This window comes from Caballeronia eucalypticola, from assembly GCF_047608185.1.
In the GTDB taxonomy this organism is placed as follows: domain Bacteria; phylum Pseudomonadota; class Gammaproteobacteria; order Burkholderiales; family Burkholderiaceae; genus Caballeronia.
Genome location: NZ_JBLKRU010000015.1, coordinates 54930 through 111213, shown reverse-complemented (window position 1 = coordinate 111213; position 56284 = coordinate 54930). Strand labels below are relative to the sequence as shown.

Below are 56284 nucleotides of genomic sequence, written 5' to 3'. Positions count from 1 at the left end.
CTATTCTCCCCCGGCCGTGGACGCTGCCCCGCGACTGGCATATTGCGCCGCGTCCGCATCCCACCCGCCGCCCAATGCCTTGTACAGCGCGACGAGATTCGTCGATACCGTCGCTGTGCTGTCGACCCATTGCTGCTCGCTCGTCAGCAAGGTTTTCTGCGCCGTCAACACATCGAGATAATTCGACAGGCCCCGGATATACCGCTGGTTTGCAATATCAAGCGCGCGTTTTGACGCTTGCACGCTGGCATCCAAACGATCTCTACGACGCTGCTCCGCGCTAAAACCAGTCAGCGCGTCATCGACTTCCTGAAACGCCGAGAGCACCGTCTTGCGGTAAGTAATCGCCGCTTCCTGCTGCTGCGCCTCCCTCAACGCAAGCGTCGAGCGCAGGCGTCCGCCCTCGAAAATGGGAATCGAAAGACTCGGCCCGGCGCTATAGCTGCGCGCGCCCCAGCTACCGAGATTCGTGAATTGCGTCGCCTGAATCGCGACGCTTCCCGACAGCGTGATCTTGGGGAAAAAATCCGCCTTCGCCGCGCCGATATTCGCCGTCGCCGCATGAAGCTGCGCTTCCGCTTCGCGAATATCAGGCCTGCGCCTCGCGAGTTCCGATGACAGCCCGATCGGCACGCGCGGCGGCACCACGAGCGCGTCCGGTGTCGCCTTCAACTTCGCCGCCAGCGCTTGCGGGAACTCGCCAAGCAGCACCCCAATGGCATTGATCAGCTTCGCTTCCTGCTGCTCCTCTTGCGGAATATCCGCCGCGTTCGACTCGGCCTGGCTTTGCGCGTTGGCAACATCGAGATCGGTAGCGAGCCCGTGTTTGGCGCGCTCGTTCGTCAACTGCACGGTGCGCTCGGCAAAGGCCAGGTTCTCGCGGGTGATGCGCAACTTTTGCTGCGTCCCTCGCAAGTTGAGATAGTCGCGGGCGACTTCCGCAGCCGTCGACACAATCGCGTCGTGCCGTGCTTCATTTTGAGCATCGACGGTGGCGCTCGCGTTTTCCGCCGTGCGCCTCACGCGGCCCCAGAGATCGAGTTCCCACGATGCATCGAAGCCGTATTGATACAAGTTGAACGGCGGCAATGCGCTCGATGCAGCGCTTTGCGTCGGCACTCCGCCTTGTCGTCCGCCCAGCCCGTTCGTATCGGTCGCCGACGGTGCCCCGCTGCCTCCAAGCAAGCCGATGACGCCATCGGCGCTCTGCAATTCACGCGTGTACGACGCGTTGCCGTTCAGCGTAGGGAACTCGTCCGCTTTCGCTTGCCCGAACTGCGCCCGCGACTCGGCGAGCCGCGCCCCCGCGACCTTGAGGTCAAGGTTGCTGTCCATCGCGCGCGTGACCAGCTCGGTCAGAAGCGGATCACCGAAACTGTTCCACCACAGCGGATCAATGGGCTCAGGCACCGTGACCGAACGAACGGCATCGGCATCGGCATCGGTAGCGGTGGCAGCCGGCGCGTCATTCCATTGCGCCGGCGTCTGCAAGGCGGGACGCTGGAAGTCGGGGCCCATCGTGCAGGCTGACAAGAAGACTACGAACGGAATCCATCGATAATCAATGCGCATTGACCTGTGCCCCCTTCGGCAGCTTCGGCAACAAGAAACAAATAGGTGCGAGTACGAGCGAGATCACGCCCAGCATGATGAAGACGTCGAGGTAACTCATGACCGACGCCTGCTGCTCGACCGTCGAGGCGATCGATCCCAGCGAGCTGACAAAACCGTTGTACGGCGTGATGTGCTCAGCGAGCCTCGCGTGATGAAACTGCTCCCGCCACGCAAGCTGCGTTGTCACTAGCGACACGCCGAAACTGCCGCCGAGATTACGCATCATGTTGATGAGCGCCGACGCGTTGTTGTTCTCTTTCGGCGGGATACCGATGAACTGCACGGTCGAAAGCGGAATGAAGAGGAACGGCAGCCAGATGACCTGATAAAGCCGCGACAACGATACGTCCCAGAAGCCGATGTTCAGGTCGAGACCCGACGTATGCAGCAACGCGACGCCGGTGCCGACAAGCGACATCATGACGAGCCATTTGGGCTGGAAAATCCGCCCGGTCACGATGCCCGCTATCGGCATGATGAAGAGCGTGACGAGGCCGCCGAGACCGAGCGTCAGACCGGCATTGGTGGCGTCATAGCCAAGCAGTTCTTGCGTGAATTGCGGCAGCATTTGCGTCGTGCTGTTGATGATGAAACCGAACGCGAACATCACGCTGCAACTAATGGCAAAAGCGCTCGACTTGAACAGCCGCAGGTTCACGATCGGCTGCGCGGTGGTCAGTTCACGAATCACCAACGCCACGAGCGCGACGCCCGAGATGACCGTGAAGAGGCAAATGAAATTCGATGAAAACCCGTCCTCGCGTTCGAACTTGTCGAGCACGATCTGCAGGCAACCGAAACCCACCGCCACGAGGAAGAAACCCAGGTAGTCGATTCGCAGGCCTTTATCGAGCAGCGCACGCCGTTCCTGCTGCACCAGCTTGCTGTCGCTCACGAACATCCACGTCAGCACCAGCGACACTATGCCAACGGGCAGGTTGATCAGGAACACCCAGTGCCACGAATAGTTCTCGGTGATCCAGCCGCCCAGCATCGGTCCAATAGCGGGCGCCGTGACGACCGTGAAGCCGTACAGCGCGAACGCCATCGCGCGTTTTTCGGGCGTGAAGGTATCGGCGAAAATGCTTTGCTCGACGGGCGCGAGGCCGCCGCCGCCCAGACCTTGAAGCACGCGAAAGACGATCATCATCGGCAACGATGTCGCGAATCCGCATGCCACCGAACTGATCGTGAACAGCAAGACGCAGAGCATGTAGAAACGCTTGCGGCCAATCACGTTCGCGAGCCATCCGCTGATCGGCAAGACGATTGCGTTGCTCACCAGATAGCTGGTCGTGATGTACGTGCTCTGGTCGAGGCTCGCGCCGAGACCGCCGGCAATATGCCGCAGCGCCACGTTTGCGATGGTGGTGTCGAGCACTTCCATGAAGGTCGCGATCGACACAATGACGGCGATCAGCCACGGGTTAAACGGCCCCGCCGCCGACCTGGGTAAGGCTGCAGGACCTGCATAGGTGGAGGCCATGGTTACCGCACCGTCACGCGCGGGCTGACCGATAGGCCGGGCGCGAGCGGCAGATGGCGCCAGTCGTCGCCGTCGAAGACGATCTTCACAGGCAGGCGTTGCACAACCTTCACATAGTTACCCGTGGCGTTTTCCGCGGGCAGGCTGCTGAAGACCGAGCCGGTCCCGCGCTGCAGGCTCTGAATGTGCGCATGCAGGACCTTGTCGGGATAGGCGTCGACGGTGACATCGACTGGTTGCCCCACGCTCATGTGAACAAGCTGCGTTTCCTTGAAGTTCGCGGTGACCCACATGTCGTCGGGAACCACCGCAACCAGCGCCTGCCCAGGCGTGACGTAATTGCCGAGGTTCACGGTGCGCCGCGTCACCTTCCCTGCTTGCGGCGCCAGCACTTCGGTGTAGCTCAGTTGCAGCTTCGCATTGTCGACATCGGCATGGTTCTGGCGAACCGACGCCAGCGCCGCGTCGATCTTCGTTTTCTGCGACGCAACCTGGGCCTCGCCTGCCTGCACCGCCTGTTTCGCGCTATCGAGCTTGGCGAACGCGCTCTTGGTGGTCGCTTGGCTTTGTTCCAGTTGCTGGCGCGTGATGGCAGCAGGATCGGTTCCCGTGTAGCGGGCGAGATCCTGTTTTGCCTGCGTCAGGTCGGCTTCCGCGACCCGCACTTGCGATGTCTGCTGCGCGAGGCTAGCCGTCTGATACAGCAAGTCAGCGCGCGCCTGCGCAACTTGCGCGACCGCATTCGCTTCTTGCGCTTCGGCTTGTTCGAGCTTCACTTCATAGTCGCGCCGGTCGATCCGAAGCAGCGGCTGGTCCTTCTCGACGTGCTGGTTATCGGTGACCAGCAGTTCGACCACCCGTCCGCTCACTTGCGACGCGATCTGGCTCTGATTGCTGTCGATGAACGCATCGTCCGTGCTTTCGTAGTGCCGGCTATGCAGCCAGTAGGCGACGCCCGCCACTACGCAGAGCAGCAGCACCGCCCCGCCGATGACCGTATTCAGGCGCTTGCGCCCCGGGCTCATCAGTTTCGACGTTTCCTGTTCTTGCCCTTTGGCTGCATCGGGCTGATCGCCATCGGCCTTGCTTTCGCCGGAGGGCGTGCTGTTTTCGCTTTCACTACCGGCCATTGCATTCTCCAAAATAATATTGAGATGCATTCTACAATAGAACGGAACGGTTCCGTTCTATTGAAAAAGCCTGCGATAATTCGCCCATGTGTTTTTCATGCAAGGAACAACAGTGGCGAGCCGGATCCTGAAAAATCCTGATGCAGAGGCGGCCTTCTGCCCGATCAGGTCGATGTTTTCGCGCAAGAAAGGCCGTCCGTCGAACGCAATGGCGGGAGATGTCGAAGAGCGGATTCTCGATGCCGCCACCGCGATGTTCCTTCAGAACGGTTTTGGCGGGACATCGCTTGAACGCATTGCCGAGGCCGCGCGCGCGGGCAAGGCAACGCTCTACAGCCGCTACAGCGGCAAGGAAGCGTTGTTTTCTGCGGTCGTCACACGAAACTGCGAACGCAGCCTGCGGCTCGTGTTCGAAGCGCCGCAATCAGCGGCGCTTGCGCAACGGTTGGTATCGGTGACGCAGACGCTCGTCACGCGCTTGCTCAGCGACGAGGTGATTGGTCTGATCAGAATGGTGGTGGCGGATGCGCCGCGGTTTCCATCGCTGGCGAAATTGACGAGCGATGCCGGCAGGTCGCGCGCCATAGAAGCGGTGGCAACGATGATCGCAGAGCACTCCGGACGCACTCTTGAACCCTCGGCCAAGCGGAATTCGCGCGCTCTCGCGACCCAGATTCTTGACGCAATTGTCTCGCCGATGCTCATGAGAGCGTTGATGGGCGAGAGCCTTGATGAAGTCCGCGGCGACATCCGTACGCATGTGAAGCAGACGATCGCGCTTTTTGTGGCGGCGAATGCGCTGGATGCGTTCTTGTAGGGCAAAGGGTCAACTAAGCGCGTATCTCTCTGCCGAGATACGCAGCGACCGCGTTTGTCACGGGCATGCCCGGCAATTCTTCCGGCGATGCCAGATGCGTCGCGATGATTTCACGATTATCGAGCCGCAATTCGGGCGTGTAATCGAGGTGCAGTTCAAAGAAATGCACCTGATCGCGACGCCCGTCCCAAATGCCGCTGGCGCTTCCCGCGGGGAGCAAGGTGAACGACGAGAGACCAATCTCCTCCTCCATTTCGCGCTGCGCCGCTTCATCAGGCGTCTCACCGGGATTGACACTGCCACCGGGCAAATTCCACTCGTCCCGGTACGATGATTTCACCAGTAACAGCGCCCGCCCGACGTAGATTGCTACCAGCGCGCCCTCGTGGCTGGGCCGGCGAAGATGCCACCAGACTCGAGCGAGTCGAAATCCAACGCGAAGCGCCATGCGCCAGACAGAGTCGATAAGCTTAGCTCGTCGCCCTCGCTCAAGGCTCGGCATGAGGTCTCTCTCCTTTCCTTTCATGTTCTTAGGCGCGTCCCAGTCAAAGGCTATTCGAATTTATTTAGGTTTGCTAATCTGAATTTTTCTTTGCTTTAGAACTGCTGAGATCGACCTTCCCGAGTAGACGCGGTCGTTGATTTGCATCGAATTCTAACCCACCTGACGCTGTAATCCTGGGTAGGGATTCAGTGCTCGAAGACGGTCACGATGCTCATCTGAACGAGCACGCCCACAGTTCCATACTCGAGAAGGGGCACAAACACTTGACCTGCGCAAGATCACCCAGTCGATAACGAGAGCGATCGTTCGAACCCGGGTTGCATAGTTGCATACGTGACCGGGCATGGGACAATGACGCTGTCGATTGCAAAAGGCGTGGCGTGTGCGCAATCACACGCCTGCCCGAAACCCTCTAAGCTGCGATGGCGCCAGCACGTTAGGAGAAAAGTCTTCTTGCGGAACCGCCGAGCGCCCTTCCAGCCAACGAGAGTTGCCTGAGAAGCTATGGCCTATCGTGGGGCACTGGTGAGACAAGAGAAATCATCGGCTTCGCCGAAGCTCGTGAATTCAACACTGCAACGACAACCCAACGGTGCGAACCTGATCTTCATCGTGCAAGGTCACGAACGGCATACACCTACGTCGACCAATGGGCGAATTCGAAGAGCCTCTTGCAACCCAACGCCAGCTTCCGGAACTGAACGGGCAGCGGTTCCAGTCTGCCGGGCCACAAATCTTTGGCAGAATTAGCTGCCATTGAGCCTTCATGTGGACGAGGTTCCGTTGCTATCGTCTGTTAGTCTGCTTCCTAAAGTGCGCCTCTAACTTCTGGCATCCTTAGTTTTTCTGGCGCGTTGAATCTGCCCTTTTGATTCCACTAATCTCGGCTTGCATGTATGCATGCCCTTCTTAACGAAAGGTAGAGAGCGTCTTCGCGGATCCCGGAAGTGGTACCGCTCACGACTATTGCCTGTGGCCCGTCGTTGCAGCGCGTCCAATCTTACTTGTGATCGAGAAGAGCAAGCAGAACTTTGGCGAACGATCTGTGCCGTTCGCAGAACGAATGTCAGTAGCCAGATGCAGATCGGCTGATCGAATGGCGGCTTCAAAATGGAGGGCAAGTGGCCGGAATTGGCCGCATTCTGTCTTCCTTGGTCGACTTATCTGGACGTGGTTCGGAACCTCGGACCGAACGCAACTTACGCCCGCTTTCGAAGTACAGCAGCGTTCCCCACCCATCTTGCAAGGCGCCCGTCAGGGAGAATCGACGATGAAAGTCGTCCGCGTTCAAAATTATAGCGGTCGCAACTCCGAACGCTTCCGCTTCCGCCGCTAAGCTCCGAATCACATCAACTAAAAGAATAGTTGACAGCTCACCACTCCGATCCTACGATCTACTAAACCTTTAGTAGGAGTCATTTTGGACATCTCGCTGACTGACCGGGAAGCCGACGTCATGCAGATACTATGGGAGCGCGGCCCCTCAATTGTGAGTGAGGTTCGTGATGGACTTACCGATGACCTCGCCTACACCACGGTTCTGACGATCCTTCGCACGCTGGAAAGCAAGGGTTATGTAACTCACGTAGAAGAAGGCCGTGGGTATCGCTATGCAGCCGCCGTTCAGCAGCAAGCGGCCCGAAAAAGCGCTTTGCGGCACCTCACTAGCAAGCTATTCGCAGGATCGACAGAACTGCTATTTGCGCAGCTGGTGGCCGACAAAAATCTTACGCCGAAGGAAATACGTCGTATGCGTGAGCTACTGAAAGAGAGACCTGACGAGGAGTAATCGCGATGCTGACGTGGATGATTTATGCGGTGTCGGTATCGGCGGTTCTATCTGCAGCCGCACTTATTGCGGAACACTCCGCACGGCAACGGCGATCGTCCAGCAGATGGTTCTGGCTACTCGCGATCGTCGCATCACTAGCAATTCCGGCGGCTATGACGTCGGTTTCAATCGAAATCCCCGTAGAGCTGAGGCCGTCAGTGCCTCAGAATGTGATCGCCTTGCATGAGATCACATCCACTCATCTATCGCCCGCAATCTGGATCGAGAACCATGACGGTAGGTCCTCGGCGTTCCAGCACGTTCAACTCAATGCGAAAGACGTGTGGTATGCCGCATCAGTGTTGATGATTTTGATTTTGCTGATCGCCGCAACGCATTTGCACTGGCGCAAACGGCAGTGGACTACGGTATCTGTCTGCGACGTTTCGGTGTATCTGTCGGCCGACGTCGGTCCCGCGGTTGTCGGCCTTCTTCGTCCACGGATCGTTCTTCCAGCCTGGCTTCTAGATTCGCCCCTGGAGCAACAGGCTGCCGTTATCGCGCACGAAAGATCGCACATAGATGCTCATGACCCGACTCTCCTTACGATCGCACTCTGCCTGATCGCGTTCATGCCATGGAACCTGCCGCTTTGGTGGCAGCTGCGACGACTCAGGTGTGCTATTGAGGTCGACTGCGACGTGAGAGTCCTGAAGGCTGGATATAAAGTTGCCATTTATGGCGAAACGCTGATTGCGGTGGGAGAAAGACAATCGCGATATATCGGATCAGTAGCCGGTATGTCCGAGTCGAGATCTTTTTTGGAGCGGCGTCTAAAACTGATGTTGCAGAAGCCTGTAAAACGGAAATTGCGGGTTGCAGTACTTCTCGGATGTATGTCAATCACGCTGGCTACTCTGGCCGCACAAGTGAGCCCACCAATCATGAACGATGCTTCGAACGAACATACTCAAGTGCCGGTATCCGCTGAAATTCTGGATCGATACGTTGGCGCGTACAGTATTTCTGATACAGCTGTGATGAACATTCGACGGGAAGGTGACCATCTGGCGTCGAAAGTGACGGGGCAAGCATGGATTGAAGAGTTCCCCATGAGTGATACGGCGTTTTTTATGAAAGTCCTCAAAGTGACCCAGACGTTCGTGGTTGATGATCAAGGACATGTGACCGCGTTAATTCATCATCAGAACGGTCACGATCGCACGTTTCCACGAATCGATACAGCGGAGGCGGAGAAGGTCGAGGCAGCTCTCGCTGCGAAGGTCAAGAGTCAGACTGCCACTCCGGGGAGCGAAGCTGCATTGCGCCGGAACATTGACAGCTTGCAGTCGGGACACCCGAGATACTCCGAAATGTCTCCTGGGTTACAAGAAGCTACGCGCGAGCAACTGTCCAGAATGGCCGAGCAGATGACGCAATGGGGTCCTATTGAAACTGTCCGGTTTTTGGGTGTCGGCAGCCAAGGTTGGGACATATATCAGGTTACACATGCTTCCGGGTCTGCCATCTGGCGTATCCATCTTGCCGCTAACGGCATTATCGACGGCCTGCTCGTACAAGCCGGTCCGTAAATGTGTTTCAGGAATGAGCAGCCTAAACTGCCAGGATCGATTCATCGACCGCTTTGAAGGTTGAATCGGTCAGGCGACCGTGAGCGCGCGAGTGATGGCGAATGATTTCGTTTGGCCGGCCACTGCCTCTCCATTGATTTGCCGCGCTCAACTCCGTTGAGCCGCCGATTCTCGATCTCCAGACCACCAAGTTTTAGGAGGGCAACAAGACCTGTTACAAGGAGTGTTTGCCTTTGGTCGTGGATCGCATTCGTGACCGGCTGGGCGAGCTTTCCGACCGCCTCGGCAGCGCCGACTGGCTCGATGGTGCGTTCAGCGCAGGCGACCTGATGATGGTGCCGGTGCTATTCAGATTGAAAGCATCGGGTCTGCTAAACGAATATCCGAACCTGTCAGCCTATGCCGCCCGTGGCGAAGCGCGGCCAGCCTACACGCGTGCTTTCGATGCTCAATTGGCGGTTTTCATCGCTAGCCAGGAACGGGGGATTGACGGAGGTCGGCACGAATGACTCCAGCTTCGCCGTTACGTTCGCTTCAAATCAAGCGGCGAATGTGCCTGCGCCTGGCTGCATCGATCACGATGGGAGTGAGCCAGCATGCGAGTACCTTATTTCCTCATCGATGGCCTCCAGCACAATGTCAGTGAGTCTTTTCACCGCCGCATGAGGCTGTGCTTCCGCCCGGTGAAGTGCCAGCGGTATTGCAGGAAGTGCCGGCAAACCCGTCGCTACAGGATCGAGGGCAGCGAGCGTTTTCGGCATATTGATCGTCGTGCGCAATGTGATGCCAAGTCCTGCCTCGACTGCCGCCCAAAGACCTGAGAGACTAGGCGTGGTGAAGACGAGCCGCCAGGGAATGCCGGCCTCGTCGAGCGCCGCGATGCCAGCGGTGCGAAATGAACAGGGTGGCTCGAACGCAACCAAGGGTAGCGGCTCCTGTCCGAGGCTTTGAAGGCCGCCCCAATCAGGACGTCCGATCCAGGATATCGAAAGGTCGGCTAACCGTTGAGCGTGAGGCGCACTGCCGTCTCCCCAGACGAGCGCCATGTCCAAGTCGCCTTTGATTGTCTTTTCGACCAGCGGCACGCTTCGGTCGACTTGGACCTCCACTCTGACATTGGGGTGCGCCCTGGAGAAGCGTCCTAGAACAGCCGGCAAAAACGTATCTGCGAAGTCTTGGGGCAATCCAAGTCGAACCCAACCTTCAAGACCCGAGCCACGGATAGTGTCCACGGCCTCGTCATTGAGCTCCAGCAAGCGCTTCGCGTAGCTCAACAACCCTTCTCCGGCCGTGGTCAGCGAAAGTCCTCTGCCTGACTTCTGCACGAGAGGCTGGCCAATTTGCTCTTCGAGCTTGCGCAACTGCGTGCTCACGGCCGATTGAGAGCGGCCGAGCCGGTCAGCCGCTCGCGCGAAACTGCCAAGTTCGAAGCCGGTCACAAAGGTACGCAGAACGTCCATATCGAGATTCGTGCGAACGGCCATGATTCGACTACTCCGATGGAACACATTAAAAATCCAGGATTTTCAGAAGCATTATTCTGTCCGATCCCGGTCGGGGTCAAGGCGGTTCTCTCCGCACTCCCGTCACTGCGGCACCGTCACCTTCGAAGTTGCCACTTCTCTTACGCCGGTCGATCGCGCGTAATCGCGACCGTGGCGAACGCAAAGGAATCCTGATTATTCTTTCATTTCCAGCAACACTTCAATCGCTGCAATTCTTAATTCCAAAACGTTGTCATAAAAAATTTTGAGTCCACTGTAACCAACTCGTCCGTACGAACGAATCAACAGAGGCATGCCGCTTTCCGCAGGAACTTCCTGACGGTGGCGTCGCTTATGTTTTTACCGGTAAGGATTTTCGTATGGAAACGATTTCGAACTTTTTCCGCTCGCTGACTTCATCTGATTCTCCACTCGCTGCATCGCTCGCCCGTTGGGCACCCATTCCCCTGCGATTGATAGTCGGATACGGCTTCATCGCTCACGGCTACGCAAAGATCGTCAAGCATCCCGAGGTCTTCGCCATGATCCTTCAGGCACTCGGCGTTCCCGCTCCGCACTTTATGGCATGGGCGACCATCATGATCGAACTCCTGGGCGGTCTCGCCATCCTCCTTGGCGCGCTCGTGCCGCTTGCCAGCATACCCATGGCGGTTGTCTTGCTTGTCGCAATCCTCACCGTCCACCTGCCCTTCGGCTTCACATCGATCAAGCTGATGGCGGTGACTGCGGCGGGACCACAGTTCGGGCCGCCCGGCTATGAAACGGACCTGCTGTATCTGGCGTGTCTCGCGGCTCTTGTCATGGGAGGATCGGGGCCCTATGCGGTCGATGCCTTGATCAAGAGGAGCATTCAGCGCTTTACCGCCCGGGCGAGCCTTACTTAGGCATGGCGCGAAGGCGACGCTTAGCCGATGCATTCCTCCCCGGTCAGGCGCGCGCGTGATCCGTCAGTTCACCGAAAGCGGGAGCCGAAACATGGAGGACCTCGTAGCTGTGAAGGCCGGCGGGCAAGTCAGATTGCGGCCGCTCCCAATAGTCGAATCGAACGAGATGCCAGCTACGTGGATCAAGACCAACCGCACGCGCGAGCAGACCTTTCGTGCTGTTGACCAAATCCGATGCAAGTTTCACTTCCCGCCTGCGCAGCTCGACAAGATCCGTGTCCGGAGGCAAGGTCTCTTCTTCACGCGTAACCGATGCGATAGCCGTTGGATCGTCTAGCCTTTCCGTTCGGGCAAAAGCCAAACAAGGCCAGGTCTCGACCAGCGGCACGCCAAACGATTCCTTGATTCCGCCGAAGGCGGGACCGGCGAGAAAGCCCCACATCGCGTCGACTTGCGGCCACAGGTAAACCGGCGAGTATTGATTGGCCTGGGCGCCAAATTTCCCCTTCTCACGAATGAGGAAGCATTTGAGGCCAAGCCCGGTGAACGTATCGAAAGATGCTCCCTTGTTGGCAACACGGCTACGGATGATTCGCATGTCGTAGTCGGCAGGCAGGGTGATTTGATATTGCTTGATAAACATGGTCTTGCTCCTTTCACGCGATTCACAGGCTCGCGGATTGATTGGCCCCATTCAAGCTGATTTCGTGTCCGGGATGTAGGACGCAACGCCGTTGCCGAAGGACCAGTCATCCTTGTCGTTGGACGAGATGATGACCTGCACGTCCTCGGGGCGCATACCCGGATCGGCCGACAGCCGTTGTACGATTCCAGCGTAAAGCGCCTGCTTTGCCGCGGTGTCGCGCCAACGCCCGGCGATAACATGGACGAACACCAGATCGTCCGTGCGCTCGATGCCGAGATAGTCCTTGTCGTAAATGATCTCGCCCGGCTCTCGCTGTTCAATAAGCTGGAAGCGGTCTTTAACGGGAACGTTGTAAGTGTCCACGAGCGCTTGATGAATGCCGTCGGCAATTGCGCGCAATTGTGCGCGCGACTTTCCTTTGAGTACCGAAATCCGGACGAGGGGCATGACAATCTCCTATCGATATAAACAAGTTTTCCAGCAGGTTCATGCGGCGCTGTGATGTGCCGATTTCGCGCGCTGCAGATGAGTGATGCCGTCGTAACCCCATGAGTCGTCCGGGGGTTCATCGACGATGACGTAGGTCGCCATGGGCAAGCCGCCGCCCAGGATCAGCTTCAAAAGCCGATGCGTTTCAGCGATAAATCGCGCCCTTTCCTCGACGGTATTGCTGCCCGCAGCGACGCTGGCCGTGACATGTGCCAGCACGGGTGCAACGGCGCCCGCGATCGACCATCTGCTCGCGGGCACCTGTTCGATCAGCACGGATGTCAATTCGCGCTCCTTCCGAAGTGCTTCGAATACGATGTCCGTCAGGCCGCGCTGGAGTCGGCCGATTTGTTCGGGTGCGAGTGTGGGTCCGGCGATTTTGACGTTGATGAAAGGCATGACGGGCTCCGTTCGATCAGCGGCTTGCCGACCGCTATGGAGCACACAGATTACGTCGGCGGGTCATTTTCGAAAATTTGAAAGTACCGAAGTCATACTTTCGCCAAATCGAAGGATCACTTGTCCGGAAACCCGGCAATCATCGGCTGATGGAACCGTTCGGCTATATCCCGCCCGCTGAAGCGGAAGCAAACACCGTCCGGCAAACTTGAAACACCCGCCGTTGAAATCACATTAACTTAAACAAAGCAGCCTCGGCGATTCCCGGGACGGTGCAGTAACGACTGTTCTTCATCCATTGAATGTAAAAACGGAAGATGTATTCGTTTCGAACTCCCAGCTCATAATCGGGGGATTAGCTATCAGGGATACTCCGGATTTCATCGATGAGATAAGTTCCCGATATCCGCCTGACTTACCCGCAGACACGACTTGAAGCCATTCCCACCGGCCGAAACCTCTCGCCGCCGCAACTGCCTTTAAGCCTCTCTCCTCATTTATTCGGGTTAACAACAGATAGAAGAAATAAAAAGGGTTGAATGCTATCGCGCCAGCCGTCAAGTTATGGTCAAAACCATATGGAGCCGATATTGGCCGCTCAACAGTGCGGTAGACCACTTAATTTCCATTGTTCTGAAGACATATTCATCTTAATTTCGCCGAAATGTTTTTATAATGGATTTGGCTCGGTCGATATTGATTCACCACATTCCATCGCCTGATATTTTCCCGGCATTGAATAACCTGATATCTCGAACGGTTGTGTCAGGCTTTTCTTTTGTATGCCGGGAATTCCCGTAGCCAAAGCGGTCTTTGTGCCCTGGAGGAAGACATGTCGCATCGGCGTCCCGTCGTCATACTGCTTTTACCCATCGCGGCCTCTTTCTGGATGCCTTTAACGCAAGCGGCTGGCGTGCTTCCGCAAGGCGGCCAGTTCGTTGCAGGCAACGGCAAGATCACCAGCGGCAGTTCCGGGCTCAACATCTCGCAGACAAGCGCGCGCGGCGTGATTGACTGGAATTCGTTTTCGATTGGCGCGGGGCAACACGTCACGATCAACAACGGCTCGGGCGCGACGCTAAACGTGGTCACCGGTAACAGCTTTTCGTCAATTAACGGGCTGCTGAGCGGGACCGGCAGCGTGTATCTGATCAATCCGCAGGGCGTGCTGGTGGGGTCGACCGGCGTCATTACGACAGGCGGCCGCTTTGTTGCTTCGACGCTCGGCGTATCCAACAGCGCGTTCATGAACGGTGGATCGCTCACACTCAGCGGTAATGGTAAGGGCACTGTCGTCAACCTCGGCGCGATCAGCTCTACCGGCGGCGATGTCTTCCTGATCTCGCGCACGACCGTCTCCAACCAGGGCAGTGTGACGGCGGCGAAGGGAACCGCCGAGCTTGCGGCCGGTAGCCAGGTCCTGCTGCAGGATTCGTCTTCCGGTCCGCAGGTGTTCGTGCAAGCCGGCAGCGCCGGGCAAGTGCTCAACTCAGGCACGATCCGGGCTGCGCAGATCAACCTGCAGGCTGCGGACGGCAACGTGTACGCGCTTGCCGGACAGCACAGCGTGATACGCGCGACCGGCACCGCCACGCGCGACGGCCATGTCTGGCTGGTCGCAAACACCGGCAACGTCAACGCCCAAGGTACCGTCGATGCAGCGAATGCAGCCGGCAGCGGCGGCACGGTCGACATGAGCGGCAAGACGGTGAATGTCCAGGGCGCGACGGTCGATGCGGCACAGTGGAATCTCAGCGCGCCCACCTTCACGATCGACGCGGCGACTGCTAATGCACTCTCGCAGAACCTGTCGCGTGGAACGTCAGTTGCCGTGACGACAACGGGCGCCGGCCGCACTAGCGGCAACCTGACCGTATCGTCCAGCCTGAATTGGAATGGCGCCGCGTCGCTTGCGCTGAATGGCTATCACACGGTCAGCGTCGGGCAGCATGTCACCGTCGCCAATTCAGGAAGCGGCAATCTGACGTTGCGTGCGGATGCCACCGGAATCGACAACGGCGGCAGCGTCATCAACGCGGGCACGATCGACTGGTCGAAGAGCACGGGCATCGTCTCTGCGCTCTATGACATGAACGGTAGCTGGCAACCCGGCACCATTCGAACCAATCGCACGTGGAGTGCTTCTCCGTTTAGCGGACTGCTGACGCAGGTCACGGCCTATCAACTCGTGAACACGCTCGCCGACCTGAACAAGGTGTCGCAGAACCTCGCAGGCATTTACGCACTTGGCAAGAATATCCAGGCTGATCCGAACGTCGCTTTCAACCCTATCGGCAACACGCCAGCTACACCGTTTACCGGCCAGTTCGACGGGATGGGCCACACGATCGACAGTCTTGCTTATGCGGCGACGAATTCGACGTCCTTCACCGGGGCCATTGGCTTGTTCTCGACAATAGGGACCACGGGGGTAGTACGCAACGTGGGCGTCACCAATGCATCCGGCAGCGGTCTATTCGCAAGCGTCGGCCTCATCGCGGGCGACAATCTTGGTCTGATCACGAACTCGTACAGCAGCGGGCTGGCAAGCTCCGGAAGCTTTGGATCGGGCAGCGCCGGTGGAGTGGCAGGTCAGAATAGCGGCACGATCGAGCGCTCCTGGAGCAGCGCGTCAGTCGGTACCCAGGGCGTATCCGGCGGTCTTGTCGGCATCAACAACGGACTGGTCCTGCAGTCGTACGCTACTGGCAGCGTAAGCGGCGGAAGCCATGGTTTGCAGGGCGGTCTGGTTGGGTCGAACTCGTCGACGGGTGTCATCAACCAGTCTTACGCGAGCGCATCGATTGGAACCTCAACCGAGGCGGGTGGTCTGGTCGGGACCAACGCAGGATTAGTTGAAGAGTCCTACTCGGCTTCCACACGGGGCGTGGCGGGTCCTCCGCTCGCATCGTACGGCGGGATTGCCGCAGAGAACACGGGCACCATCGCGAATAACGTCTTCTGGAACACAGCCAACACGCGTAACGCTCCGGGCGTCGTCAACGGCACGCAAATACCCGCCGCCAATGGTTTGACGACCGCGCAAATGAGCGTTCCGGCCAGCTTCGGTTCGAGCTGGAATTTCAGTCCGAACGGAACGTGGGCGATCCCATCCGGTGCGACGTCTCCTGTGCTGCGATGGCAAGTTGAGCATTAAGCAAGCAGCGTTGCGTCGCGGTTCGCGGCGGCCCGGCAAGCCGCCGGGCACCGCGCGTAAGTGGGCGCATGTTGTCACCCGCGTGGGAACGGGTGCCGTCCTGATCGCATTTGCGATCGCGGCGGCCGCACAGTCGTATCGTGACGTGACACCCACGCCACCCCCTCCAAACGCGCACCAACTGAAGCCGCCAGTTCTTCCCGAAGGCGATCCCAACGCCACGCAGGTGGCCGTCGAGACGCTGCGCGGCCTGGTCTTCTCGGCAGATCACAGCGGTCAGCCTTCCGTCACCGAGGCAGCGCAGGGCGCGATCACGGCGCAGGGCCTGCCGCTTCTCGATGCCCAGTTCCTCGCCGGCTTCTCAGCCGATCTCGGCCGGCCGATGACGTTCGGACGGCTCGCGCGGATACGCCGCGCAGTTGTGCAGCGCTTTCGCGAAGCGGGGCAACCGCTCGTCGACGTGTACGTTCCCGAGCAGGATGTATCGGGCGGCGTCGTGCGGATTGCGGTGGCGAGTTATCGCCTGGGAAAGGTGACCGCGCGCGGTAACCGATATTTCTCCGATTCCGTGCTGACCGGAGAAATGCCGCTCACCAGCGGTGAATCGATCAGCGAGGCCGATGTGACGTCGGGGCTGGCGCTACTGAACCTGAACCCTTACCGGACGGTGAACGTGGTGTACGCGCCCGGGGCGGCGAAAGACTCAACCGACGTCGTGCTGGAAACGCAAGATCGTCTGCCGCTGCGCCTGAGTGCCGGCTACGACAACGGCGGTGTGAGCCAGCTTGGCCGCGACCGCTTTTTCGCCGGAATCGACTACGGCAATCTGTTCGGCCTCGATCAGGAGATCGGCTACCAGCTCACGACCAACAGTGACGTGTTCGACGGCCGCCCGGATATCTTTGGCGGTGCCAATCACCCGCGCTTTGTAGGCCATTCGTTTAATTACAGCGCGCCGCTGCCGTGGCTTGATCGGGTCGAGCTATTCGGCATGTATGCGCAAGGTACGCCGGATCTGCCGGACAGTTATGGGCAGACTGGAATCTCGGCACAACTGAGTTTTCGTTACGACTTGCGGATCGCGTCGTCAGGACAATGGCAGCAGCAGATGCAGTTTGGCTATGACTTCAAGCGGTCGAATAACAACCTCGAATTCGGCGGCTTCCAGGTGTTCGGGTCGAATACCCATATCCATCAATTCGTCATTGCCTATGACGCCACCAAAACCGACGCGCTCGGCCAGGCAGCCGTGAATGCAACGCTCTTTCTGAGTCCCGGGCACTTCGACGGTGATGACAATGACGCGGCCTTCAACACCTCGCGCCTCGGCGCGACAGCGCGATACGCGTACATACAGTCGTCGGTCCAGCGCGATGTGGCGATCGGCGCCGGCTTTTCACTGTATGCCCGAGGCGTGTTGCAATGGACGCCGAATACGTTGCTGCCCAGCGAGGAACTGGGGCTTGGCGGCGATACCAGTGTGCGCGGCTACGAGCCGTATGTCGTGCTGGGCGACCGCGGCTGGAATCTGCAGACGGAATTGCGCACGCCGCCACTCGCATTCGGCACGACGGGCACGGCGCTGCAGCCGTTTTTATTCATCGATGCCGGACATGCCTGGAATCGCATCGATGAGCCGGCCGAGCAGAACAACGGTTCGCTCGTCAGCGCCGGCGCGGGCTTGCGCTTTCAGATGTCACGATTCGTCGCCGTACGCGGTACCGTTGGCTTTCCGCTGCGCGCAGCCTTGCCGGGAGGCAAGACTTCGCCGCTGGCAGTCGTGTATGTCGTGATTGGCACCTAGCGGCGTGCTTCACGCCACCTTGCCGTCGCGGCACACGGGCGCATCGGGCTGAAGTTGCGCCAGGTGCCGCAGCAGTTTCGGCACCATCCAGACAACACCGAACGCGAGAAGCACGAAGAACACCGCGAGCGGCGTGAGCACCTGCACCGACAAGAAACCGGCGAGCCCCATCATCGCTGACGATACAAGCAGCAGTGCGCACCCGAGGATCGCACTCGTCAAGCCCGCGATGTGCGGGAACAGGGAATTGCCCTTGGCCATCAGCGTCGGATACATCGCGCCTGCGCAGAATCCCATCACGAGCACGGGTGTCGCGAGCGTCCATACGCGCAGGCCGACCGTCAGCGCCAGCAACAGCATTGCAATTGACGTAACCGCCATCACGCGCGCACCGAAGTACAGCCGCTGCTCCGCGGTCGGCAGACGCGGGCCGTGGATGCGGTTCGACAGGCCGCCCAGGAAATACATCATTCCGATGCCGAGCGCGAGGTAACCGAAGAAGGTCGGCGGCTCGTGCAGCGTGTTCTGCACCATGAACGGCCCGACGATGTTGAATACGAGCAAGATGCTGTAGCACAGTCCCTGCGCGAGAAAACAGCTCTGGAACACCGGGCTCGAGAGCACCTTGCCCGCATTGGCGATCAGCGTACGCGGCTCCAGGCGCACCGGGCGCTGCAGCGTTTCACGATACCGCCAGATCACCGCCCACATCACGAGCGAATAGACGAGCAGGAAAACGAGGCAGGCCTGCCAGCCGAACCACGTCTGCAAGTGGGCGCCGATCACGGGCGCCACGATCGGCGCAAGCCCCCACGCGATTGCCATGTACGTGAACGCATGGACCAGCGTCTGCCCGGAGAACGAGTCGGTGATGATCGCCTTGGCGAGCAGGTTGGTAGCGGCAATGCCGAAGCCCTGCAGACAGCGGGCGAGGAGGAACGTCTCCAGATTCGGCGAGGCGAGCGACAGCAGGCAGCCGATCGTGAATATGACGAGGCCGAAAGCCAGCACGGGCTTGCGTCCATAGGCATCGGAAACGGGGCCAAAGACGAGCTGGCCGAGCGCGTAGGCCGCCATGTAGCCGGAAACGCTCGACTGGATTGCCTGAGGCGATGTCGCGAAATAACGCGCCATCGCGGGGAGCGCGGGCACGTAGATGTCGATCGCGAGCTGTCCGGCGGACGCGAACAGGCAGATCACAAACAGCAGGAAGCGCGGCGAGTTCGGTGTAAGCGCGGGAGGGGCAGAACGGTCGGGGATAGTGGAGGTCATGAAAGCATCGAAGGGGCGAATTCGGTGATGCGCCGTTGGCCTGTACCGGCATGTTCGACTGTCGAACACGGCGCAGTTCGGCGGCATCGACGCGTATTGTGCCTGTCATCTCAAATTTCGACACGGCGCCCGATCCGGGTGCATGGTCAACGGCCTTCCGGCGTGGATGCCGCCCTGCCGGCGTCTTTCCGTCTCGCACCTGATTTCGCTGCGTCGGTGATAACCGCCGCGAGACGTTCTGCGGCCTCCTTCATCTGTTCATTGCTGAATCCGCCGAAGCCAAGGACGAGTCCGGGCCGGCCGTTCCCCGGCGAGAACATCGGCGACATCGCCCGTACCGCCACGCCGGCGCGCGCGGCTGCCGCGGCCACCTCGCGGTCGTCCAGGCTTTCCGCAAGCCACAGCACCAGATGCATGCCCTGATCGCCGGGCTGCACCCACGCGACTTCTGGCGGCAGCAGCGAGCCGATGGCAGCAATAAGCTGTGCCCGATGGTTCGCATACACATTGCGAACCCGCCTGATATGCCGCTCGAGGTGGCCATCGGCCATGAACGCCGCGAGCACGTGCTGATCCGCATTCGGCGGGTGCCGGTCCATCAGGACGCGCGCGCCACAAAACGCATCGGCCAGATCGTGCGGCACGATGACATAACCCAGACGCAGCGATGGAAACAGGATCTTGCTGAACGTACCCAGGTAGACCACCCGGTCCGGTTCCGAGCTATGCAGCGACGGAAACGGATAACCCTCGTACCGGAACTCGCTGTCGTAGTCGTCTTCGACCACCCATGCGTCGTTGGTGCGCGCCCACGCCAGTAACGCGCTGCGTCTCGATGTGCTCAGCGGCATGCCGAGCGGATATTGATGCGAGGGCGTCACGAAGGCCACTTTCGCGTGCGGCGCCTGGCGGATGCCTGCGTCGACATCGATGCCTTCATCGTCCACCGGCACCCGGATCATGACGCTGTCCCGGCCGTTATTCTCGAGCGTCGCAGTGATGCCGCGATACGCGGGATCCTCCACCCACGCCTGATCCTTCGATCCCAGCAGTACCTGACTCGCGAGATACAAGCCCTGCTGCGTGCCGCTAGTGATGATGACCTGGCCGGCGTCGCAGTGCACCGAGCGCGACTTGCGCGCGTAAGCAACGATCGCTTCGCGCAGCGGCAGCGCGCCTTTCGGATCGTCATAACCAGCGGGTGCGCCCGGACCTTTGGCGCGTACACGATTACCTAGCCGACGCCAGATATCGGCAGGCGCCGTCAGGCCGATAGGAACCGAGATAGCGAATGGCATCGGCGGTAATGGCGTGAACTCACGCGCCACCTGGGCAAAGCGCGCCGCCGGTTCGGGCAAACTGGTCCGCGATGCTTGCCCCCGGGCCGTTTGCGGTTTGCGAACCTGCTTCGCTGGGCCTGTTTGTCTTCCTGCGCCCCCGCCCGATAATGCCTCGGCAACGCGCGTGGCCGCCCCTCGTTGCGACTCGAGGAAACCCTCGGCGATCAGTTGCTCGTAGGCTTCGACCACTGTTCCACGCGCGACCTGCAAGGAAGCGGCGAGCAGCCGCGTGGACGGCAAAGCGTCACCGGGCCTGATTTCTCCCCTGTGTATTGCCTCGCGCAGGAGTTGCGCCAACTGGCCGGACAGGTTTCCCGCACCTCGTTCGAGTGCGCCGAGCGCGGGAACATCTAATACAAGGGGCGTTCGCGCCATGATTCTGGTTCAATGAAAGTGATTCAAATTGGCTCTACAGAATAAACCAGTTTAGGTACACACTTCATACGAGACAAACGTCCTTCGCACAGGCGAGGGACAAAAACCTATTGGAGCCAGGCATGTATCTACCCGCGCATTTCGACGAGTCTCGCAAAGACGTGATGCACGCACTCATTGCAGGAAATCCGTTTGGCAGCCTGATTTCCCATGGCAAGAGCGGTCTGGACGCCAATCACATCCCGTTTGAGCTTGCATCGAACGAAGGCGATCTGGGCGTGCTGCATGCGCATGTCGCGCGGAGCAATCCGTTGTGGCAGGACGTCGTCGATGGCGACGAGGTTCTGGTCATCTTCCGTGCTGGCGATGCGTACATTTCGCCCACGTGGTATCCGAGCAAGCATGAAGCGCATAAGCAGGTGCCAACCTGGAATTACGTCGTCGTTCACGCCCATGGGCGCATCACCATTCGCGACGATGAAAAATACGTGCGGAGCGTGGTCGCCCGTCTGACCCGCACGCACGAGGCAACTGAGCCCCAACCGTGGAAAATGGGCGATGCGCCGAGGGATTACATCGACACCATGCTCAAATCGATTGTGGGTTTGCAAATCGATATCACCCGGCTCACGGGTAAGAGCAAGCTCGGCCAGAACAAGGAAGCGCGGGACATCCGAGGCGCGGGGGACGCGCTCAAGGCACGCGGCAATGATCGGATCGGCGACGCGATGCTTGAGCGCGCGGCGGAGAAGGAGTGAAAGTCAGCGGCGTTTGACGACAACGGCGTCTCAGCGAAATTTGAGGCCAGAAGTACGGCCGTGATCGAGCGACAGGAAGCGAAGTTCATCTTTACCGATAGCAACATCGGCCGTTGGCAAGACTTGAATGAGTTTCCCGCAATAACTCGCCGACTACCTTTGGCATTGGCAATCGCTTCAAATAAAAATCCCCTTCAATAGCACACACATCAAAAAGACGGGCACCAGGACGGCAGACATCCAAGGTGACTTTGCCTTGCATGGGATCACTAAGCGTTTGGTGCTCAAGACGAGGTTCAATCGAATGGCACAGGATACGATCGGTACCAACGTTTATAAAGTAGGCTTTACGGCAACAACAACGATCAAGCGTTACGATTTCGGCATGAAGGCCTATGTCCCCTATGTTGGCGACCGTGTTCACGTGACGATCAATTTCGAGGGAATCAAACAATAGGCCGTAGGTCTCTACGTATTCGACACGGTTTATCGCGAGTACATGTTGGTTCGAACGACTGGATGAGAGAACGTGAAGATGAAACTACTACTGCTCGGTGCCACAGGCTTGGTGGGAAGCGGAACATTGAGGCTAGCACTCTCCAACGGCGCCTTTTCGGACGTGATTGCACCAACACGGAGACCGCTGGCGCCGCGTGACAGACTGGTGAATCCAGTTGGGCCACGCCTGGAGGAACTTGTTCCGCTTCTGATGTCGTACAAGCCGGACGCGGTCATATGCGCATTGGGAACGACTCAGGCAAAAGCAGGCTCGAAAGAAGCGTTTCGTTACGTCGACTACGCACTACCCATCGCATTGGGGAAAGCCGCGCATCTCGCCGGCGTAGAAACGTATGCAATTGTGACTGCGATGGGTGCATCTCCAGGGTCCATGAGCTTTTACTACAGGACCAAAGGAGAGGTTGAGAGGGACATCCAGGAAATCGGGTTCCGGTCGCTTGCGATCTGCAGACCCAGCCTCATTGGCGGCGAGCGGAATGAAGCAAGGGCTGCAGAAGGAGCCGCACTGACACTGCTTCGATTTTTAGCGCCGGTCCTGCCGAAGAAATTCCATGTCAATCAAGCCGACGTGATTGCTGCCACGTTGCTCGATGCAGTTATCGTTGCAAAAACGGGGTGTCGTTGGATCAACTCTCAAGAAATGATTCAGAGTCAACGCCGCGCTTAAGGATTCGGCGGCGTAACCGACAGGATGATCCCGGTTTGCTTGTCCGATTCATTCCGATATCGATGGGCCAGCTTCGTATCTTGCCCGATAGCACCGATGGCGAAGCGTGGCGCGACTTCCGAACAGAATCACAACAACCGCCAGTCCCCAGCTCACCTGAACCGATAATTCACCGCGGCGAGAAAATTCAATTCAGTTCTTTGCTCGGTGATCGGGCTATGCCCTGCGTTGTGCTCCAACCGTCCGGCCGTGAGCGACACCGATCCTACCCATTTCTTCGAGAAATCGTAGCTGACGTAGGTGTTGAGGTGAACGTCCCGGATGCCTGAACTCGTGTCATAGGCCGGCAAACCGGAAGCCGCGCTTTGACTGGCGGAGACGCCGAAAAGCGAACGGTTATAAACGGCATTCGCCCACGTAACCCCCGGCCCAACCGACACCAACAGCTTCGACGTCAGCGGCATATTCGCCACCAGATCCCCGCTGACCAGCAACCCTTGCCCGGTCCCCGCGATGTCCTGATAAGCCGCGACCGAGCCCGTCAATAGCGACAGAGAATAATCGGCAAACACTCTCAGCTTGGGTCCGTAATGCACATTACCCAGGCCATGAAGACGCGGGTCATCGGATTCATTACGCGATTGAAAATCGAAGCTGATTGACGTGCCGAAGTGATACGCCGGACCTTTCAGGAGGTTGATGCCGAGTACGTCGAGACCTTGGGAGAAGATCCGGTCATCGTAGGAAATATCGAGCGATGGCAGCGGCAGCACCTGAAACGCACGGGAACCCGGGTATTTCGGCGCCACCATCAACGCGGGGCCGACCGAGACTTTCCAAGGATCAGCGGCGCTGGTATCGGCGGTAGCGCTCTGTTCGTCGGCGAACGCGTTCGTCATCCAGACGCAAGTTAACGTGACTACGGTGCAACGGCAAAAATCGGCAAACTTCACTGCGGGTTCCCTGGCGTGGCGAGTCCTTCGGGCTCGTGTGGACTGAACGTCTTCAGCGGCTTCGCGTGGTCGTCTGCAATGCTGGCCATTGCGTCGTCGCTCTGTCGTCGCTTCGTTCAGGCGCAAGAATACGCCAATCTCCGCGCGCCAATTTCCCGCATGCGCATCTTCCGCCAGCCACTAATCACAATGCGCGACCTCGCGCCGCTCGGCATTGTGCATGGGAAAGTCCGCGAACGCACAACTCATGAGGGCGTGCAGCGCTGCGCTGCCGGCCGGGTCGCGATCCGTATGCGTCGCACTCACCTGATAGGTCAACGCCCCGCTCGTCCGGTCCACAAACTGAATAGTCAGCGCATGAATGTAGTGTTTGCGTCCAAACCACTCCTTCTGCGGCGCGACGTCGTCGCATGCGCTTTCCGGTGCTGCGCATTCGGCGCGCACGCGCACGGCTTGCGGACGCGTTGCATAACCGAGCTTGACGAGGTAGTCCGCGCTGTTCGCAGGCACGTGATGCAAGCCCTTCGCGGCCAGCGCTTCGTCAAGCCAGCGAGCGGTAGTCGTATCGGTGGCCACAGCGGTTGTAGCGTCGCTCTGAAGCTCGACGCTCGAAGCCTGCAACGCATAAGTCTTCGCGCCCGACGTCGCGAAATCGCCGCCATTCGCACTGTAGGCGCTGATCCTCACCGGCGGTTCGCTCGCGCAACCGCTCAATATCGCGAGAAAGAAAATGGCGCTTGCCATCGATCGTATGTTCACTTCGTTCCCCAAAAAACGTTCATTGCTTCTGAGATTGCTTCTGCGCGGCAGGTTGTTCACCGTTCGCTTCGCGCGGCTCGATAGTTTGCGAGCGCAAGGTGATCGTCACCGTCGTTCCCTGGTCCGGCGCGCTCTGGATGGCTATCTCCCCGGCGTGCCGGCTGACCACCGTCTTCACGAATGCCATCCCCAGCCCGGTTCCATCGCTTGGCGGCTGGCCATCGAGATGAAAGCGCCGGAAGCGTTCGAATAAATGTGCCTGCTGCTCAAGCGCGATACCGTAGCCCGCATCGCGCACCACGCACACGATCGCGCCCGGCATCTCCGTGACAATGCAGTCGACGCGCGTGCCCGGCGGGCTGTATTTCACCGCGTTGCTGAGCAAGTTGATGAGCGCGCGCGTCATCAGCGACCTGTCTGCCAACACCCAAAAAGCCTGACCTTCACTCTCGCAACGGACCTCGATGTCCTTCGCGTTCGCGAGCGGCCAGATCTCGTCGCTGGCGTCGATCGCGAGCTCATGCAAGTTCAGCAGTTCAAGACTGTAGTGCTGCGATTCCGCCCGGGCGAGCTGCACAAAATCATCGGCTAGCGCAAGTGAGCGGCGCGCATAGCGTTCCACTCGCTTCATCAAGTCCATTGCCGGTTTTGAGTCGATGTGCGGCCGCTCGGTATCGAGCAACGCGAGTATCGACGCCTGCGGTGAGCGCATGTCGTGCGACAGCAGATGCAGCATGTCGTCGCGCTGGCGCTCGGACGCGTGCAGCGCGGTGATATCGACCCAGCTCGCAATCCAGCCAAGCGATTCGCCCGCGCTGGTCGTGCAGGGCGCATAGCGCAACATGTGATCGCGGCCGTGGCGATCGCGCACTTCAATGCCGTGCATCATCACGGCTGTGTGCCGTTCGTCGCGCGGGTCGAGCATCGCGGGCCATTGCATGCCGCTTGGCAATGCCCCGCTGCTGTCTTCATCGACGAGACGCACAAAATGGAACTCGCCGAAGAGCTGCATGACCGACATGTCGTTGAAACGCACGGGACCAAAATGCAGCCGCGCGGGATCGTTGACCATCAGGATGCGGCCATTGCGATCGCAGACCATGATCGGCTCGGGCAAGCTGTTCAAGCTGTCCCAGATGAACTGCCGCATATTGCGCTGGCGTTGCACGGCCTGGCGCGTGAGCGCGATCAGGCGCTCGAGTACATCACCCGCCGCGCCGTGCGGTTTCTGTTCGGAACCCGGCAGCAGATTCGGCTCGGCGGCAAGCAGACGCAGTTCCTGTCCGAGATACGACATGGCCACCTCAAGACGCCGCCAGCTCCACAGCAAATAGATCAGCGCGAGGCCGCCGAGCGCCGGCACCGGCGAGAGCCAGCGCGAGCGCAAATACACCAGGCAAGCGCTCGCAATCAGGCAGGCGCCGCCCAGTGCGATCGTGAGCATGAGTGACTGCAGCGGCGACACCACCAGCAGCGCCGCGAGCAGGATGCCGACCGGCAGGAGGCTCGCCCAGCCCGCAGTCCTGTCGCTGATCGGTTCAATGGCGCGGCCGTCGAACAATGCATCGAGGATGGTCGCGTAGATATCGACTCCGGGCAGTTCGCCCACTTCGCCTGAGATCGGCGTGGCAAAGCGGTCACGCAGCCCGGCCGCCGTTGCGCCGACCAGCACGATCTTGCCCGCGAAGAATTCAGGCGGCACCGCGCCTTGCATCGCGGCCGCAAACGACACGCGCGGATAATCCAGCGACGTACGTGAGAACGGGATCATCATCCGATGCGCGCGCTTCAGGTCGCCCGCGCCTGCCGGTCCCGACGCTGCGAATGCCGCGTCGGCAGCCGCTGTTTCGATGCCGGGCAACGTTGCTTCGTTCCCCCGCATCGCCTGATAGACCGGCACCGTGATGCTCGGCCACCAGTCCTTGCCGCTGCCTTCGAACAGCGAGACGCTGCGCACAATGCCGTCGTGATTCACTTCCAGGTCGATATGACCCACGCCCGCCGCCGCTTCGCGCAGCACCGGGACGGGCTCGACCACGGCGGGCTCGTTCTGGTTGACGGGCAGCCGGTCGACGAGCAGCGGCAAATAGGTCGGCACGTGCTTCATTGCGTCGGCGAACGCAGCGTCGCCGGGAGACGGCTCGGTGAACAGCACGTCGTACGCGACGCTCGCCGGCTTGGCCTTCGCCAGTTGCGTGAGCAACGCCGCGTGCGTTTCGCGCGACCACGGCCAGCGCCCGAGCTCGGCAATGCTTTCGTCGTCGATCGCGACAATCACGATGCCGCTCGACGGACGGGTCGACGCGTGCAGCAACAACTGATCGTAGAACAGGAAACTGGCGCGTTCCGTCAGCGGGCTCGCCACGCCAAGAAGCACTGCGGCCACGCCCACCACGCCGATCAGCATCCATTCCAGGAAAAACCGCTTGCCGATCGACGGCCCCGGCCAGCGCCGGCTGTGGAAGGGAATGCGCCATGGCATGGGTTGCGCCTACCGCGTTTGAGTGAACGACCGGATTTCGCTGGGGATCGACAGGAGCAGGCCGTTCTCGAAGGTATCGACAACAATCGTCCAGTAGTACTTTCCTGGCGCCAGATGCGCCACCGACATCTCGCCGCCCGACACATCGAGCAGGTCGATAAGCGGCGCGCTCAGGTCCGCATGATCCGACAGGATGAACCGATACCGCGCGCCCGTCGCCGCACCATCGACATGCCAGCGGAACAGGTAGCCATTCCCGTCGATAGGCGTAGCCGCCGCGTTGGTGGTGTCAAGTCGGCGGGTGAACGTGAACACTTGCGGCAAGCCGTCGATACCGTGCGCGTCGGTGGCCGAGACACGCACGAAATAGTTGCCATCGGGGATATTGTCGAACGCCGCTTGCGGGCCGGTCGTGCGCTGGTCGCGAAGCAGGTCGAGGAAGCCAGCATCGGTTGCGATCTCCGTGCGGTATGCCCCGGCGCCGTCGACCGGCGTTATGTCGAAGGTCACTTGCGGCGCGCTCTGCACCTTGCCCGGATCAACCATCTCCGCCGGGTCAAGCAAGCGCACCGACGCGCCGGCGGCGTCGCCCGTGCGCGTCAGGTTGCCGTAGCCGGCCAGCACCAGCGTCTGCGCGCCACCCTTGATTGGCTGCGGCGCGGACGTATTATCGGGCGGCACGTTGTCCGCTTTGGAACCATCCACGCCAATCTTGCCCGCCAGCACTTCAACGGTCGTCGCGTCCTGCGCCGTCCGATAGTTCACCCGGAAACGCGTACCGCGCACGCCAGCCACCACCGACGGCGTGATGACCCGGAACGAATCGCGTGGGTTCTTGAACGGCGTGACATCGGTCGTGACCTCGCCTTGCCTCAGGTCGAACTGTCGATCAACCGCGCCGGTCAGCAGCGTGGTCCGCAAGCGTCCAATCTTGATCCGGCTGCTCGATGGCAACACGACATGCGAGCCGTCGGACAGCAACATGGAGACGAACGCGTCACGGCCAGTGCTGATTTGATCGCCCTCCATCAGCAATGTCCCCGCGCTCACCGGCAGCGGGGGCGCGCCCGCCGTGCCGAGCTTTTCGACACTTCCGCGCACCGCCACGACCTTGGCGGTCAACAACGTCTGCCTGAGGCGCGAGGTGGGGATGGAAAGACGGGCGTTGATCTGCAGATGACGCGGATTCGCCACGTGATTGATGTCGCGCAACAGCCGCCAGTCGGCGGGACTCTGCATATAGCGGTCCGCGAACGTGTAGAGCGAATCGTCCGCGCGCACCACATAGGACGTCATGTCCTGCTGCGGCAGGCGTTTGGCATAGACCGGCTGGATCGCGCAGGCAATGGCGATGACGATGACAGCCAATCCCGGGCGCGAACGTTGATTCACCTGCTCGTTTTTATCAATCCCGTTCACGGCGACTCATTCCCCACTTCATTCCCCGCCTCGTTCCCCACTTTCTCCAACCGGTAGCCGTAGCTATAGATGGGCGTTATGCGGTACCCGTTTTGCGGCCGCAACACCAGCTTGGAACGGATCTGCGAGACGTGGGTATCGATTGTGCGCGACGGGATATCCACGTCCTGCCGCCACACCGCTTCACGAATATGGGAACGTGACAGCGGCCGCGACAGGTTGCGAAACAGCAGCAGCGCGAGCTCGAATTCCTTCTGCGTCAACGCGGCCGCGACTTCGCTGACGAGCGCGGTCTGGGTCGTCAGATCGAATCGATAGATGCCGTAGGTTTCCTCGGTCACTTCGTTCTGGTGCATGTAGATCCGCCGCAGCAACGCTTCCACCCGGGCGAGCAGCACAGGCCGCGACACCGGCTTGAGGATGTAGTCGTCGGCGCCGGCGTTCAGCATCTGGACGATGTCGCTTTCAAGGCTGCGGCTCGTCAGGAAGAGGACCGGCAGGTTCGTGGTGAGATTTTGCCTGACCCATTTCAGCACGACGTCGCCCGTCATTTCCGGCATGTTCCAGTCGAGCAGAAGCAGATCGTACGGCTGACGCCTCAGCTCATGGATCAGGCTCTTGCCCTCGGTAAAAACCTGGCAAACATGCCCGGCCGCAGACAATGTCTGAGCCACGAAGGCCGTCTGGCTCAGGTCGTCATCCAGCACGCAAATCCGCATTGCCTGATATCCCGTTAAATAGTCAAGACGGCCTTGTCATTTATTTCGCCTGGACGCCGAATGCCGATGCAGATTATTTTGGCTTTTTATTATACTTTTTTATGCGAAATCAGCGCATTTGAATCAGCATCCGGTCAAAGCTTTTCATGACATGATCCCATGCCGCATCCGAGTAATCCTCACGAGCCCGCGCACACATGCACGCAAAAGCAATCAGTCGCCGCGCCGTCTGTTCGCAGTATGTCAGTGGCATTAGAGCGGCGTCGTCTTCCTGAAGTCCTGCATCAAGTCCCGCTTGAATTCCCTTGAATCGATTCTGAGTGCGGTCTACCGAACGGTTTAACTTTTCCAGCCGTGCCCGCAGAATATCCGCCAGCCACGGAAACTCGATGGCGCACGAATCGGCATAAGCCTCGATTGCCGCACGAGCATGCGAATCCGACGTGAGATCGAGCGTCACATAACGCAAACTGTCTACCCGCTGCTGCGGCCGGATTTTCGACTTCCACGCAATCGGGCCGCGGCTGGATTTATTCAACATTCAAAGCACCCCGGTCTAGTGACACGCCACGAGATCGCTTAGAAGCGATTGCACCGCGACATCCTGCGTATGGCTCAGGCCGGAATCCCGCAACGTCAATAACCGATTGCGCCAATAGTTCGCGTGGAAAATCGCGCCATTGGCTCCCATCGCAAGACAACGAGACATGATTGCTTCAATATGGACTATCTCCGCATCGATTATTATCGACGCACGATTTCCCTGGTTTAGCATTTTGGTATTCACTTGATATCCCCGAACGCTGACGTCTTGTGTCCGGCGAACGCGCTTCTAAGCCACCTCGCGGCGCTAAATAAACTCGTTCGCCTTCGTGGGCTCTCATCCCTTGGCGCGAGACGCCAGGCATGTTTTTTCCCACTGATATTATTTATCGAAGGACAAACCAAAAATGTCTTTCGATGACACACTCTACCGCCGATCATCGCGCTATCAGACGTAATTTTCAGTATTTAACAGTTCAAGCTGACAGCCGCGGCATGCATGTCCAGCGGTGTGGAAAGTAAAACGTTTGCTTTCACGGTAAGTTAATCGTCAGGCCAGGTCGCAATCGGTTTAGGCATCTTTCCACACCAAATAACACGGGTGTTCCCTAACGAATGACATCGCTGATGCGTTTAAACTTTGTCGGCACAAACGTTATCGGTTCATCCACTTTTTGCGGTCATCCATGAAATCGTTCTTGCTGAAGCTTTCCGCGTTCGCGTTCATCGGCGGCGCTGCAGTTGCGGGCGCTGCAACCGCTGTTCAAGCCGCCGAATTGCACGTCATGAGTTCCGGCGGCTTCACGGCGGCCTACAAAATCCTCGGGCCGAAATTTGCGGCGACAAGCGGCAACACCCTCGACACCGCGCTCGGCCCGTCCATGGGTAAAGCCCCCGAAGCGATCCCGAACCGGTTGGCGCGGGGCGAACCCGCGGACGTGGTCATCATGGTGGGCTACGCGCTCGACGACCTCATCAAACAGGGCAAGGTGATTCCGGGTTCGCGCGTGGAACTCGCCGATTCGGCCATCAGCATGGTCGTGCGCGCCGGTGCGCCGAAGCCGGATATCGGCACGGTGGCGGCGTTGAAGGAGACGCTGCTGCGCGCGAAGTCGATCGCTTATTCCGATAGCGCAAGCGGCGTGTACATACAGAACGAGTTGTTCAAGCGCCTTGGCATAGAAGACCAGATCCGGCCGAAGGCAACGATGGTGCCGAAGATTCCCGTGGCGTCGGTCGTGGCCAACGGCGACTACGAACTCGGCTTCCAGCAAGTGAGCGAGTTGCTGCCCGTGCCGGGCGCAACCTTCGTCGGCAAGATCCCCGCATCCGTGCAATCGATCACGCGCTTTGCGGCCGGCATTCCAGCCGGCGCGCAACATCCGGCGGAAGCGAAAGCGCTGCTTGAGTATCTCGCCTCGCCGGACGCGGCGCCGGTCGTGACGCAAACGGGCCTTGATCCTGTCACGCAGCACTAGTCACGTTACGTTCCGCCGGTCCTGCTAATGTATTGGCTGAATCACGGTCATGAAGGAGCGAAGCATGTTGACGAGCGTCGAGCAACTGGAAGGTATCTACGGCAAGCCGAACGAGCGGTCGGTACGCAAGGAAATTTCGTTCATCAGCGAGGACTACGCGGCGTTCATCCTGGCGTCGCCGTTCGTGATGCTGGCGTCGGCGGGAGAGGACGGCCTCGACTGTTCGCCCAAGGGCGATGCAACGGGCTTCGTCCGGATCCTCGATCCTCATACGCTGGCCATTCCCGACCGCCCGGGCAATAACCGTATCGATACCCTCAGGAATCTCGTGCACGACCCGCGCGTGGCCTTGCTCTTTCTCGTGCCGGGCGTGGGGGAAATGATGCGCGTGAACGGCCGTGCATCGATCGCCGATGACAGCGAACTGCTCGCCTCATTCAACGTCAACGGCAAACCGCCGCGCACTGTCATCCTGGTGCATGTGGAGTCCGTGTATTTCCACTGTTCGAAGGCGGTAGTGAGGTCGGACTTGTGGAACGGCGAGAAGCACGTCGACCGGACCAGCCTGCCTTCGGCCGGCGACATGCTGAAGACCGTCAGCGACGCCAGTTTCGACAGCAACGCCTACGATCGCGCATTGGCCGGACGCCTGAAGACCGAGCTGTATTAAGTCCTGGACGGAAGCGAACAATCAAGGCGAGTACGCCGTCCGCGATTTTTTCGACGCCCGTGTCCATCAGCATGCGGCCCGAGCGTCATTGTGATGGCGGCCCAATGTTATTCAGCCGCCTTAACCCCATGACGGAGGCTCATATGCAATATCTATTGATGATCTATTCGGAAGAAAACGGCTGGAACCAGATGACCGACAGCGAGCGGCAGCAGGGAGTTGCCGCCTATCAGGCATACACCGAATCGTTGAAAAAAGCGGACGTGCTGGTGGGCGCCAACCGGCTGCAGAACACGAACACGGCCACCACGGTGCGGCTCGTCGACGGCAAGCCGCAGGTGCTTGACGGACCTTATTCCGATTCAAAGGAGCAGCTCGCCGGCTACTACCTGGTCGACGTGCCCAACCTGGACTCGGCGATCGCGTGGGCGTCGCGTTGTCCCGGCGCGGCGCACGGCCTCATGGAAGTGCGCCCGCTCTGGACTGCACCCTACGACGCGCCCTCTGCTGCATGAGTGCGTCCGGCGGCGGCCGTGACACTGACGGCGCCGCGCGTTCGATTGCTGAAGCGGTCGCTCGCCGCAGTTACGGCAAGCTCGTGGCGCTACTGGCAATGCGCACGCGCGACGTCGCCGCGGCCGAGGACGCGCTCGCCGACGCGTTTGCGGCTGCGCTCGCGGACTGGCCGGAGCGCGGCTGCCCCGCGAATCCCGAAGCGTGGCTGATGACGGTTGCGCGCCGCCGGGCGATCGATGGCGCGCGCCATCGACATATCGGCGACGGAGTGGCGAACCAGCTCGCGATCCTCTCCGACGAGATCGACGAGCGTGAAGCAGGCGTGTTGCCCGACCGGCGGCTGGCGCTCCTGTTCGCGTGCACGCACCCTGCGCTCGAAGCCGCGATTCGCACGCCGTTGATGCTGCAGGTGGTGCTGGGGCTGGAAGCGAAGACGATTGCATCCGCGTTCCTGATGTCGCCCGCTGCGATGAGCAAGCGCCTTGCGCGCGCGAAGAACAAGATCCGCGAAGCGGGCATCCCGTTCAGCGTGCCCGAGCGCGAGGAGTTGCCCGGCCGGCTCGCTGCCGTGCTGGAAGCGGTCTATGCGGCGTATGCGGAAGGGTGGACCGATCCGGTCGGCGGCGATACCGAGCGACGCGATCTCGTCGGCGAGGCGCTGTTTCTTGCGCACTTGCTCGTCGAGCTGCTGCCCGATGAGCCAGAGGCGCTGGGTCTGCTCGCGCTCATGCTGTATGCGCAGGCGCGGCGCGATGCGCGACGCGATGCGGCCGGCGACTACGTGCCGCTGTCGGCTCAGGATCCGGCGAAATGGAACATGCCGATGATCGACGCAGCCAACGCACTGCTGCGGCGCGCGAGCGCATTCAACGCAATCGGTCGTTTTCAGCTCGAGGCCGCGCTGCAGTCCGCGCATGTCCACCGCTGCCAGACGCATCGCCCGAACTGGGACGAAATCGTGCAACTCTACGATGCGCTGCTCGCGATTGCAGCGTCGCCGGTAGTCGCGGTGAACCGCGCGCTCGCGCAGGCGGAACGGGACGGCCCGCAGGCGGCGCTCGACGCGCTCGCGCCGTATGTGGACGATCCGCGGCTGGCCGACTACCAGCCGTACTGGGCTGCGCGTGCCGATCTGCTCGCGCGTGCGGGCGCGACAGACGAAGCGCTCGGCGCGTACGATCTCGCGATCGGACTCGAGCGCGATCCGGCCGTGCGCCGGTTCCTGCAGCGCAAGCGCGTCGAGCTGTTATCGGCGAAAAGTTGATTGGCCATTGCGTTGGTCAAGCGAGGTCCGTTCCGTTCTCGTCGGATTCGGGTTGAGTCGATATGATTACATCGTCCGTTTGTACAACGGGGAAAACTGCCGAGTAGTGAAGAGGCTCATTGAAGATTAAAGGAACCCACCGTGGCGTTACCCCGTATTCGCACATCGGCTCCACGTTTCTGGCGAGATGCCGCGCTACCGTTCATCGAAGCCAGAGCGATCGATGACGGCCGCGAGATCTGCTACGCGCGGCACGCTCACGAGACGTTCTCGATCGGCGCGGTGACGGGCGGCGAGAGCATCTATGAGAACGGCTCTGTGCGTCAGCGAGTGGGACGGGGCGCCGTCGTGCTGATGAATCCGCAAGAAGTGCACGCCTGCAATCCGCTCGACGACGAGCCGTGGTCTTATCGGATGTTGCATATCGACACTGAATGGTTAACTTCGCTCCAGCACGAGCTCGGGTTTAGCGAAGGGCATGGCTTCCGGGCTTTCTCGACAACAGCCAGCTGGCAGCCCGAGCTCTATGCCGGCCTTAACCGGCTCTATACAACGCTCACTGACGAGCACGCCGAGACGTTGCAAAAGCACAGCTCCGTTATCGAGTTTTTCGACGATGCACACCGTTGGCTGAATCGCGCGCCCACGCAGCCACGAGATACGAACGACAAGCTCGCGCGAGCAGCGGAATACATTCGTGAGCACCGCACGCGTTCGTTGTCGCTCGACGAGATTTGCGCGGCAGCGCAATTGTCGGCGTCATATTTGATTCGCGCGTTCAAGGCACGCTATGGCATGACCCCGCACGCGTACCTGATCAATTGCCGCATCGAATTTAGTCGCGTCCAGTTGAAGCGCGGCCGTCCGATCGCCGAAGTCGCAGCCGATGCCGGTTTCGCCGACCAGGCGCATCTGCATCGTGCATTCCGGCAAGCGGTCGCGGCCACACCGGGCCAGTATCGCGGTTGATTCAGGAAGTTGTTAGCTAGCCGCTAATCTTTTAGCAGGTAGATCGCGCTGACGCCGAGCATCAATGCCATGGAGCGATTGAAAAGCCGCACGCGCGACGGCTCGTGCAAATGCTGGCGCAGCAGCGTTCCGGCCATCGCCCAGCAAGAAAGCGACGCATAGCAAATCACGAAATATAGCGCCGTAAAACGCCACACCAGGAGGCTATCGCCGTTCGCTGCGTACGCGCCCATACCGGCTATGGACGCGAGCCATGCTTTCGGGTTGAGCCATTGCATCACCGCTCCTGAAGCGAGCGATGGTCTGTCATCGCTTCGGTCGGTGGTGAGCGTACCGTCGTCGCGGGCGAGCTGCCCAGCCATGTATACCAAGAACGCGACGCCGGCCCACTGAATGACATGCGTCAGTTGCGGCCAGCGCGCAAGGATCCGGTGCACACCAAGGCCGACCAGCAAGAGCAGCAGTGTGAAACCAACGGTCGCGCTGGTCACATGCTTCATCGCGGCACCGGGTCCGCGGCGCACTCCGGTGCTGAGCGCAACAATGTTGACCGGACCCGGGGTAATTGAACAGACAAGCGCAAACGCGGACATCGACAGGAGCTGATTCATGTGGCTTTCGGAAGTCGGAAGTGAACGACATCCCGAAGGTACGCAATCAGCAAATGGGCGTATTGAATAAAAACACCCAAAGATCGCGTCGATGCTGCTTCCATAATGCAAACAGGCCGCTTGTAGCGGCCTGTTGCGTACGCGGGTTAGCTCGCCCGGCGGCTCATGTGAGTGAGCCGCCTACTCCCATCCCTGATACCCGGCTGGCTGCGCCGGATTGCCGTAACCGGCGGGGTACGGTCGCCGAAGTTCAGGCGGCGTGTACATCTGGTTATATGACGGATAGGCAGGCGCGCGGCCCACTATGACGACCTGCTGTGCCGCGGCCTGAGGGGGCGGCCGAGGTACGTAGGCGGGCTGCGCGTAGGCCGGTTGGTACTGCGCGGACGCGTACCGGCTAGCCTGAACGGTTCGAGGCGGCAAGGGCGGCGGCCCGTATTCCCGCCCTGCGTACCCACCTTCCTGCTGAGACTCTGTTGACGCTTGGTTATAGGCCGGCGCCGCAGCGTATTGCTGGGGCTGCCTGTTCTGATATTGCTGATATTGCCGAGGTTGCGCTGCTTGAGCCGCTGGAGTCGCTTGAGTTCGCTGTTCCGCGGCGTATTGCGATTCCTCATCGGCCTGCCGGTACTGCGGCACTGCCCGCTGAGCGTTCTGCGAATTGCGGCTCTGCGTTACCTGCGCCTCATCGTCATTGTCCGATTTTGATTCCGGCAATGCCCTCTCGGCTTGCGTCGGAGTCAGTATCGGCGGCTCGGATTCGGTGGCAAACAGCTTCGGCGGCGTAGTCCGTGTAGAAACCTGCTTCAGAGAGACGGGTTGCACTTCAGCCCGCTTACGCGGCGTGATCTGCATCGAAGCCTGCTTCAATGAAACGACGGGCGCTACGACCCGCCTCGGCGGCACAGACTCGACTTGCGCGTAAACGTGCTTCTGCGGCACGGGCGCGGCTTGCGCGAGAACGCGCTTCAGCGGAACAGGTTCAGCTTGTGCGACGACCTGCCTGGAGGGTGTGACTCGCGCGGCAGCAATTCCCTTCGGCGGTACGACCGGTGCGGATACTTGTCTTGGCGACGCGGCTTGCGCTACGGCCCGCCTTGGCGGCGCAACCCGCTCGGCAACCGGTTTCGGCGGTGCGGGCATGGCAGGCGCGACAAGCTGCTTCTGCTGATGTTTCACCTCGTCACCCAAGGTCGCATAGGATTTCGAGTCCTCCCTGGCGCGCGCGTTATAGCCGATGAAATACGCGTAGCGCAGGTCCTTCAGGCGCGCCTGATTGTCGCCATCGGCGGAAACGCGCTCTTCGCCGGGATCGAGAGATGCATCGACGGTCGAGTCTTCATAGGCCGAGGCTGCAACATCGGCGGCACATGCGGATTCGGGATGCAGCGCGCCCAGAGAAGACATCAGCGCGGCGGCTACCGTGACGAACAGTTTCTTTTGCATACGTTCACCTCGGAATTCCGTGCGACAGGCCGCGTGGAATTCTCCAATCTCCGGACCGGACTTTCAGTCCCGTGTCCGGGATATCGACTCCTTTCGGCACATCCTGAAGGGCCCAGGCCGGGAAATGGCCGGCCCGCGCGTCGATACCGAGGTGCCCGGTTTTACGCTATTCGCCGCATGGCCGCCTCGCGGTCAGGCCGATCCGGCGCAGGTATACGGTTGGGTGACACACTGGACGGAATCGCTGCCAGGTTTGCGGGCGAGGTCATGCTCGCCGGGCCATCGGGTAAATCAATGAAATGACTTATCATGTTGCCCCAACCGCGACATCCGACATCGAGCGATGGCAGAACTGAGTGAAATTTCACGGTTTGACACCGAGACTAATTTCAGACTTGACCGCCTGTGGTCCGAGTTTGAAGACCCGTCGGTGGAACATGAGTTTCAGCGTCATCACCGGATCGCAAACCATGCTGCGCTCGTGCGCGCGCTGTTATTTTGCAGCGTGTTCTACGTCGCTTTCGTGGTGACGGACATCAGTGCCCTCGGTTACACCCGCACGACCCTTGTGCTGTTCCTGGCCCGCTGCTTCGTCGCGTTGACGTGCGTGGTGAGCTTACGCATTGCAAGCTTGCGGCAAGTTTCAGTGACATCCCTGCGCATGGCCGCGAGCGCGGTCGAAGTGGTCGGCTTCGCGGCCTTCATGGCGATCACATGGCTGCGTCCGACCGGCATGACGGTGCACTGCATGTCCATGGGCATCATGCTGATCGTGGTTTATAACTTCATCCCGAACAAGCTGATCTGGGCGTTACTCATCGCGCTCGCCGCAACAGCCGGATTTGTCGCCATATCCGCCGCGTCCAAGGCGCTGGACCCGTCGGCGTTGCTGACATCGTCCATGCTGCTTGTTTTCACCAACGCTCTCGGTTATGTGATGGCTCGCCGCCATAATTGCCTGATCCGCGACCAGTTCTGCCAGCACGCCATGCTGCGCAATCTCTCGGTGCGCGACTATCTCACCGGCTGCTTCAACCGCCGCTACCTGACTGATGTTTTGTTCGCCGCCGAGCTCCAGCGCACCCGCCGATACAAGCTCAAGCTCGCGGTGATCCTGTGCGACATCGACCACTTCAAGCAGATCAACGATACCTACGGGCACCCCGCGGGCGACGCCGTCTTGCGCACCTTTGCGGCCATGTTGCTTGCCCACACGCGGCATCAGGTCGACAGCGTGATCCGCTACGGCGGCGAGGAATTCCTGTTGCTGCTTCCGCAAACGGATCTCGCGGGCGCGACGATGCTCGCCGAGCGGATGCGCCAGTCGCTGGAATTGACGACCACGCGCGCGTGGGACGGCCGCGAGGTACGTTCCACCGCGAGTTTTGGTGTTGTGGCGCTGAATTGCGCAGGTGAATCCGATTCAACCTTCGTGACCGAGGAAAGCCTCGTGGGCGCCGCCGATGCGCAGTTGTATCGCGCAAAAAACGCCGGGCGTAATCGGGTGTGCGCAAGCGCGGCCCCGGACGTGTGGGGTTCATCGGGCCTCGATACCGGGCAAGAGGGTGTCATAGCTGCCATGCAGCCCTAGTCTCTGAAGCCGCTCATAGGACGCTTACCGGCTCGCGGATACCAGCAACATCATGGGACGCTCGCGCTCCTCCGCCAGTTCGGGGCGCGCGGCGACCTCTTCATCTGTCGGTCCCCATTCCTGCATAGGTGATCGCCGGGTCCGCAGATGACGATCGCGCGCGTTCCAGCATCTTTTCGGACACGTCGAGACCGAGGACGGACGCCGCTCCCTGCTCGCCTGCCCAACGGCAGAACCAGCCATAACCGCAACCAAGATCCACGACCCTGAGGCCGCGCATCGGCGCAAGCAGAGCCATGAGCGCAGGCCATTCCGGTGCGCCCGCCAGTTTCTGCACCGAGCGGACCAGCTTGCTGTAACCCTCGAAGAACGCAGGGTTGTCGTAGATGTTCTGTGTCATTTGCCAAGGCCTTCCATCATCTGGTTTCGCTCCGCATGGAAGCGGGATGCATCCAGAATAACGCATGGAGCAAGGGCTTATATGACGATGCCGGGCCATGCTCCAAAAACAAAAGCACAGGCCCGGATATACGCTTTCACGCCGCAGATGAACAAACGAGTTCGCCTTCGATCAGCCGCAAGTGCTCAGATAGGAAGGTTTCCTCACAATTCGCTTCCTCCCCGCCACGATCCACCACGATAAAATCCGCCGCCGCATCCAGCACGATCAACGGATGATGCCAGACGCCCCGCGCATAGTTCACGCCCTGCCAGCCGCGCGTGAAAAATGCGCGCAGTTTCGAGGCATCGAATTCACCTGCTGGCGCGACAACCACCAGATATGACGCCACGCCAAGCGGCAGGAATGCCTGACTGCCCAGCGGGTGACGCTCCATCATCGAGATCTCGACCGGTTGTGCGCGCGGCTGCCCTCGGAATACATTGATGAGCGGCCGGCCGCCCTCGTCCGCGCCAACATCCACGCACGCCAGATCGTGGAAACGCTCGGTCGTGCCGCCGTTGATCGGGAAATGCTGCGCGCCGTCGAGTTCGATGACATCGCCGAACGGTTTAAACGCCGCGCGCGTCAGGGGTTCGAGCGTAAGCGTGTTAGGCGTGTTCATGTCGTCTTACTCGATGGCACCGAACAGGCGCAAGCGCGACACGCCGCCGTCCGGGAACATGTTGAAGCGAACGTGCGTGACGGGGCCTAGCGCGGCCACTTCGCTTTCGAATCGATGGATATTGTCCGCCGACAACTTCTGTTGCGGCAGCAGAACCGGCCAGAACATGGCCTGCGTAACGAGCGACTCGTCCGTGCCGCCCGCAACGCGTGCTGCCTGCAGCGAACATCCATCGGGGAAATTGCCCTTGAAGTGGGCCGTATCGACTTCGACCGCGTGGATCACGCCGGGGTGCGCCAGCGCGACGATCGCCCAGTCGTTGCCGGGCTCACGGCGGCGCCGCGTTTCCCACCCATCGCCCATATCCACGCCACGCCCGGGCATCAGCATCTGCGATGCTGGCCCGAAATGCTGGTTGTTCGCCGCGACCAGATAAGCGCCGTTTTCGATAGCAGCCAGATCGAGTCGCGAGCCGCGTTCAACCCGCGTCCAGTCGACTTTCGGCTGGCCGTACACCCGCAAGCGCGCGATGCCGCCATCGGGATAAATGTTCACGCGCAGGTGCGTGTAAGCGCGGGCATCGGCGATCGAAAGATAGTGATGCTGGTTGCCTTGCAGCGTGGTCGCCGACACGATCTCGCGCCAGTCGGCATCATCTTGCGGCGTGGCGCTGTCACTCATGCAGGCATCGATTGATGCTGCCGGCGGGAAGTTGCCGGTGAAGTGACTCGTATCCAGGTCAACGCCGTGAATGGTGCCCGGCCGCGCCAGCTTGACGATGCAGAAATCGTAGCCATTGGTGCGCTTGCGACGCGTTTCCCAACCGTCCATCCACTTGCCGTTATCGTCGTATTTACCCGGAATGAAAACCGCCGGCTGCGGGTCGAGCATGCGCTCCTTGGGCGCGAAGAATTCATCGCTGGCGAAGAGCGCCGTGGCGCCGAGACGCGGATCGGCGAGGTTCATGAAGCGGCGGGTAAATGCCGGAGCGTTCGGGTCGAGTACGGGACTAGCCATGAAAGTGGTTCCTTTAAAACGATTCAGGGAATGGCGATGAACACGGCGCGCTCAGACTGCGTGCGCGGGTTCGTGGCCATGGCCATGGTTTGCGCCGATGTGATCGGCGGGGACGAAAATTAGTTCGGCATCCTGATTCAACACGCGCGTGGCGCGGACCCGGTCGATATCTTTTTCCCACACGGCCACGACCACCGTCGCGACGCAGTTGCCGATCAGGTTCGTGACGGCACGCGCAATGCCGACGAACCAGTCCACCGGCAGGATCAGCACAAGGCCGAGCACGGGGATGGCGGGAATCGCGGAGAGCGTGGCGGCCAGGATCACGATGGCTGAGCCTGGAATGCCATGCGCGCCCTTCGATGTCACCAGCGACACCAGCACCACCACGATCAGGTCGTGGATCGACAGCGGCGTGTTGGTGGCCTGCGCGATGAAGATCACGGCAAGCGTGAGATAGATCGAGAAGCCGTCGAGGTTGAACGAATAACCCGTCGGGATCACGAGTCCGACGGTGGAATCCTTCACGCCCATCCATTCGAGCTTGCGCATGATCTGCGGCAGCACGGCGTCCGACGAGGCGGTGCCAAGCACGATCAGCAGTTCTTCGCGCAGATATCGAACGAGCTTGAAGATGCTGAAACCGGTGAGCCGCATCACCACGCCGAGCACGACGAACACGAACAGGAAGCAGCTCACATAGAACACGACCACCAGCATGCCGAGTTGCTTCAGCGACTCGACACCATACGTCCCGGTCGTGAACGCAATTGCACCGAGCACGCCGAGCGGCGCGAGCTTGATGATGAAGCCCATGATGCGGAAAAACACGTGCGAGAGTTCATCGATAAGACTCGTCACGCGCTGCGCCTTCTCGCCTAGCAGCGAAAGCGCCGCGCCGAACAGGACGGAGAACACGAGCACTTGCAGGATGTCGCCCTTCGCGAAGGCGTCAGTGGCGGTATCGGGGATGATCTTGAGCAGGAAGCCGGCCGTATCCTTCAGGCTTTTTGCGTGCTCCGTGTAGGTGGCAAGCGAGCCGGCATCGAGCGTATGGAGGTCGATATTCATGCCTGCGCCCGGTCGCGTCGCATACGCGAGCACGGCGCCGATGACGAGCGCGATCGTGGTCATCACCTCGAAGTAGATCACCGACTTCAACCCGACGCGCCCGACCTTCTTGAGGTTCCCCGCGCTTGCCATGCCCGAGACGACCACGCAGAACACGATTGGCCCGATCACCATCTTGATGAGCTTGAGGAAACCGTCGCCGAGCGGCCTCAGCGTCTGCGCGAAGTGGGGAAACACCGCGCCGATCACAATGCCCGCGACCAGCGCAATCATGACTCGCCCAAACAGGGAATTAAGAAATCTCAACACGGTGTGTCTCCTCGATGTCGCACGGCACGGGATTGGTGACTATGCTAACTGTTCCGACTGGTCGGACCAGTTGCTGATGAGGAATATTAGAAAGCCGATATAGTGGAGTCAAGGGCCGATTTCTAGCGGTTTACCCGGCTTTTTGTGCGCGATTCGTCGGGGGATTGAATGTTGAAGCAGACGCTTGGCGACGGCACGCCTACAATGGCGGTCAGACCGCGCCACTCTTAACCATCCTATGAAAAATCTTCCGCATACCGTGACCGATGCCGCCATCGCGACCATTCGTGAGCGGATCGAGACGAGCGTTTATCCCGTGGGAAGTCTGCTGCCGGCGCAGCGGCAGTTATCGGAGGAACTGGCGATCAGCCGCGCCTCGCTGCGTGAAGCGCTCTCCACGCTCGAAGCGCTCGGGATGCTGAATATTCGTCCCGGCAAAGGCGTGTATGTGAATAGCGCCGAGGCGGCCGGCGCGCACGCGTGGCGTTTCGCCGATCAGGCGTCGCTGCCCGACACCTACCAGATGCGTTTCGCGCTCGAAGGGTTTGTCGCCCGATTAGCGGCGCCGGCGATTGGGGACGCGGACATTGTCTGGCTGCAGGACAACCTCGACTCGCTGCAAAGCGCGCTGACCTGCGCCGAACTCGATGAAGCCGCGCAACTCGACTTCGCGTTCCATATGCGGATCGTGAGCCTCGCGGGCAATACGGCGATTGAATCGATCCTGCGCGGCAGCGCCGACATCATGAAAGAGAGCCAGCGTTTGCCGTTTTATCGGCGGGAACTGGTGCTGTCGACGTATCACGAGCATCTGGCGATTGTCGAAGCGTTGAAGGCGCGCGACAGCGAGCATGCCGGGCGTGCAATTGAAGCGCATATCGTGAATGCGGCGCAACGGGCCGGCGTGCATTTTCCGATTCCGGCTTAGGCTGGCGCGACGTGTTCTTGCAGCGAAACCGTCGCGCGGGTTATTCACCGTTTATGTTGGCAACCCTGTGGATAACGTGTCGGGCGGCGATCTAAGCGGTTGATGCGGCTCGGATTTGAAGCGGTGACTTGGTTAGGTCAGGGGCATGGCGGCCGGGAAAAATCCGCTAAGCCGTAATCGCGACAACGGAAAAACACCGGCCCCTCGATGCCAATGCCGCGTCAAGGAACATCCGGGAACCGGCAGGCCCGGGTGTTAAAATCTGCAGCTCAGATCAAAGCACCGTCCAAGCCCCACCTTCGCATATCCGTTTCCCCGCTTAAGTCCGTTGCCCACCTCGGACGGCCGTCCGAATTTCCACTCAGCACCTTCGTTCGAAGGAATCCGCAGTGATCCGATTACAACCGCCGACGCATTCCGATGCGCCGGCAGATGGCCTGCATCGTCATATTGTCGATGCCGTTCATGAGCATGGCTGGTCGGAGCAGGACATTTTCTTGCCGGCGGATCTGACCCTCGCGCTCGCGCTGGAATGCGCGGCGCTCGCCGCAGCCGGCGCGCTTACCCCGGCGCGCGTCAGCCAGGGCGCGGCGCAATCGCTGCAACCTGGTGTGCGCGGCGACCGGATCCAGTGGCTGGAAGCCGGTCAGTCGATCGCGTGCGACCGCTACCTCGCGATCATGGAAACACTGCGCGTTGCGTTGAATCGCGGCCTGTTCCTGGGCCTCGATGACTACGAAAGCCACTTTGCGTTCTACGCACCGGGTGCTTCATACATGCAGCATCGTGACCGGTTTCGCTACGACGACAGCCGGACCGTATCCGTCATCGTCTATCTGAACGCGGACTGGCTACCCGAGCATGGCGGGGCTTTGAGGCTGCACCCGGAAGGTTTGGATACGCGGGACATCTCGCCGGTCGGCAGCCGTATCGCAGTGTTTTTGTCCGCCGACATGCTGCACGAAGTATTGCCCGCGACGCGCGACCGTTTATCACTGACGGGATGGTTCAGACGCCGTGCGTGATGTGGGCAGAACCGCAACACGCACCGTGTCATCGCTTGGGAAGCGCAGATATCAAGCTATATCACCAGTTTTTATATATATCAAACTCGATGATATAGCTTGATACATGCGTCCTCAGCCCTTTTCATGGCGCCCTTCGTCGGCCAGACGCCTGGCCGCTTCGCGCTTTAAAACCGCCCGGTCGATCTTGTTGGTCGACGCGAGCGGAAATGCATCGACGAACCAGACTTGCCGCGGATGCTGGTACGCCGGCGCGTGTTCCAGCGCGAACGCTTTCACCTCCTCCACGCTCAATTGCGCCCCTTGTTTCAGCACGACAAAGGCTACGGGTTTCGTACCCTTGATGGCATCGTCGACGGGAATCACGCTCGCTTGCTGGATCGATGGATGCCGCTCGAGCATCTTTTCCACGTCCCCCGGGAAGATGTTTTCGCCGCCGGAAACGAACATGTCGTCGCGTCGTCCGATGAACGTGTAGAAGCCATCTGCGTCGCGACGGAATACATCGCCGGTGCGATAAAAACCGTCCGGCGTGATCGGCGTCGTCAGATCCGGGCGGTTGTGATATCCATTCATCAGGCCCGGGCTGCGCATCTCCAGTTCACCTTCGCACGAGAGTTCGCCGTTTGTATCGATGAGACGAAGATCCACTTGCGGATGGGCCGCGCCGATCGCGTGCGCCGGCGTGAGCAAACCCGCGGGGTGCGGCCCGAACACGACCGGGCCGCCCTCGGTCGTGCCGTACGCGTTGATGACCTTCGCGTTCGGCAGCAGCGCATGCGTGCGCTCGAGCAACGCGCCACTGACGGGCGCCGAGCCCATCCGCACATATCGCACCGATGACAAATCCGTACGCGCAAGCAGTTCATGCTCCTGCATCATCATGGCGATCATCGGTGGCACGGAAGTGAGCCACGTGCAGCGATAAGTATCAATCGCGCGAATGTAATTGCGGGCGTTGAAAGCGGGCATCAATACGGTTGTGGCGCGCGCGGCCAGCGTAAGAAACACGAGCGCGAGCGCGTTCATGTGATAAAGCGGCGCGGCGATCAGCACGCGCTCACCGCCAAGCGGCTGCGCTTTCAAGCGCGTCTCAACCACCCAGAGATGACTCGCGTGCGAGAGCACGACGCCCTTCGGCCGGCCCGTGGAACCCGATGTATACAGGAACAAGGCCGCTTCTTTTTCGTGCGGAACAACCGGCTCGAAGCTTAAGTCGAGCGATTTTGCTGGCGCGATAAACGACTGGAATGGTTGGGCGTTGATCGCTTCTTGCTGACCATCGAACACCACGCGCAGCAGCGCAACGGGAGCGTCAGCGAAACGCTGGGAATCGGTGAAGACGAGACGCGCACCGCTGTCGGCGATCACGTCCGCAATCAGCACACGCGGGAATTTATAGTTGACCGGCACAGCGACCAAACCAGCGCGCATGATGCCCAGCATCGTCGCGACATAGTTCGCCGAATTCGCTGCGAGTAATGCAATGCGTTCGCCTCGAGCGTACCGGCTGGCGAGCGTGTGCGCCACTGCGTCGGCTAGCGTATCGAGTTCAGCGAAGGTGTATTGACGCTCGTTGAAACCATCGTCTAGTCCGATGATCGCTAGTGTGTCGGCGCCTCGGTCACTACCCTCGCCGCGCGCGATCAACGCGCCGAGATTCATCGGGAAAGTCATGGTATGAATTCCAGCAAGGTATCAAAGCGAGGCAGTGCAACGAGCGCCCTTTTCAACTCGATGGCGGCAGGGAAACCCGCTGCAGCCGCGCGCTCGCCCGATGCGCGCCAGTCCGGTGTGCGGACCGTTATCGCGCCATAACGCGGTCCGCGCACGGTAATGCATTGCGCAGTCGTGCCAAACCGCGTGTCGAAATCCGCTCGCGTCCAGTACACCAGTTCGAAGCCCCGCTCGATCTCGCCGAGTTGCACATACGGTTCGGGCGCAACATCGACGAGATGCAGCGCGCTCAAACTCGTCGCTCCATTCGGATGGCGCTGCCACTCGCGACGGAACACGAGGCCGGGTGTCAGGTGCTGGCAGAAATAGACGCGGCCTCCGTCGAGCTGGCCTGGCTTCAACCGAACGGTGGTGAAGCGCGCGTCGGCGGGAGACTCGCCGTCAAGTTCGACCGGCCGCGAGAAAGTCTGCGGCGGCGTCGCGTGGAAACCGGCGTGGCACAGCGTATTGAAGGTTTCAGCCGGATCGTCGATGCGGAACACAAGACCCTCGGGACCCAGCGGATTCGACACAATCTCCTCGCGCACGGTCTTGCCATCGGCAGGCAAGCCGATGAGTTCAAGGTAGTGGTCATCGAACACGATCGCGTGATTGATCGACCCGAGCGTGTGATACCCGCGCGGTGCAACCGTGAAGCCGAGTTGCTCGAAAGCGTGCTGAGCAGCGTCGGTATCGAAACGCGTGTTGATGACGAGATGGTCGAGCTTCAGCATCAGGGGGTTGACGCTGCCGCTGCCGCTGCCGCCGCCGTCGCCGTCGCCGTTGAATAGGCGCCGCGTCCGCTGGCGACGAGCTTGCCGTCTTTATCGAAGACCTGTGCTTCGGACACGGACACTTGCGAGCCGAACTTGATCACCTTCCCCTTCACGGTCAGGTCGCCCTGGAACGCGGCACGGTGATAGTCCACGCGCAGGTCGATGGTAGGCACACCCCGTCCAGTCTTCGATACCAGCGCCCAATCCGCCGCCAGGTCCACGAGCGCGGCGAGAATGCCGCCGTGCGTGTAGCCCTTGTCGGGATTCACGACCCATTCTTCGCGCCAGGTCGCACGCAATTCAATCTCGCCCTCGCTCACCGATATCACTTTCAAGCCGAGCCATTCGTGAAAAGGACCTCGCCGCAAACGCGCCTCAATATCGTGCGCGCTCGGCAATGTTGCTTCGCTCATGATGTTTTCCTCAGTTTCTCTCGCCAAACTATTCAGGGATTGACCACGACCTTGCCCAGCACTTCGCGGTCGCGAATCAGCCGCAGCCCTTCGGCCGCTTGTTCCAGCGGCAGCGTCCGGTCGATGGACGGCACCAGCTCTCCCGCCGCGATCTGGTCGAGCAGCGCGCGCAGGTTTTCATCGTAGAAACTGTTCGAGCCGATGATCTTCAGCTCAAAGCTCCAGATGTATCGAAGGTCTTCGGCAGGCGCGTGGCCAGCCGTTGCGCCGCACACGAGCAGCGTGCCGCCGCGCTTCAGGCACTTCAGCGATGGCACCCAGGTGTCGCCGCCCGTGAAATTCACCACGACGTCCACCCCTCCCTCGTAAGTCCGGCGCTGCGGCTTGCCGTACTCGCCAATCGCCCACTTCGAGAAATCGGTCGATTTGTAGTTGACCGTATGATTAGCGCCGAGTGCTTTCAGCTGCTCGCACTTCTCGTCGCTGCCGGCGCACGCGATCACCTCGGCGCCGAGTTGCTTTGCGATCAGAATGCAGGCCGTCCCCACTCCCCCGCTCGCGCCGAGAATCAATACGCGGTCGCCCGCCTTCACCGTCTTGTGCGTGACCAGCATGCGGTGTGCGGTGCCGTACGCCACGGGCAAAGCGGACGCGGCGTCGTAGCTCACGGCGTCGGGTAACCGAAGCAACTGCCCGACCGACACCAGGCAATATTGCGCCATGCCGCCATCAAGCATCTCGCCCATCAAGCCTTTCCCGGGATACAGCGGGTTCACGAGCACACGGTCTCCGGTCTTCCACCCTTGCACGCCCTCGCCCAACTCCGCAATGTCGCCCGACATGTCGAGCCCGATCACGACTGGAAACGGCACCTTGATGCCCGGCATGCCCTTCACGGTGAACACATCGTGATAGTTGAACGACGATGCACGCACGCGGATCACCACATGTCCAGGCGTTGCCTTCGGCACGGGTTTGTCGGTCACTACGTGGAGTTGATCGAGGTCGCCGTGCTCGTTCAGCACGAGCGCCTTCATGGTCGATGGAATGGAGGTTGTCACGGTGTCTGCTCCTGTTATTGGATTGATTTCGACGCGGCATAGGGGCCGGTATCGAAGAGATCGGTGGGCAGCGTGCCTTTGATCACACCGCCGTCCACGAATATCTGGTGCTCGCGCTTGAGCGTCTCGAGGTCAATTGGATCGAAGGTCACGCGATTGATGTCCGACCATCGCGAGGCATACGCTTGCGCGTCTTCGGCGGGAAGATTCGCGCTCTTCTGCAAGATTGCGGCTACATCGTTCTGATGCGTTGCGCCCCACTGCAGCGCCGTGCGCATGCCCGCGATCAACTTCGCCACGTCTTGCGGATGCTGGGCGAGGTAGTCCGCACGGATCGCGCTCACGCCTATGTAAGGCGTTGCATCGGACTTCGTCAGCTTCTTCCATTCACTGCCAAAACTGCCGAGCCGCTTGATCTTCAATTCCTTCAGTTGTGCGATGGTTACCGATCTCAACGCGGCAGCATCGACCTGCTTTTGGACCAGGAACTGCGCGAGCCGCGCTTCGTTTCCTGGGACGATGGAAAAGTCGTTGGCCTTGATGCCGTCATTGCCCTGCAGCACCGCGGTGGCGATTGCCGCAACCGAACTGCCCGGCGGCGACATACCGACTTTCTTGCCACGGAGGTCGGCAAGCGACTTGATCGGCGAGTCCTCCGGCGCAATGAATTCGACATCGGCCGGTTGAGTCGCAAGCACGATCTTCAACGGCACGCCCTCGGCGGCCGTGCTGAAAACAGCGGCTGCGGGCGCCGCGAATGCGAAGTCGATCGCGTTGGCGGCCAGCGCGCGATTCGGCGCGTTGACGTCGGAGAAACGAACGAAGGTGACGTCGAGGCCGCGCTGCTGCAGAAATTTTTGCGCCTCGAGCACCGCGCCGAAACCCAGGCTCACGCCGCTCGTCCAATAGCCGATGCGCATGGGTTCAGCGTGCGCCGTCTGCAAGTCGCCGAGCATCGCGGCCGTCGCAACGGCAGCTGCCGCCGCGCCTCGCCTGAAGAATGAAATGCGTTTCATGTTCCTTGTTCCCCGTTATATCAGTGGGTCTTTTTCCATCGAAACAGGCGGCGCTCGAGTGGCTTCAACACACCCGCTTCGAGCAACAGCATCAGGACAACGAGCGTGACGGTCCACGCGAAAACCTGATCGGTTTGCACGAGATCGGCCGCCTGCCGCAAGCGGTAACCAATGCCATTCGATGACCCGATCGTCTCCGCCACCAGCGACACGCGCCAGCCGAAACCGAACGCGAGCCGCGCGCCGGCGAAGAAATGCGGCAGGATGGTAGGCATGAAAATCTTGCGCATGATCTGCGTTCGCGACATGCGAAAACTGCGCGCGAGCTCGACGTGATTCCTGTCCACGGTCAGCGCGCCTTGCCATACATTCGTCAGGATCAGCGGCATTGCCGTCATGAACACGACGAAGATGGTGGTCGCGTTCGAAATGCCAAACCAGATGATGGCGAACACCGCCCAGATCGCCGACGACACGGTGTTCACAATCGATAGCAGCGGCTCGAAGAAATTCGCCACGCGCGGGCTGGAACCAAGCGCAATGCCAAGCGGCGCACCGACCGCAGCGGCGAGTAGAAATCCAGCCACCACGCGATACAGCGTGATGCCGAGATCATCGAAGAACGTGCCGCTTTCTACGAGACCGACAAATGCGTGCGCCACTCTCAGCGGCCCGGGTAATACGAACTGCGGCATGCGCAGCGATACGAGCCACCATGCCGCGAGCAGCAGGACAACGAGGACCACGCGTTGTGCAACGGTTGAAACGAACGAACTACGCGGAACAGTGGACATGGGTCAGATCAGGAGACGCAATTGGCGGATCGCCTCGGCCACGGTGGGATCGGTGGCGGTACGCGGGCGCGGCAGGTTGACATCGACAATCTCGCGCACGCGGCCAGGACGCGGCGCAAGCACCACGACTCGATCCGCAAGCACAATCGCTTCCTCCACGTCGTGAGTCACGAACAGCACGGTCATGCGCTGCGTGGCATGAATGCGCAGCAGTTCGTCGTGCATTTGTGAGCGCATCTGCGGATCAAGCTTTGAGAACGGTTCGTCCATCAAAAGGATGCGGGGCCCGGTGACAAGGCTCCGTGCAAGCGCAACGCGGCTGCGCATGCCGCCCGATAACTGGTGCGGGTGGGAATCGGCGAAACCTTGGAGTCCTACCAAATCAAGAACCGCGTTTGCGCGCGTGTGGCGTTCGCGAGCTGGAATCGCGGGACGCGCCGCTTCAAGACCGAACTCCGCATTCGCACGTGCGGTGCGCCAGGGCAACAGCCGGTCTTCCTGGAACATATACGAGAGAGCATTGCGGTCCTTCGTCCCTTCGCTGCGATTGCCGTCGATCCAGAGTTCGCCTTCGCTCGCCTCAAGCAGTCCGGCAACCATATTGAGCAGCGTGCTCTTGCCGCATCCCGAGGTGCCGAGGAGCGCCACTATTTCGCCTTGCTCGACATCGAACGAAACGTGATCTATAACCTTTAGTGTTCCGAAGTTTTTCCCGACACAGCGCAATGAGATGGCCGCGGAAGTGGTGGCGCTCATCGGCGAAGCTCCGCCACTGTGTACAGCGGCAACGATGCCCCCGCGCTGGAAAGACTCGCGTAGACCTTCTCCATTGTCATGCTCTGGAATGTCTCTATATGTCGGCGCGCAATGGTCTCCGCGCGGCGTCCATCGCCTGCGATGAACGCATCGATCATTGCGTTGTGATCGTGCTTGATCTCGGGTTTAGTGCCCTGCACTCCAAAGCCAAGCGCGACGAGACGCGACATTTCATCGAGCAAGCTGGCGAGCGTTCTATGCAAGCGCTCGTTACCGCTGGCTGCGGCTATCGCCAGATGAAATTCGCGATTCGCGTCGAGGAAAACATCGATTTGTGCCGACAGCGCCCGCTCCGGATGCGGCACGCGGCATGCCGCTTCGAGACGCCGCAGCAATTCAACGTCCACACGCCCGCAGGCCAGCCGCGCTGCCAGTGGTTCGAGTTGTACCCGCAGCGCGAACACCTCTTCGACATCTTTCAATGTGATCGCTGCAATTCGATAACCCTGTCGCGGCAGAGAACGAACGAAGCCCTCATGTACGAGCCGCACGAGCGCGATACGGCAACTCGTTTTACCGATGTCGTACTCCGACATCAACTGGCTTTCAGTCACGGTCGACCCGGGCATGAGCTTGCACGAAAGCAGGTCGCGGCGTATGCGGTCATAGGCGTCATCGCCGCGCAACACCACGGGAGATGACGGCGTAAGCAAATCGGGCGTGGAGCTGGCGGGTTCGTCGTAGGTCATGACTGTTGGTTGTGAGCTGCTCACGACATGAATTTGATACGTTCAAGAAACTATCGTAGGCGTTTACGTCATTTTGCGAAAACAAGTTATTTAAATATGTAAGTCCTGTTAGGAGATATCGTGGGCGGCTCAGAGCATTTGTTCCTTTCGTGTACTGCATAGTCTGAGATTTACGCTACCTGCGCTTTCTTACAGGCTTCGCTCTTTTCGTACTGGTGGAAATTTTGACAATTATCTGCAATCCTAAGTATGTCATTTGTTGTCTCACTCGCAACGAAGCTGCGTCCAAATCGATGAGAATGATCGCATTGTTGTTTCCAGTAAATGAAATCGAGGGAAGAACTTAAGCGAGCGCTGACCTGGCCTGCAGTTTGCATGTATCCGCTTAGCAAACTTCATGGGAGTTCGATCATGTTCAAGACTTTTGTTCCTGCCGTTGTTATCGCCTCAGCACTCGCCGCTCCAGCGCTCGCCTTCGCTCAGGACAACACGCAAGTGACGCGTTCTCAGGTGAAAAGTGACCTTCAGCAGATGGAGCAGGCGGGGTATAACCCTGCGGCTGATCGTACGACTTATCCCAACCAGGCTCAGGCCGCCGAGCAGCGCGTGGAATCGGAGCGCGGCGTTGCCGCTACGTCGTATGGTCCTTCGATGAGCGGTACGTCAGATTCGGGCGTGCGCTCGTCGATTACCCCAACGGACGGAACGCATTCTATTTATTTCGGTCATTGAGCGGTGGCGAGTTTGAAACTGGTTTGATTGCCTTACGCACGAAAAGGCAGTTAGTGATGATTGGGTGGCTTCGACGCGCGATCAGTGGTATCAGTGGGTGATAGTCGCAACTCTGGAACGGAAGAGGCCGTTTCCAACTGTCGTTGGAAACGGCCTCTTTCATAACCTTGTTCAAAGTTGCGCGGCTTTTGCCATTTGGGAGCTGGCGATCGTCAGCTCCCTCTAACCTGTAACCTTTATTCTTGGCCTTCTGCCGTTTCATCAAGCATCCGCATTGCTGCTTTCTCCGCATTTGCCACATGTAGTCGCGCAGCTGCTGCGGCTCCTTCCGCGTCCCGCGCCTTCAACGCTTTGAATAGTTTGTCGATTTCACGAAGACTGGCTGGGAGGCGATCTGGGTGCATCAATGAGGTGGCGCGGAGCAGGTTGACCCGCGAGTATTGGCTCATCAATATCTCTTTCACCAGCGCGTTGCCGCAGTTATTGAGGAGGACATCGTAGAGTTCGGTCTTCGCCTTGAGCACGCCTGCTTGGTCGCCGGCCAGTGCTTGTGCTCGCAGGGCCTTCGCTTTTTCTCCGAATTCTGCGATGGCCGCTTCGTCTGCAATTCGAGCGAATTCTCCGGCGGCGAATCCTTCGAGCAAACCTCGGATTGCGTACAGCTCCGTGGCCTCCTGCTTGGACATAATAGCAACGACCGGCCCTTTATGCGGCACGCTACATACCAGCTTTTCGGCTTCAAGTCGGCGCAGCGCCTCCCGAACCGAGGTCCGGCTGACGCCCAGCGTCTCGCACAACTCGCGTTCGATCAGCCGCGCGCCGGGTGCGAAGCGCCCGGACGTGATGGCTTGTCGAAGCACATTCTCCACTTGATGACGCAGCGTTTCGGGCCGCACCAAACCCATTTCGGTTGTCATTATTGTATTCCCGTCTGACAAAGATCCCACCCGCATGATACTTGATGCGACGTGTTTGAATGAATGATCGTGACGTCGGCTTTTGGTGGGTTCAGCTGACATCCGTATCTTCGGGCAAAACTCCAATCAATTCCCGGATTTGTAGGCCCGTTCGCGCTTGTGTGTGCGGATGGCGGCTGGGCGTCCGACTCGTACTTCTCTTTTCTAGCGCGCTGTAGGTGGCCGGGGGACGCGTTTGAATGCGGATAGGGCCGGACGGCTGATAGCTGAGGTTGCACGTCACAGTCGAAGGATGCGTTTAGGATTGACCGTTAGTTGCGATTTTGCAAGTTTTATTCCGTTGACAATCACGACTCGTAGGTTTGGCATGGCATGTGCGCGCTGGTTTTGTTCCATCCATTTTTTGGAAATTCCGTAGCTTCGGAACATCCTCCCTTGCATGCCGGCTTGATGTTTAACCACGCCCGACGCGACTTGCATAAGCGCTCCGCCAATAATCACGAGGGACATGTGCAGCCTTCATCCGTGAAGTCTCATGCGGCTGCTGTTCCCGTTACACGCCGATGACGTTGATCGATCGATGCTCCTCGTGCAGTGATCGCGCAGAGCGTCCCAGACCATCACGCCGAGGAAACGAAAGGAAGCACGCCATTAACCAATCGCCTTCAGGCCTTGTCCTGAACTCACGTCAAGCTGCACGTCACGAGTGTCCAGGGAAACACCGGCACATGAGGCCCGAAGTATCTTCTTCATCTCACGCAGGCGATCGTTGATCGTCGATGTTCTAGCCCGCGGCGCCGCTTGTCCGCCCGGCATTGTGGCGTTTACCTGGAGCGGGTGATTCTGATTGTCGTCGCACTTCAATCGGAATGCGTTGATCTGATCGGGCGTCGCCCGGATGACTTCCCTTGCATTCAACGCAGCGACGAATGCCGCTGCCCACTGTCCGGTCGAGATGCGTGGCTTTGCTTCACGGTAGTCGTGGACGCTGATCGAATCCGCTGCGCTTGCGACCGTGATGAGGCGAGTGTTTGCCTTATCGATAAACACGTGGCCGCCGCACTGACGCACAGTGGCGTCGATATTCGCGGCTTGCGCGTTCTGCTCGGCCAGTCGTTCGGCAGCGAGTTGCTTGGCGCGAATCTGATGTCCAAAATCGACCGGTGAACGCAGCAGAGCGCGAAGATAGCTTATGGGGCGCTTTGCATTTCTCAGATGCTCCCAGGTCGCTTCGACCACGTCTGAAAGCAGCTTTGCCTGCGCTTTCGCTTCTCGCATGAGTTTAAAAATCAAAAATTGACGAAAACCCAAACTCAGCAAGCGCTGGAGATCCGCTGGGAGTTCTCCTGGTTGTCTCTTTTGATTCTTAGGGAATAGATCCTTATATATAGCTCCGTCTGCCACCGTGACACACGGCCGGCTAAACGAATGGCTGGATGCGCTGAGTGCCGTATCGTCCTGCGAAGACGGATCAGCTAGGCGTGCAGCTGATCCGTCAGGAAGCGAGGAAGGGGAAGATTGCGCCATGGACGGCTGAGACGCGGACGGCTGAGACACCGCTGGCGGAGACATATACCCCAGCACGATCGCGGACTTTTCCGTGAGGTGGAGATAGGCGCGCCCAAACAACCCTGCGGTTCCAAAGCGTTTCTGGGGCACACGTTCAATCAGACCGGCTACTTCGAGGTCATCCAGGCTTCGATAGAACGTGCGCATCGATTGCATGGCGCGTCCCGTCAAAAGCTCTCGGCGGGCGAATATGGCGGCGTACGGCCGATTGGCGTCAACCGTGCGTGCGAGTGCGGCCAACACAGCTCGGGCTCGAGCAGGGAGTGCCGGGAAGTTTGCCGCACGATAAGCGGCCCGAAATACAACCCAAGGGAGATTTGATTGACCGGCGAGAAATTCATCCAGCGCGGTTTGGTCGATGTCAACGGAGTCGTCGGAGGGTGGAAGAGGGTACAAGTCCCCCTCGCCAGCAACGGAAAGTTGCGCGATAAGCATGTCACACGTCCATTTCTTCAAAATGGAAGAGAAACGCTTGACTGCCGATCGCTATCCGCTACACTTCGAGGTGTTGGGCCTTTATCCGATTCCCGTCGGAGAAATGCAGCGGTGGGCAAGCGACAGCGAAGCCCGGTTACTCAAAAGCCTTCGGTTCCCGCCGAAGGCTTTTGTTTTTCCCGCAGTCGAATCAGTTCATGATCATTCGTGGCTCTTTGGTTAAGTCCATGATTTTTAACGGTTCCCTACTAGGGAAGTCGTGAGTTTTGATTCGCGACTTCCGGGTACTGGAGTGCTGTGCGCTAAGTCATTGATTTAAAGCAGTTCCCTACTAGGGATCACTGCTTTTCGAGTTCCGACTCGATAAACGCGTGAATTCGTTCGGCCCACTGCTCTGCTTCGTCAGCCGCTTTGCCTGAGAACGACACTCCAATCACTCCGTTTCGAGCCGAAATCTGGCAAACCTTCTTGGCTCCGCGTTTGATAATCAGAGGCTCGTGCTTCTCGCGCGGCGCTCGATCCGGCTTCGTCGAAGCAACCGCTTGCGCTTGGGTATATGTGTCGTCGGTTAAAAGTCGCTCGATAGCTGCTTTAACCTTGTCGACACGGCCCTCCGCCACTGCCTTCGCCATTTGCTCTGCAGCGTTACTTCCCAAACGCTCGGGACGAGTTGCCAGCAGTTCCTTGCATTCGTCCGGCAGCAAATCAAACTTCATGATCCGGCCGACATGCGAGTCACTGATACCTGCCGCTTTTGCCAAATCTTCCTTCGTGATTCCGGTGGAATCGTGAAGCGACTTGAAGCCCCAAAATTTCTCGAAGTCCGAGAGAGTAGGCGACAAGAGATTGGAAAAGAAGGCGGCGTACTCAACCATCGACGCATCGATGTCCAGCACAATGCCGTCAATCTCAGTGCGGCCCAATTCCCGATACACCGAAGCCCGGTTATGACCAGCCACGATGTCGTACTCGCCGTCGTGACGCTCGCGCACCGTTATAGGCTGCGCGAGGGGGTATGCCGACAGATTGGCTTTAAGCTCGGCGTATTCCGACGATGTAAGGCGTCGGCGACGACCCGGGATCTCGTGAAGTTTGTTCAGCGGGAGCTTGCCGGGCGCTCGCTGTTCCAGCGCCCGCTTCAGCTTGTCAATTTCAGCCTGCTGGCTGTGAACGCGCCCTTGAAGACCGATCAGTTGCCCGGGCGCAGTGCGCGGTGCGACCGGTTCCGAAGGTGCATCAATCCCGTCGTCATCGAGTCGAATTCCTGCCGCCTTCGCCTTTTGTTTCGCTGCTGTAGACATGCTTACTCCTTGTCCCAGAGGTAACAGACCTTGCTGTCGATCAGATCGACGACCTGGTCATACGGCACGCGAATTCGTCGAAGCGTCGCGGCATTGCCGTCATAGTTCGGGAAGTCGTACACCGTCGAAAAATCGTTCGTGGTCGTTCGGGCAAGGTCGGTTTCCGGGATTTCGACGGGCAAGACGCGCTCGCCGTAAGTCGTAATGACCCAGTCCCGCACGATGGACGCATTCGCCTTGTTCGGCATGCGCGTCACCAGGATGTCGATGAAATCGAACACTTTGGCTTCATCGGCCGATTCGCCGAACTGCTTCATGCCGGAGACCATGTCGGAGAAAAGCGACCAGAACTGGACCATCGACGCGAACGAGAGCGTGTCCGGCATCACCGGCACGATGACTCCATCGGCGGCAAAAAGCGCATTGATGGTCAAGTAACTCAGCGTGGGCGCGGTATCGATGATGATGTAGTCGTACTCGTGCTT

The 56284-nt window shown here is 59.8% G+C and carries 54 protein-coding genes and 2 pseudogenes (1 of these 56 running past the window's edge); 20 read left to right on the top strand and 36 right to left on the bottom strand.

The features are described 5' to 3' along the window. The 3 genes from ACMX25_RS19010 to ACMX25_RS19000 are packed head-to-tail and all read right to left on the bottom strand — an operon-like array spanning position 1 to position 4230. The gene (locus ACMX25_RS19010; RefSeq protein WP_414951618.1) at positions 1-1572 is read right to left on the bottom strand and encodes an efflux transporter outer membrane subunit; all 1572 of its coding nucleotides are present in this window, start codon (positions 1570-1572) and stop codon (positions 1-3) included. Beyond that, complete coding sequence (locus ACMX25_RS19005) at positions 1562-3100, bottom strand: DHA2 family efflux MFS transporter permease subunit (RefSeq protein WP_414951617.1); 1539 nt, start codon at positions 3098-3100, stop codon at positions 1562-1564. Before ACMX25_RS19005 ends, ACMX25_RS19010 begins: the two co-directional genes overlap by 11 nt. A 2-nt stretch (positions 3101-3102) precedes the next feature. Beyond that, positions 3103-4230, bottom strand: a complete 1128-nt coding sequence (locus ACMX25_RS19000) for an HlyD family secretion protein (protein ID WP_414951616.1) — start codon at positions 4228-4230, stop codon at positions 3103-3105. A 97-nt stretch (positions 4231-4327) separates the two neighbouring features. Between ACMX25_RS19000 and ACMX25_RS18995 the strand changes: the two genes are divergently transcribed. After that, complete coding sequence (locus tag ACMX25_RS18995) at positions 4328-5047, top strand: TetR/AcrR family transcriptional regulator (protein ID WP_414951615.1); 720 nt, start codon at positions 4328-4330, stop codon at positions 5045-5047. Positions 5048-5060: 13 nt separating this feature from the next. Here the strand turns inward: ACMX25_RS18995 and ACMX25_RS18990 are convergent, their stop codons facing one another. Beyond that, entirely contained in the window at positions 5061-5549 is a 489-nt protein-coding gene (locus ACMX25_RS18990) for an NUDIX domain-containing protein (RefSeq protein WP_414951614.1), read from the bottom strand. A gap of 1423 nt (positions 5550-6972) precedes the next feature. Between ACMX25_RS18990 and ACMX25_RS18985 the strand changes: the two genes are divergently transcribed. From ACMX25_RS18985 to ACMX25_RS18975, 3 genes and pseudogenes are all read left to right on the top strand, one after another. Further along, on the top strand, positions 6973-7341 hold the full coding sequence (locus ACMX25_RS18985) for a BlaI/MecI/CopY family transcriptional regulator (protein WP_414951613.1): 369 nt from the start codon (positions 6973-6975) through the stop codon (positions 7339-7341). 5 nt (positions 7342-7346) lie between these two features. Beyond that, the gene (locus tag ACMX25_RS18980; protein ID WP_414951612.1) at positions 7347-8915 is read left to right on the top strand and encodes a M56 family metallopeptidase; all 1569 of its coding nucleotides are present in this window, start codon (positions 7347-7349) and stop codon (positions 8913-8915) included. Between the two features lie 137 nt (positions 8916-9052). Then, a pseudogene (locus ACMX25_RS18975) lies at positions 9053-9424 on the top strand (glutathione S-transferase C-terminal domain-containing protein); the annotation flags it as partial. 66 nt (positions 9425-9490) lie between these two features. Here the strand turns inward: ACMX25_RS18975 and ACMX25_RS18970 are convergent. Continuing rightward, a complete protein-coding gene (locus ACMX25_RS18970) occupies positions 9491-10399 on the bottom strand; it encodes a LysR substrate-binding domain-containing protein (RefSeq protein ID WP_414951611.1) in 909 nt (302 codons plus the stop codon). A 380-nt stretch (positions 10400-10779) separates the two neighbouring features. Here ACMX25_RS18970 and ACMX25_RS18965 point away from each other — a divergent pair, with 380 nt between their 5' ends. Further along, positions 10780-11304, top strand: a complete 525-nt coding sequence (locus ACMX25_RS18965) for a DoxX family protein (RefSeq protein WP_414951609.1) — start codon at positions 10780-10782, stop codon at positions 11302-11304. A gap of 43 nt (positions 11305-11347) precedes the next feature. Here the strand turns inward: ACMX25_RS18965 and ACMX25_RS18960 are convergent, their stop codons facing one another. Genes ACMX25_RS18960 through ACMX25_RS18950 form a run of 3 tightly spaced genes read right to left on the bottom strand, consistent with a single transcriptional unit; the run spans position 11348 to position 12838 of the window. Then, on the bottom strand, positions 11348-11947 hold the full coding sequence (locus tag ACMX25_RS18960) for a DUF4865 family protein (RefSeq protein ID WP_414951607.1): 600 nt from the start codon (positions 11945-11947) through the stop codon (positions 11348-11350). Between the two features lie 51 nt (positions 11948-11998). Beyond that, positions 11999-12397 carry a tautomerase family protein gene (locus ACMX25_RS18955; RefSeq protein ID WP_414951605.1) on the bottom strand — a complete coding sequence of 133 codons (399 nt, stop codon included), beginning with the start codon at positions 12395-12397 and terminating at the stop codon, positions 11999-12001. 39 nt (positions 12398-12436) lie between these two features. After that, positions 12437-12838, bottom strand: a complete 402-nt coding sequence (locus ACMX25_RS18950; protein WP_414951603.1) for a tautomerase family protein — start codon at positions 12836-12838, stop codon at positions 12437-12439. A gap of 832 nt (positions 12839-13670) precedes the next feature. Here ACMX25_RS18950 and ACMX25_RS18945 point away from each other — a divergent pair. Both ACMX25_RS18945 and ACMX25_RS18940 read left to right on the top strand, forming a co-directional pair. Continuing rightward, positions 13671-15995: a beta strand repeat-containing protein gene (locus ACMX25_RS18945; protein WP_414951601.1), complete on the top strand. Its 2325-nt coding sequence runs from the start codon at positions 13671-13673 to the stop codon at positions 15993-15995. 82 nt (positions 15996-16077) lie between these two features. Further along, complete coding sequence (locus ACMX25_RS18940) at positions 16078-17799, top strand: ShlB/FhaC/HecB family hemolysin secretion/activation protein (protein WP_414951679.1); 1722 nt, start codon at positions 16078-16080, stop codon at positions 17797-17799. A 9-nt stretch (positions 17800-17808) separates the two neighbouring features. On the opposite strand, the gene ACMX25_RS18935 is transcribed toward ACMX25_RS18940, so the two are convergent. Both ACMX25_RS18935 and pdxR read right to left on the bottom strand, forming a co-directional pair. Further along, the gene (locus ACMX25_RS18935; protein WP_414951599.1) at positions 17809-19071 is read right to left on the bottom strand and encodes a multidrug effflux MFS transporter; all 1263 of its coding nucleotides are present in this window, start codon (positions 19069-19071) and stop codon (positions 17809-17811) included. Positions 19072-19217: 146 nt separating this feature from the next. Continuing rightward, entirely contained in the window at positions 19218-20786 is a 1569-nt protein-coding gene (gene pdxR, locus ACMX25_RS18930; protein WP_414951597.1) for a MocR-like pyridoxine biosynthesis transcription factor PdxR, read from the bottom strand. Positions 20787-20908: 122 nt separating this feature from the next. Between pdxR and ACMX25_RS18925 the strand changes: the two genes are divergently transcribed. The 3 genes from ACMX25_RS18925 (at position 20909) to ACMX25_RS18915 (ending at position 22730) form a co-directional block, all read left to right on the top strand. Beyond that, positions 20909-21544, top strand: a complete 636-nt coding sequence (locus ACMX25_RS18925) for an FMN-binding negative transcriptional regulator (RefSeq protein WP_414951595.1) — start codon at positions 20909-20911, stop codon at positions 21542-21544. Between the two features lie 181 nt (positions 21545-21725). Beyond that, on the top strand, positions 21726-22001 hold the full coding sequence (locus tag ACMX25_RS18920) for a YceI family protein (RefSeq protein WP_414951678.1): 276 nt from the start codon (positions 21726-21728) through the stop codon (positions 21999-22001). Between the two features lie 78 nt (positions 22002-22079). Next, on the top strand, positions 22080-22730 hold the full coding sequence (locus ACMX25_RS18915; protein ID WP_414951594.1) for an NAD-dependent epimerase/dehydratase family protein: 651 nt from the start codon (positions 22080-22082) through the stop codon (positions 22728-22730). Positions 22731-22882: 152 nt separating this feature from the next. Here ACMX25_RS18915 and ACMX25_RS18910 read toward each other — a convergent pair whose 3' ends face one another. The 7 genes from ACMX25_RS18910 to ACMX25_RS18880 form a co-directional block, all read right to left on the bottom strand. Continuing rightward, positions 22883-23629 (bottom strand): MipA/OmpV family protein, encoded by a 747-nt coding sequence (locus ACMX25_RS18910; RefSeq protein WP_414951593.1) that lies wholly within the window; start codon positions 23627-23629, stop codon positions 22883-22885. A gap of 234 nt (positions 23630-23863) precedes the next feature. After that, on the bottom strand, positions 23864-24442 hold the full coding sequence (locus ACMX25_RS18905; protein ID WP_414951591.1) for a DUF4136 domain-containing protein: 579 nt from the start codon (positions 24440-24442) through the stop codon (positions 23864-23866). Between the two features lie 19 nt (positions 24443-24461). Next, positions 24462-26924 carry a CHASE2 domain-containing protein gene (locus ACMX25_RS18900; protein ID WP_414951590.1) on the bottom strand — a complete coding sequence of 821 codons (2463 nt, stop codon included), beginning with the start codon at positions 26922-26924 and terminating at the stop codon, positions 24462-24464. Positions 26925-26933: 9 nt separating this feature from the next. After that, positions 26934-28343: a FecR family protein gene (locus ACMX25_RS18895; RefSeq protein ID WP_414951588.1), complete on the bottom strand. Its 1410-nt coding sequence runs from the start codon at positions 28341-28343 to the stop codon at positions 26934-26936. Continuing rightward, a complete protein-coding gene (locus ACMX25_RS18890) occupies positions 28340-29062 on the bottom strand; it encodes a response regulator transcription factor (protein WP_414951587.1) in 723 nt (240 codons plus the stop codon). Before ACMX25_RS18890 ends, ACMX25_RS18895 begins: the two co-directional genes overlap by 4 nt. 109 nt (positions 29063-29171) lie before the next feature. Further along, positions 29172-29522 carry a hypothetical protein gene (locus ACMX25_RS18885; RefSeq protein ID WP_414951585.1) on the bottom strand — a complete coding sequence of 117 codons (351 nt, stop codon included), beginning with the start codon at positions 29520-29522 and terminating at the stop codon, positions 29172-29174. Positions 29523-29618: 96 nt separating this feature from the next. Further along, positions 29619-29771, bottom strand: a complete 153-nt coding sequence (locus ACMX25_RS18880) for a hypothetical protein (RefSeq protein ID WP_414951583.1) — start codon at positions 29769-29771, stop codon at positions 29619-29621. Positions 29772-30291: 520 nt separating this feature from the next. On the opposite strand from ACMX25_RS18880, the gene ACMX25_RS18875 reads away from it, so the two are divergent. The 5 genes from ACMX25_RS18875 to ACMX25_RS18855 all read left to right on the top strand — a co-directional run bounded on the left by ACMX25_RS18875 (position 30292) and on the right by ACMX25_RS18855 (position 34502). Next, positions 30292-31083: a substrate-binding domain-containing protein gene (locus tag ACMX25_RS18875; RefSeq protein WP_414951582.1), complete on the top strand. Its 792-nt coding sequence runs from the start codon at positions 30292-30294 to the stop codon at positions 31081-31083. A 64-nt stretch (positions 31084-31147) separates the two neighbouring features. Further along, on the top strand, positions 31148-31753 hold the full coding sequence (locus ACMX25_RS18870; RefSeq protein WP_414951581.1) for a pyridoxamine 5'-phosphate oxidase family protein: 606 nt from the start codon (positions 31148-31150) through the stop codon (positions 31751-31753). Positions 31754-31896: 143 nt separating this feature from the next. Next, positions 31897-32268 carry a YciI family protein gene (locus ACMX25_RS18865; protein WP_414951580.1) on the top strand — a complete coding sequence of 124 codons (372 nt, stop codon included), beginning with the start codon at positions 31897-31899 and terminating at the stop codon, positions 32266-32268. Next, positions 32265-33533, top strand: coding sequence for an RNA polymerase sigma factor (locus ACMX25_RS18860; RefSeq protein WP_414951579.1), 1269 nt, complete (start codon positions 32265-32267; stop codon positions 33531-33533). The genes ACMX25_RS18865 and ACMX25_RS18860 overlap by 4 nt, the downstream gene beginning before the upstream one ends. A gap of 141 nt (positions 33534-33674) precedes the next feature. Beyond that, positions 33675-34502: an AraC family transcriptional regulator gene (locus tag ACMX25_RS18855; RefSeq protein WP_414951578.1), complete on the top strand. Its 828-nt coding sequence runs from the start codon at positions 33675-33677 to the stop codon at positions 34500-34502. A 23-nt stretch (positions 34503-34525) separates the two neighbouring features. Here the strand turns inward: ACMX25_RS18855 and ACMX25_RS18850 are convergent, their stop codons facing one another. Together ACMX25_RS18850 and ACMX25_RS18845 are read right to left on the bottom strand one after the other, a co-directional pair. Continuing rightward, positions 34526-35113 carry a LysE family translocator gene (locus ACMX25_RS18850; RefSeq protein WP_414951577.1) on the bottom strand — a complete coding sequence of 196 codons (588 nt, stop codon included), beginning with the start codon at positions 35111-35113 and terminating at the stop codon, positions 34526-34528. 180 nt (positions 35114-35293) lie between these two features. Next, complete coding sequence (locus ACMX25_RS18845; RefSeq protein ID WP_414951576.1) at positions 35294-36559, bottom strand: hypothetical protein; 1266 nt, start codon at positions 36557-36559, stop codon at positions 35294-35296. Between the two features lie 343 nt (positions 36560-36902). On the opposite strand from ACMX25_RS18845, the gene ACMX25_RS18840 reads away from it, so the two are divergent. Continuing rightward, complete coding sequence (locus ACMX25_RS18840) at positions 36903-38150, top strand: GGDEF domain-containing protein (RefSeq protein ID WP_414951575.1); 1248 nt, start codon at positions 36903-36905, stop codon at positions 38148-38150. 103 nt (positions 38151-38253) lie between these two features. Here the strand turns inward: ACMX25_RS18840 and ACMX25_RS18835 are convergent. The 4 genes and pseudogenes from ACMX25_RS18835 to ACMX25_RS18820 form a co-directional block, all read right to left on the bottom strand. Beyond that, positions 38254-38550: pseudogene (locus ACMX25_RS18835) on the bottom strand (class I SAM-dependent methyltransferase); the annotation flags it as partial. A gap of 136 nt (positions 38551-38686) precedes the next feature. Continuing rightward, the gene (locus ACMX25_RS18830; RefSeq protein WP_414951574.1) at positions 38687-39214 is read right to left on the bottom strand and encodes an ureidoglycolate lyase; all 528 of its coding nucleotides are present in this window, start codon (positions 39212-39214) and stop codon (positions 38687-38689) included. A gap of 6 nt (positions 39215-39220) precedes the next feature. Then, complete coding sequence (alc, locus tag ACMX25_RS18825) at positions 39221-40231, bottom strand: allantoicase (protein ID WP_414951573.1); 1011 nt, start codon at positions 40229-40231, stop codon at positions 39221-39223. 51 nt (positions 40232-40282) lie between these two features. Then, positions 40283-41611, bottom strand: a complete 1329-nt coding sequence (locus ACMX25_RS18820; protein ID WP_414951572.1) for a C4-dicarboxylate transporter DctA — start codon at positions 41609-41611, stop codon at positions 40283-40285. 238 nt (positions 41612-41849) lie between these two features. Between ACMX25_RS18820 and ACMX25_RS18815 the strand changes: the two genes are divergently transcribed. Next, a complete protein-coding gene (locus ACMX25_RS18815; RefSeq protein ID WP_414951571.1) occupies positions 41850-42539 on the top strand; it encodes a FadR/GntR family transcriptional regulator in 690 nt (229 codons plus the stop codon). A gap of 389 nt (positions 42540-42928) precedes the next feature. Beyond that, positions 42929-43564 (top strand): 2OG-Fe(II) oxygenase, encoded by a 636-nt coding sequence (locus tag ACMX25_RS18810; protein ID WP_414951570.1) that lies wholly within the window; start codon positions 42929-42931, stop codon positions 43562-43564. A gap of 114 nt (positions 43565-43678) precedes the next feature. Here the strand turns inward: ACMX25_RS18810 and ACMX25_RS18805 are convergent, their stop codons facing one another. Genes ACMX25_RS18805 through ACMX25_RS18770 form a run of 8 tightly spaced genes read right to left on the bottom strand, consistent with a single transcriptional unit; the run spans position 43679 to position 50845 of the window. Beyond that, on the bottom strand, positions 43679-45241 hold the full coding sequence (locus ACMX25_RS18805) for a class I adenylate-forming enzyme family protein (protein ID WP_414951569.1): 1563 nt from the start codon (positions 45239-45241) through the stop codon (positions 43679-43681). Then, the gene (locus ACMX25_RS18800) at positions 45238-46014 is read right to left on the bottom strand and encodes a VOC family protein (protein ID WP_414951568.1); all 777 of its coding nucleotides are present in this window, start codon (positions 46012-46014) and stop codon (positions 45238-45240) included. Before ACMX25_RS18800 ends, ACMX25_RS18805 begins: the two co-directional genes overlap by 4 nt. Beyond that, positions 46014-46469, bottom strand: coding sequence for a PaaI family thioesterase (locus tag ACMX25_RS18795; protein WP_414951567.1), 456 nt, complete (start codon positions 46467-46469; stop codon positions 46014-46016). Before ACMX25_RS18795 ends, ACMX25_RS18800 begins: the two co-directional genes overlap by 1 nt. 32 nt (positions 46470-46501) lie before the next feature. Then, positions 46502-47506, bottom strand: coding sequence for a quinone oxidoreductase family protein (locus ACMX25_RS18790; RefSeq protein WP_414951677.1), 1005 nt, complete (start codon positions 47504-47506; stop codon positions 46502-46504). 38 nt (positions 47507-47544) lie between these two features. Further along, positions 47545-48546: an ABC transporter substrate-binding protein gene (locus ACMX25_RS18785; RefSeq protein WP_414951565.1), complete on the bottom strand. Its 1002-nt coding sequence runs from the start codon at positions 48544-48546 to the stop codon at positions 47545-47547. A gap of 20 nt (positions 48547-48566) precedes the next feature. Continuing rightward, positions 48567-49340 carry an ABC transporter permease gene (locus ACMX25_RS18780; RefSeq protein WP_414951563.1) on the bottom strand — a complete coding sequence of 258 codons (774 nt, stop codon included), beginning with the start codon at positions 49338-49340 and terminating at the stop codon, positions 48567-48569. A 3-nt stretch (positions 49341-49343) separates the two neighbouring features. Further along, complete coding sequence (locus ACMX25_RS18775) at positions 49344-50096, bottom strand: ABC transporter ATP-binding protein (protein WP_414951562.1); 753 nt, start codon at positions 50094-50096, stop codon at positions 49344-49346. Further along, positions 50093-50845, bottom strand: a complete 753-nt coding sequence (locus ACMX25_RS18770; RefSeq protein WP_414951561.1) for a GntR family transcriptional regulator — start codon at positions 50843-50845, stop codon at positions 50093-50095. Before ACMX25_RS18770 ends, ACMX25_RS18775 begins: the two co-directional genes overlap by 4 nt. A gap of 411 nt (positions 50846-51256) precedes the next feature. Between ACMX25_RS18770 and ACMX25_RS18765 the strand changes: the two genes are divergently transcribed. Beyond that, positions 51257-51577 (top strand): DUF4148 domain-containing protein, encoded by a 321-nt coding sequence (locus ACMX25_RS18765; RefSeq protein ID WP_414951560.1) that lies wholly within the window; start codon positions 51257-51259, stop codon positions 51575-51577. 236 nt (positions 51578-51813) lie between these two features. Here ACMX25_RS18765 and ACMX25_RS18760 read toward each other — a convergent pair whose 3' ends face one another. From ACMX25_RS18760 to ACMX25_RS18750, 3 genes are all read right to left on the bottom strand, one after another. After that, a complete protein-coding gene (locus ACMX25_RS18760; RefSeq protein WP_414951559.1) occupies positions 51814-52494 on the bottom strand; it encodes a GntR family transcriptional regulator in 681 nt (226 codons plus the stop codon). Between the two features lie 279 nt (positions 52495-52773). Next, on the bottom strand, positions 52774-53004 hold the full coding sequence (locus tag ACMX25_RS18755; protein ID WP_414951558.1) for a hypothetical protein: 231 nt from the start codon (positions 53002-53004) through the stop codon (positions 52774-52776). Between the two features lie 141 nt (positions 53005-53145). After that, a complete protein-coding gene (locus ACMX25_RS18750; protein ID WP_414951557.1) occupies positions 53146-54498 on the bottom strand; it encodes a replication protein O in 1353 nt (450 codons plus the stop codon). Here ACMX25_RS18750 and ACMX25_RS18745 point away from each other — a divergent pair. After that, entirely contained in the window at positions 54497-54721 is a 225-nt protein-coding gene (locus ACMX25_RS18745; RefSeq protein ID WP_414951556.1) for a hypothetical protein, read from the top strand. The genes ACMX25_RS18750 and ACMX25_RS18745 overlap by 2 nt on opposite strands. 115 nt (positions 54722-54836) lie before the next feature. On the opposite strand, the gene ACMX25_RS18740 is transcribed toward ACMX25_RS18745, so the two are convergent. Further along, the gene (locus ACMX25_RS18740; protein WP_414951555.1) at positions 54837-55799 is read right to left on the bottom strand and encodes a ParB/RepB/Spo0J family partition protein; all 963 of its coding nucleotides are present in this window, start codon (positions 55797-55799) and stop codon (positions 54837-54839) included. A 2-nt stretch (positions 55800-55801) separates the two neighbouring features. Beyond that, positions 55802-56284 carry the 3' portion of a ParA family protein gene (locus ACMX25_RS18735; RefSeq protein ID WP_414951554.1) on the bottom strand. 714 nt of this gene lie beyond the right edge of the window, so the window shows 483 of its 1197 coding nt (coding positions 715-1197); its start codon lies off the right edge, out of view — the gene reads right to left on this strand; it ends in the stop codon at positions 55802-55804.

Coding starts and splice junctions, on each gene's coding strand:
- ACMX25_RS18945 (WP_414951601.1), top strand. CDS start 13,671: ATGTCGCATCGGCGTCCCGTCGTCATACTGCTTTTACCCATCGCGGCC.
- ACMX25_RS18955 (WP_414951605.1), bottom strand. CDS start 12,397: ATGCCCCTCGTCCGGATTTCGGTACTCAAAGGAAAGTCGCGCGCACAA.
- ACMX25_RS18880 (WP_414951583.1), bottom strand. CDS start 29,771: ATGTCTCGTTGTCTTGCGATGGGAGCCAATGGCGCGATTTTCCACGCG.
- ACMX25_RS18840 (WP_414951575.1), top strand. CDS start 36,903: ATGGCAGAACTGAGTGAAATTTCACGGTTTGACACCGAGACTAATTTC.
- ACMX25_RS18755 (WP_414951558.1), bottom strand. CDS start 53,004: ATGTCCCTCGTGATTATTGGCGGAGCGCTTATGCAAGTCGCGTCGGGC.
- ACMX25_RS18870 (WP_414951581.1), top strand. CDS start 31,148: ATGTTGACGAGCGTCGAGCAACTGGAAGGTATCTACGGCAAGCCGAAC.
- ACMX25_RS18935 (WP_414951599.1), bottom strand. CDS start 19,071: ATGACCTCCACTATCCCCGACCGTTCTGCCCCTCCCGCGCTTACACCG.
- ACMX25_RS18960 (WP_414951607.1), bottom strand. CDS start 11,947: ATGTTTATCAAGCAATATCAAATCACCCTGCCTGCCGACTACGACATG.
- ACMX25_RS18785 (WP_414951565.1), bottom strand. CDS start 48,546: ATGAAACGCATTTCATTCTTCAGGCGAGGCGCGGCGGCAGCTGCCGTT.
- ACMX25_RS18765 (WP_414951560.1), top strand. CDS start 51,257: ATGTTCAAGACTTTTGTTCCTGCCGTTGTTATCGCCTCAGCACTCGCC.
- ACMX25_RS18950 (WP_414951603.1), bottom strand. CDS start 12,838: ATGCCTTTCATCAACGTCAAAATCGCCGGACCCACACTCGCACCCGAA.
- ACMX25_RS18900 (WP_414951590.1), bottom strand. CDS start 26,924: ATGCCATGGCGCATTCCCTTCCACAGCCGGCGCTGGCCGGGGCCGTCG.
- ACMX25_RS18970 (WP_414951611.1), bottom strand. CDS start 10,399: ATGGCCGTTCGCACGAATCTCGATATGGACGTTCTGCGTACCTTTGTG.
- ACMX25_RS19010 (WP_414951618.1), bottom strand. CDS start 1,572: ATGCGCATTGATTATCGATGGATTCCGTTCGTAGTCTTCTTGTCAGCC.
- ACMX25_RS18965 (WP_414951609.1), top strand. CDS start 10,780: ATGGAAACGATTTCGAACTTTTTCCGCTCGCTGACTTCATCTGATTCT.
- ACMX25_RS18915 (WP_414951594.1), top strand. CDS start 22,080: ATGAAACTACTACTGCTCGGTGCCACAGGCTTGGTGGGAAGCGGAACA.
- ACMX25_RS18780 (WP_414951563.1), bottom strand. CDS start 49,340: ATGTCCACTGTTCCGCGTAGTTCGTTCGTTTCAACCGTTGCACAACGC.
- ACMX25_RS18805 (WP_414951569.1), bottom strand. CDS start 45,241: ATGACTTTCCCGATGAATCTCGGCGCGTTGATCGCGCGCGGCGAGGGT.
- ACMX25_RS18790 (WP_414951677.1), bottom strand. CDS start 47,506: ATGAAGGCGCTCGTGCTGAACGAGCACGGCGACCTCGATCAACTCCAC.
- ACMX25_RS18850 (WP_414951577.1), bottom strand. CDS start 35,113: ATGAATCAGCTCCTGTCGATGTCCGCGTTTGCGCTTGTCTGTTCAATT.
- alc (WP_414951573.1), bottom strand. CDS start 40,231: ATGGCTAGTCCCGTACTCGACCCGAACGCTCCGGCATTTACCCGCCGC.
- ACMX25_RS18980 (WP_414951612.1), top strand. CDS start 7,347: ATGCTGACGTGGATGATTTATGCGGTGTCGGTATCGGCGGTTCTATCT.
- ACMX25_RS18750 (WP_414951557.1), bottom strand. CDS start 54,498: ATGCTTATCGCGCAACTTTCCGTTGCTGGCGAGGGGGACTTGTACCCT.
- ACMX25_RS18795 (WP_414951567.1), bottom strand. CDS start 46,469: ATGAGCGAAGCAACATTGCCGAGCGCGCACGATATTGAGGCGCGTTTG.
- ACMX25_RS18760 (WP_414951559.1), bottom strand. CDS start 52,494: ATGACAACCGAAATGGGTTTGGTGCGGCCCGAAACGCTGCGTCATCAA.
- ACMX25_RS18740 (WP_414951555.1), bottom strand. CDS start 55,799: ATGTCTACAGCAGCGAAACAAAAGGCGAAGGCGGCAGGAATTCGACTC.
- ACMX25_RS18910 (WP_414951593.1), bottom strand. CDS start 23,629: ATGACGAACGCGTTCGCCGACGAACAGAGCGCTACCGCCGATACCAGC.
- ACMX25_RS18770 (WP_414951561.1), bottom strand. CDS start 50,845: ATGACCTACGACGAACCCGCCAGCTCCACGCCCGATTTGCTTACGCCG.
- ACMX25_RS18890 (WP_414951587.1), bottom strand. CDS start 29,062: ATGCGGATTTGCGTGCTGGATGACGACCTGAGCCAGACGGCCTTCGTG.
- ACMX25_RS18845 (WP_414951576.1), bottom strand. CDS start 36,559: ATGCAAAAGAAACTGTTCGTCACGGTAGCCGCCGCGCTGATGTCTTCT.
- ACMX25_RS18925 (WP_414951595.1), top strand. CDS start 20,909: ATGTATCTACCCGCGCATTTCGACGAGTCTCGCAAAGACGTGATGCAC.
- ACMX25_RS18990 (WP_414951614.1), bottom strand. CDS start 5,549: ATGCCGAGCCTTGAGCGAGGGCGACGAGCTAAGCTTATCGACTCTGTC.
- ACMX25_RS18800 (WP_414951568.1), bottom strand. CDS start 46,014: ATGCTGAAGCTCGACCATCTCGTCATCAACACGCGTTTCGATACCGAC.
- ACMX25_RS18775 (WP_414951562.1), bottom strand. CDS start 50,096: ATGAGCGCCACCACTTCCGCGGCCATCTCATTGCGCTGTGTCGGGAAA.
- ACMX25_RS18815 (WP_414951571.1), top strand. CDS start 41,850: ATGAAAAATCTTCCGCATACCGTGACCGATGCCGCCATCGCGACCATT.
- ACMX25_RS18875 (WP_414951582.1), top strand. CDS start 30,292: ATGAAATCGTTCTTGCTGAAGCTTTCCGCGTTCGCGTTCATCGGCGGC.
- ACMX25_RS19000 (WP_414951616.1), bottom strand. CDS start 4,230: ATGGCCGGTAGTGAAAGCGAAAACAGCACGCCCTCCGGCGAAAGCAAG.
- ACMX25_RS18865 (WP_414951580.1), top strand. CDS start 31,897: ATGCAATATCTATTGATGATCTATTCGGAAGAAAACGGCTGGAACCAG.
- ACMX25_RS19005 (WP_414951617.1), bottom strand. CDS start 3,100: ATGGCCTCCACCTATGCAGGTCCTGCAGCCTTACCCAGGTCGGCGGCG.
- ACMX25_RS18830 (WP_414951574.1), bottom strand. CDS start 39,214: ATGAACACGCCTAACACGCTTACGCTCGAACCCCTGACGCGCGCGGCG.
- ACMX25_RS18745 (WP_414951556.1), top strand. CDS start 54,497: ATGTCACACGTCCATTTCTTCAAAATGGAAGAGAAACGCTTGACTGCC.
- ACMX25_RS18860 (WP_414951579.1), top strand. CDS start 32,265: ATGAGTGCGTCCGGCGGCGGCCGTGACACTGACGGCGCCGCGCGTTCG.
- pdxR (WP_414951597.1), bottom strand. CDS start 20,786: ATGGCGCGAACGCCCCTTGTATTAGATGTTCCCGCGCTCGGCGCACTC.
- ACMX25_RS18995 (WP_414951615.1), top strand. CDS start 4,328: ATGCAAGGAACAACAGTGGCGAGCCGGATCCTGAAAAATCCTGATGCA.